At 61.9% G+C, this 57243-nt stretch carries 48 protein-coding genes and 2 pseudogenes (2 of these 50 only partly in view); 32 read left to right on the top strand and 18 right to left on the bottom strand.

Annotated features, from left to right (window positions below; genetic code table 11):
* Positions 1-3047 carry the 3' end of a filamentous haemagglutinin family protein gene (locus E3Z29_RS18590; protein ID WP_134786564.1) on the top strand. It extends 9451 nt beyond the left edge of the window, so 3047 of the gene's 12498 nt are visible here — the last part of the coding sequence; its start codon lies beyond the left edge, outside the window; its stop codon occupies positions 3045-3047.
* A gap of 48 nt (positions 3048-3095) precedes the next feature.
* On the opposite strand, the gene E3Z29_RS18585 is transcribed toward E3Z29_RS18590, so the two are convergent.
* The 3 genes from E3Z29_RS18585 to E3Z29_RS18575 form a co-directional block, all read right to left on the bottom strand.
* Positions 3096-3437 (bottom strand): type II toxin-antitoxin system RelE/ParE family toxin, encoded by a 342-nt coding sequence (locus E3Z29_RS18585; RefSeq protein ID WP_134787595.1) that lies wholly within the window; start codon positions 3435-3437, stop codon positions 3096-3098.
* Positions 3370-3564 carry a stability determinant gene (locus E3Z29_RS18580; RefSeq protein WP_095136765.1) on the bottom strand — a complete coding sequence of 65 codons (195 nt, stop codon included), beginning with the start codon at positions 3562-3564 and terminating at the stop codon, positions 3370-3372. Before E3Z29_RS18580 ends, E3Z29_RS18585 begins: the two co-directional genes overlap by 68 nt.
* Positions 3565-3817: 253 nt before the next feature.
* A complete protein-coding gene (locus tag E3Z29_RS18575) occupies positions 3818-4765 on the bottom strand; it encodes a transporter (protein ID WP_134786563.1) in 948 nt (315 codons plus the stop codon).
* 210 nt (positions 4766-4975) lie between these two features.
* On the opposite strand from E3Z29_RS18575, the gene E3Z29_RS18570 reads away from it, so the two are divergent.
* The 11 genes from E3Z29_RS18570 (at position 4976) to E3Z29_RS18515 (ending at position 15874) form a co-directional block, all read left to right on the top strand.
* Positions 4976-6073 carry an AraC family transcriptional regulator gene (locus E3Z29_RS18570; protein WP_134786562.1) on the top strand — a complete coding sequence of 366 codons (1098 nt, stop codon included), beginning with the start codon at positions 4976-4978 and terminating at the stop codon, positions 6071-6073.
* Positions 6074-6256: 183 nt separating this feature from the next.
* A complete protein-coding gene (locus tag E3Z29_RS18565; RefSeq protein WP_134786561.1) occupies positions 6257-7144 on the top strand; it encodes a Dyp-type peroxidase in 888 nt (295 codons plus the stop codon).
* Positions 7145-7169: 25 nt separating this feature from the next.
* Positions 7170-8138: a Gfo/Idh/MocA family protein gene (locus E3Z29_RS18560; RefSeq protein ID WP_134786560.1), complete on the top strand. Its 969-nt coding sequence runs from the start codon at positions 7170-7172 to the stop codon at positions 8136-8138.
* 223 nt (positions 8139-8361) lie between these two features.
* On the top strand, positions 8362-9108 hold the full coding sequence (locus E3Z29_RS18555; protein ID WP_134786559.1) for a GntR family transcriptional regulator: 747 nt from the start codon (positions 8362-8364) through the stop codon (positions 9106-9108).
* 1 nt (position 9109) lies between these two features.
* Positions 9110-10840 carry a fumarate reductase/succinate dehydrogenase flavoprotein subunit gene (locus E3Z29_RS18550; RefSeq protein ID WP_134786558.1) on the top strand — a complete coding sequence of 577 codons (1731 nt, stop codon included), beginning with the start codon at positions 9110-9112 and terminating at the stop codon, positions 10838-10840.
* 25 nt (positions 10841-10865) lie between these two features.
* Positions 10866-11111 carry a ferredoxin family protein gene (locus E3Z29_RS18545; protein ID WP_003225615.1) on the top strand — a complete coding sequence of 82 codons (246 nt, stop codon included), beginning with the start codon at positions 10866-10868 and terminating at the stop codon, positions 11109-11111.
* Between the two features lie 205 nt (positions 11112-11316).
* On the top strand, positions 11317-12741 hold the full coding sequence (locus E3Z29_RS18535) for an ABC transporter substrate-binding protein (protein WP_177416195.1): 1425 nt from the start codon (positions 11317-11319) through the stop codon (positions 12739-12741).
* Between the two features lie 268 nt (positions 12742-13009).
* Positions 13010-13792, top strand: coding sequence for an ABC transporter permease (locus E3Z29_RS18530; RefSeq protein WP_134786556.1), 783 nt, complete (start codon positions 13010-13012; stop codon positions 13790-13792).
* Positions 13792-14640: an ABC transporter ATP-binding protein gene (locus tag E3Z29_RS18525; protein WP_134786555.1), complete on the top strand. Its 849-nt coding sequence runs from the start codon at positions 13792-13794 to the stop codon at positions 14638-14640. Before E3Z29_RS18530 ends, E3Z29_RS18525 begins: the two co-directional genes overlap by 1 nt.
* Positions 14637-15599, top strand: coding sequence for a HEAT repeat domain-containing protein (locus E3Z29_RS18520; RefSeq protein WP_134786554.1), 963 nt, complete (start codon positions 14637-14639; stop codon positions 15597-15599). Before E3Z29_RS18525 ends, E3Z29_RS18520 begins: the two co-directional genes overlap by 4 nt.
* Positions 15596-15874: a DUF971 domain-containing protein gene (locus E3Z29_RS18515; RefSeq protein ID WP_098964226.1), complete on the top strand. Its 279-nt coding sequence runs from the start codon at positions 15596-15598 to the stop codon at positions 15872-15874. Before E3Z29_RS18520 ends, E3Z29_RS18515 begins: the two co-directional genes overlap by 4 nt.
* A 129-nt stretch (positions 15875-16003) precedes the next feature.
* Here the strand turns inward: E3Z29_RS18515 and E3Z29_RS18510 are convergent, their stop codons facing one another.
* The 3 genes from E3Z29_RS18510 to E3Z29_RS18495 form a co-directional block, all read right to left on the bottom strand.
* Entirely contained in the window at positions 16004-17662 is a 1659-nt protein-coding gene (locus E3Z29_RS18510) for a phosphoethanolamine transferase (RefSeq protein ID WP_134786553.1), read from the bottom strand.
* Between the two features lie 225 nt (positions 17663-17887).
* Positions 17888-18625, bottom strand: coding sequence for a TorF family putative porin (locus E3Z29_RS18500; RefSeq protein WP_134786552.1), 738 nt, complete (start codon positions 18623-18625; stop codon positions 17888-17890).
* Positions 18626-18808: 183 nt separating this feature from the next.
* On the bottom strand, positions 18809-20551 hold the full coding sequence (locus E3Z29_RS18495; protein WP_134786551.1) for an amidohydrolase: 1743 nt from the start codon (positions 20549-20551) through the stop codon (positions 18809-18811).
* 103 nt (positions 20552-20654) lie between these two features.
* On the opposite strand from E3Z29_RS18495, the gene E3Z29_RS18490 reads away from it, so the two are divergent.
* From E3Z29_RS18490 to E3Z29_RS18455, 8 genes and pseudogenes are all read left to right on the top strand, one after another.
* A complete protein-coding gene (locus tag E3Z29_RS18490; RefSeq protein WP_098964222.1) occupies positions 20655-21572 on the top strand; it encodes a LysR family transcriptional regulator in 918 nt (305 codons plus the stop codon).
* Between the two features lie 38 nt (positions 21573-21610).
* Positions 21611-22228 (top strand): transcriptional repressor LexA, encoded by a 618-nt coding sequence (gene lexA, locus E3Z29_RS18485; RefSeq protein ID WP_134786550.1) that lies wholly within the window; start codon positions 21611-21613, stop codon positions 22226-22228.
* The gene (imuA, locus tag E3Z29_RS18480) at positions 22228-22845 is read left to right on the top strand and encodes a translesion DNA synthesis-associated protein ImuA (RefSeq protein ID WP_098964220.1); all 618 of its coding nucleotides are present in this window, start codon (positions 22228-22230) and stop codon (positions 22843-22845) included. The genes lexA and imuA overlap by 1 nt, the downstream gene beginning before the upstream one ends.
* Positions 22846-22852: 7 nt before the next feature.
* Entirely contained in the window at positions 22853-24268 is a 1416-nt protein-coding gene (locus tag E3Z29_RS18475) for a DNA polymerase Y family protein (protein WP_134786549.1), read from the top strand.
* Positions 24265-27344, top strand: a pseudogene (locus tag E3Z29_RS18470) (error-prone DNA polymerase). Before E3Z29_RS18475 ends, E3Z29_RS18470 begins: the two are co-directional and overlap by 4 nt.
* A 271-nt stretch (positions 27345-27615) precedes the next feature.
* Positions 27616-28302 carry a CsgG/HfaB family protein gene (locus E3Z29_RS18465; protein WP_167734216.1) on the top strand — a complete coding sequence of 229 codons (687 nt, stop codon included), beginning with the start codon at positions 27616-27618 and terminating at the stop codon, positions 28300-28302.
* A gap of 28 nt (positions 28303-28330) precedes the next feature.
* Positions 28331-28699 (top strand): DUF4810 domain-containing protein, encoded by a 369-nt coding sequence (locus E3Z29_RS18460; RefSeq protein ID WP_007969675.1) that lies wholly within the window; start codon positions 28331-28333, stop codon positions 28697-28699.
* Positions 28696-29355, top strand: coding sequence for a DUF799 domain-containing protein (locus E3Z29_RS18455; RefSeq protein ID WP_134786548.1), 660 nt, complete (start codon positions 28696-28698; stop codon positions 29353-29355). Before E3Z29_RS18460 ends, E3Z29_RS18455 begins: the two co-directional genes overlap by 4 nt.
* 153 nt (positions 29356-29508) lie before the next feature.
* On the opposite strand, the pseudogene E3Z29_RS29690 reads toward E3Z29_RS18455, so the two are convergent.
* Positions 29509-29583: pseudogene (locus E3Z29_RS29690) on the bottom strand (flavin reductase family protein); the annotation flags it as partial.
* 122 nt (positions 29584-29705) lie between these two features.
* Here E3Z29_RS29690 and E3Z29_RS18445 point away from each other — a divergent pair.
* From E3Z29_RS18445 to E3Z29_RS18435, 3 genes are all read left to right on the top strand, one after another.
* Positions 29706-30395 carry a GntR family transcriptional regulator gene (locus E3Z29_RS18445; RefSeq protein WP_027613675.1) on the top strand — a complete coding sequence of 230 codons (690 nt, stop codon included), beginning with the start codon at positions 29706-29708 and terminating at the stop codon, positions 30393-30395.
* A gap of 133 nt (positions 30396-30528) precedes the next feature.
* Positions 30529-32640 (top strand): PAS domain-containing sensor histidine kinase, encoded by a 2112-nt coding sequence (locus E3Z29_RS18440; RefSeq protein WP_134786547.1) that lies wholly within the window; start codon positions 30529-30531, stop codon positions 32638-32640.
* Between the two features lie 182 nt (positions 32641-32822).
* Positions 32823-35456 carry an excinuclease ABC subunit UvrA gene (locus tag E3Z29_RS18435; protein WP_134786546.1) on the top strand — a complete coding sequence of 878 codons (2634 nt, stop codon included), beginning with the start codon at positions 32823-32825 and terminating at the stop codon, positions 35454-35456.
* Positions 35457-36377: 921 nt separating this feature from the next.
* Here E3Z29_RS18435 and E3Z29_RS18425 read toward each other — a convergent pair.
* The 6 genes from E3Z29_RS18425 to E3Z29_RS18400 are packed head-to-tail and all read right to left on the bottom strand — an operon-like array spanning position 36378 to position 41805.
* A complete protein-coding gene (locus E3Z29_RS18425; RefSeq protein WP_134786544.1) occupies positions 36378-38321 on the bottom strand; it encodes a response regulator in 1944 nt (647 codons plus the stop codon).
* Entirely contained in the window at positions 38311-39186 is an 876-nt protein-coding gene (locus E3Z29_RS18420; protein ID WP_134786543.1) for a sensor histidine kinase KdpD, read from the bottom strand. Before E3Z29_RS18420 ends, E3Z29_RS18425 begins: the two co-directional genes overlap by 11 nt.
* Complete coding sequence (locus E3Z29_RS18415; protein WP_134787594.1) at positions 39179-40189, bottom strand: ATP-binding protein; 1011 nt, start codon at positions 40187-40189, stop codon at positions 39179-39181. The genes E3Z29_RS18420 and E3Z29_RS18415 overlap by 8 nt, the downstream gene beginning before the upstream one ends.
* The gene (locus E3Z29_RS18410; protein WP_003225570.1) at positions 40186-40590 is read right to left on the bottom strand and encodes an anti-sigma regulatory factor; all 405 of its coding nucleotides are present in this window, start codon (positions 40588-40590) and stop codon (positions 40186-40188) included. Before E3Z29_RS18410 ends, E3Z29_RS18415 begins: the two co-directional genes overlap by 4 nt.
* Positions 40587-40949: an STAS domain-containing protein gene (locus E3Z29_RS18405; RefSeq protein ID WP_095136273.1), complete on the bottom strand. Its 363-nt coding sequence runs from the start codon at positions 40947-40949 to the stop codon at positions 40587-40589. Before E3Z29_RS18405 ends, E3Z29_RS18410 begins: the two co-directional genes overlap by 4 nt.
* A 4-nt stretch (positions 40950-40953) precedes the next feature.
* Positions 40954-41805 carry an STAS domain-containing protein gene (locus E3Z29_RS18400; RefSeq protein WP_096796830.1) on the bottom strand — a complete coding sequence of 284 codons (852 nt, stop codon included), beginning with the start codon at positions 41803-41805 and terminating at the stop codon, positions 40954-40956.
* Positions 41806-42055: 250 nt separating this feature from the next.
* Here E3Z29_RS18400 and E3Z29_RS18395 point away from each other — a divergent pair, with 250 nt between their 5' ends.
* Positions 42056-42325, top strand: a complete 270-nt coding sequence (locus E3Z29_RS18395) for a hypothetical protein (protein WP_134786542.1) — start codon at positions 42056-42058, stop codon at positions 42323-42325.
* Positions 42326-42387: 62 nt separating this feature from the next.
* On the opposite strand, the gene E3Z29_RS18390 is transcribed toward E3Z29_RS18395, so the two are convergent.
* Positions 42388-42909: a DUF4142 domain-containing protein gene (locus E3Z29_RS18390; protein ID WP_097087254.1), complete on the bottom strand. Its 522-nt coding sequence runs from the start codon at positions 42907-42909 to the stop codon at positions 42388-42390.
* A gap of 204 nt (positions 42910-43113) precedes the next feature.
* Here E3Z29_RS18390 and E3Z29_RS18385 point away from each other — a divergent pair, with 204 nt between their 5' ends.
* A complete protein-coding gene (locus E3Z29_RS18385) occupies positions 43114-43356 on the top strand; it encodes a DUF465 domain-containing protein (RefSeq protein ID WP_027613686.1) in 243 nt (80 codons plus the stop codon).
* A gap of 108 nt (positions 43357-43464) precedes the next feature.
* Positions 43465-43629 (top strand): hypothetical protein, encoded by a 165-nt coding sequence (locus E3Z29_RS29465; RefSeq protein WP_167734148.1) that lies wholly within the window; start codon positions 43465-43467, stop codon positions 43627-43629.
* Between the two features lie 107 nt (positions 43630-43736).
* Here the strand turns inward: E3Z29_RS29465 and E3Z29_RS18380 are convergent, their stop codons facing one another.
* The 4 genes from E3Z29_RS18380 to E3Z29_RS18365 form a co-directional block, all read right to left on the bottom strand.
* On the bottom strand, positions 43737-44807 hold the full coding sequence (locus tag E3Z29_RS18380) for an SMP-30/gluconolactonase/LRE family protein (protein WP_027613687.1): 1071 nt from the start codon (positions 44805-44807) through the stop codon (positions 43737-43739).
* Complete coding sequence (locus E3Z29_RS18375; RefSeq protein WP_134786541.1) at positions 44804-45949, bottom strand: SRPBCC family protein; 1146 nt, start codon at positions 45947-45949, stop codon at positions 44804-44806. Before E3Z29_RS18375 ends, E3Z29_RS18380 begins: the two co-directional genes overlap by 4 nt.
* Before the next feature lie 112 nt (positions 45950-46061).
* Entirely contained in the window at positions 46062-46925 is an 864-nt protein-coding gene (locus E3Z29_RS18370) for a LysR family transcriptional regulator (protein WP_045122483.1), read from the bottom strand.
* Positions 46926-47950: 1025 nt separating this feature from the next.
* Positions 47951-49669, bottom strand: coding sequence for a hydrogenase maturation protein (locus tag E3Z29_RS18365; protein WP_134786540.1), 1719 nt, complete (start codon positions 49667-49669; stop codon positions 47951-47953).
* Positions 49670-49964: 295 nt separating this feature from the next.
* On the opposite strand from E3Z29_RS18365, the gene E3Z29_RS18360 reads away from it, so the two are divergent.
* From E3Z29_RS18360 to E3Z29_RS18335, 6 genes are all read left to right on the top strand, one after another.
* The gene (locus E3Z29_RS18360; protein WP_134786539.1) at positions 49965-50474 is read left to right on the top strand and encodes a sigma-70 family RNA polymerase sigma factor; all 510 of its coding nucleotides are present in this window, start codon (positions 49965-49967) and stop codon (positions 50472-50474) included.
* Positions 50471-51418, top strand: a complete 948-nt coding sequence (locus tag E3Z29_RS18355) for a FecR domain-containing protein (RefSeq protein WP_134786538.1) — start codon at positions 50471-50473, stop codon at positions 51416-51418. Before E3Z29_RS18360 ends, E3Z29_RS18355 begins: the two co-directional genes overlap by 4 nt.
* 90 nt (positions 51419-51508) lie before the next feature.
* Complete coding sequence (locus E3Z29_RS18350; RefSeq protein ID WP_134786537.1) at positions 51509-54430, top strand: TonB-dependent receptor; 2922 nt, start codon at positions 51509-51511, stop codon at positions 54428-54430.
* A gap of 269 nt (positions 54431-54699) precedes the next feature.
* Positions 54700-55176, top strand: coding sequence for an MbcA/ParS/Xre antitoxin family protein (locus E3Z29_RS18345; RefSeq protein ID WP_027613694.1), 477 nt, complete (start codon positions 54700-54702; stop codon positions 55174-55176).
* Positions 55173-55676 (top strand): RES family NAD+ phosphorylase, encoded by a 504-nt coding sequence (locus E3Z29_RS18340; protein WP_027613695.1) that lies wholly within the window; start codon positions 55173-55175, stop codon positions 55674-55676. Before E3Z29_RS18345 ends, E3Z29_RS18340 begins: the two co-directional genes overlap by 4 nt.
* Before the next feature lie 117 nt (positions 55677-55793).
* Positions 55794-57243, top strand: the 5' portion of a protein-coding gene (locus E3Z29_RS18335) for a TonB-dependent receptor (protein WP_134786536.1). The gene runs 1193 nt beyond the window's last position; 1450 of the gene's 2643 nt are visible here — the first part of the coding sequence; its start codon is at positions 55794-55796; its stop codon lies off the right edge, out of view.

The raw sequence follows: 57243 nt of genomic DNA, 5'->3' as shown, positions 1-57243 counted from the left end.
ACGGCGGCAGCGACAGCCTCTATCAGGCCTGGTATCCGCAGATGGGCGGCAACCTGACAATCAATGCCGGTGGCTCGGTTTCCGGTGATTCGGTCGGGACGAAAGCCCAATCGACAGCGAGCGGGTTCCGCGAGCAGATGGCCAGTGTGGCAGTGGGCAACTGGCTGTGGCGTCAAGGCACGGGAAACCCGGATGTGCCCACGGCCTGGTGGATCAACTTCGGCAGTTATTCCACCCAAATGAACTCAGATCGGGTGATCAACACTGAACCCTACCTGGTGGGTTTCACCGGTTTCGGTACCTTGGGCGGTGGCAATATCAGCCTGCGGGCTGGTGGTGATGCCGGCATGCTCAAACCGCTAGGCGATGCCGTTAACTACCCGCGCGGTCAGGGGCTGATCGTCGCGGTAGGCAGCACCGGTCGAGTCGCCAGCGATGGCAGCGTGCAGATGACCGGTGGTGGTGACATGGACATTCGTATCGGCGGCACGCTCAACCCTTCGCTGCAAGCGCGGGCCGGAGAAACCGGCTTCGGCCAACCGAATCATGATCTGCAGGGCGCGCTGATCAACCTGCGCGGCGCGGCACACATGACGGGTGGAGCACTCGGCGGCATCAACCTGCAGTACGGCGCCGGCGCTGTGTTCAATGATCTTCGGGAAACCCGCGCACTTGATCCGTTTACCTCGACCACCGGTAGTGCTTCCGGAGGCGTGGTGCTGATTCCGGGTGACTCGGGCATGAGCCTGAGCAGCCGCGGTGATCTGGTGTTGGGCGGTGCCGCGGATCCTGGGCGAGTGAGTCTGATGAACGCCAGCCCGATCATGGCGGCCGACGCAAGCGTTGAGCAGGGCGGTATCCTCAGTGGCTTTTCATTGTGGACTGACCACACGGCAATCGATCTGTTCTCGGCTGGCGGGAACCTGACGCCGGGCACACAGATAGCAGAATTCAGTACATCCAACGGCCTGATCACGGGCCGCAATACCTCGCCTACCGACGGCCGATTTGTCTACCCATCGATTCTGCGCGCGGTGGCGGGCCAAGGGTCCGTTTATGCAGGGCCATCCGCGACATTCATTGGCGTAAACAACTACCCGCTGCAAGGTTACTCACTGCTTCTGGCGCCGTCGAAGTCGGGGCAGCTTGAACTGCTGGCAGGTGACTCTATCTACGCCGGTGGCTATGCGATCAACCAGTCGGGGGCCAGCCCGATGGCCGTGGCTACCCCGTTCAACCCGGCATTCAATGCTTACACCAACAGCAACGCCGGAAAACCGCTGCGCACCAACTACAGCGACGATGGCGTGGCGGCAGAGGGCAACGTGCGATATCCGCTGTTTGCCTATGGTCCCAACACCTACTCGGGATCGAACGACGTACAGGGGCCGGCGCGATTCTATGCGCTGACGGGGGACCTGGTGGGCATTCGCAGTGGCGAAACGTTGAGCTTTTCCACTTCCAGACGCACCTGGTACGAAGCGGCGGGGCCTGTGTGGATGATCGCCGGACGCGACATCGTTGCCTCTGGCACTGCCCTGGGGCAGCCTGCGGCCGTGCCGACAGTGGAAATGAGTAGCGGCAAGGAGGACATTTTTTCCACCGGCAACCTGTTCGTCCACAATGACCTGCGAGATGTATCGCGCGTCTCGGCGGGCCGCGACATTCTCTACAGCAGCTTCGATATCGCCGGACCTGGAACGCTGGACATTAATGCCGGGCGCAACATCCTGATGGAAAATCGCGCCAGCATTACCAGCCTCGGCGCGATAGTGGCCGGGGATTCGCGGCCTGGCGCCAGCGTGGTATTGCAGGCGGGCGTGGGCGCGCAGGGGCCGGATTACACAAGGTTCATCGCGCGTTACCTGACCCCGCAGAACCTTGCTGACCCGAATGCCTCTCTCAACGGCCAGCCGGGCAAAGTGGTCAAGACCTACCTCGACGAGTTGCAGAGCTGGCTGACGCTCGGCTACGGCTTCAGCGGCAACGCAGAGCAGGCACAGGCGTTCTATACCGCGCTGCCAAGTGCCGAGCAGGCGATCTTTGCGCGCCAGGTGTACTTCGCCGAACTGCGCGCCGGCGGCCTGGAATACAACGACGCTGACGGTCCGCGCAAAGGCAGTTATGTGCGCGGTCGCAACGCCATTGCCGCACTGTTCCCGAGCACCGATGTGGCGGGCAATCCGCTCCGTTACGACGGCGACATCACGCTCTACGGTGGTGCCGGGGTCAAGACCCTGTTCGGCGGCGATATCCAGATGCTCACGCCGGGCGGCGGTCAGGTGTTCGGCATCGAAGGCGCAGCACCACCGTCCACCGCCGGGATTATCACCCAGGGTTCGGGCAACATTCAGCTCTACTCGCAGGGCAGCATTCTGCTCGGCCAGAGCCGGATCATGACCACCTTCGGCGGCTCGATCCTCGGCTGGTCGGCCGAGGGCGACATTAACGCCGGTCGCGGCTCGAAAACCACCGTGGTCTACACCCCGCCGAAACGGGTTTACGACACTTGGGGCAATGTAACCCTGTCGCCTTCGGTGCCGAGCACCGGTGCGGGTATCGCCACCCTTAACCCGATTGCCGAAGTGGCGCCGGGAGACATCGACCTGATCGCGCCGCTGGGCACCATTGATGCGGGCGAGGCGGGCATTCGCGTCTCGGGCAACGTCAACATCGCCGCGCTGACCGTGGTCAACGCCGCCAACATCGCCGTGCAAGGCAAGACCAGTGGCGTACCGGTGGTGGCTGCGGTGAACACCGGGGCGATCACCTCGGCCAGTTCGGCGGCATCTTCGGCAACCCAGGCCGCTGAGGACGTGGCGCGTCAGCAGCAAGCAGCGGCGCGGCAGAACCAGGCGTCGGTGTTCACCGTGCAGGTGCTGAGCTTCGGCAACGAACAACTGGCGCCGAGCCGTGATGGTGCCAGTCGTGCGCCGGCGCCGGGTTACAACCCGAATAGCCCGGTGCAGGTACTGGGTGCCGGCGCGCTGGATGAACAGGCCAAGCAGCAGTTGACCGAGGAGGAGCGGGGGCAACTGACGCTGTAAAAGACTCTCGTGTAGTACGCTTCGGGCGGCCTTTTGGCCGCCCTTTTTTTATGTTGATGAGGTTCGTGGGTATTGTCGTCGGGTGTGGACTAACGTCAGTATTTTGATGCGCCTGTTCACTCGATAGACCAGCAGATAGTTCGGATTGACCACCATTTCCCGAGTGCCTGGCACTCGACCGGCCCGGTAACCATAGGGGATTGATGAAAGCCTTTGCGTTGCTGCACCAACCTTGTGCTGTAGAGCCACGGAAGCGTTGGAATTGTATTGTTCAACGTAATCGATAATGTCAGCCAGATCGTTCAGAGCTTGAGCGCTCCATTCAAGCAGCAGCGCGGCGCTTCCTGCGCATCTCTTCCAGCATCTGGTCAAGCATTGCCATAGCTTCATCATGGGGAATGCCAGGGCTGGGGTCATCGAGTGCCTCCTGTACCTTGGCACGAAACCAGCGATCGTAGCTCTCTGCCTCTTCTTCGGATTCGAAGTCAGAGTAAAACGGGGAAAGTAATAAGCTCATAGTGATCACCGTGATCAATCTCAGCAGTTTAAGTGGGAATGGCCCATTGTCGTCACTGGCAGACGATGTACCCCATGAGCTCTCGAAGAACCATGGGATGACGAAGCCCAGTATCTGCAAGCGCCCCTTTGGAGTCTGCCGGACGTTTCCCTCCGTTGTCCGGCAATCTCGACCGCCGTTGTAGGCCTATTCCTCCACTCTGTTTTTCAGGTTTCCAGCCTACAAATCCGCGCGCACCTTCCTACAAATGCACTCAGAACGCATACGGAATACTCACCTTCGCCCACAACATTTCCCCCTCCGGCCGGTTCTCCACGTCAAACTCCTTGGCCCAGCGAATCTCCGCGCTGGCGTACTTGAGAAAGGTGAAATGCAGCGCCGGGCCAATCGCGAAGACTTTGCCGCGCACGCCGTCATCCACATCCTGCCCGGCGAATTGCACGGTGTGGCCGTACTGTTTGTCGTCGGTGGTCTGCTTGAGGTAATAGCCGTTAAGGCCGAGCATCACATCGTCGGTGATCTTGTAGCTGGCGGAGTAATCGAAGTGGAAGATCTGCCCGGACTTGTAGTCGGTGTCCTTGTTCTTCTCGTTGAAGCTGTAAGTGGTCTTCATCGACACTTCGGTCTTGTCGGTCGGCAGCCAGGTGAAGGAGAACAGCGGCTTGTAGGTGTAGAAATTGTTGCTGGTGTTGGCCAGCCGATCGACGCTGTATTCGCCGGTGGGCACCGTGATCTCCACGGCAGCACCCAGGGTCAGGTTCTTGCCCATGTCCCACAGGATGATCGGCGCGATGGTGGTGTCGCCCATGCCTTCGCGGGTATCGCTGAGACCGAATACCGAGACTTCCTGCTTGAGCCAGGGCTGGGCGATGTAGCCGGCCAGGCGTCCGCCGAACACGCGCACCGGGCTCAGGTAATCAATACGCGGGATCACCGCCGTGGATTCGATTTCGACATTCGGCACCTTGCCGCCCAACGAGCTGATGTTGAGCTTGGTCGACTTGTAATGGTTGTAGTAGAGGTTGAACGCGACCATGTTCTGCGGAAGGCTGTCGACTTCCAGCGGCAGCATGAAAAATCCGTCGGTGCCGGGGCCGATGTTGTCGACGCCGGCTTCGGTGGCCAGGGCCGGCAGGCACGCGGTGCATCCGAGCAAAGTCAGTGCCAGACGCAAGGGGAAAGTGGCGCGGTTCGGGCTCATGGCTGTCCTCATTATTATTGTGGTGGGACGTAGCGCCGGTACGCAGAACGTCCGGCACCATAGAAATAAGCGCTTGGCGCCCGACGGGGCAGGGTATTGGCGGACAGTTAGGGGGACTTCTGCGGACAGTCGGCCAACCCTGTGCTAACTTCCTTCGACATAACCGGTTACAAAAATAACAATCAAGCGTGATCCGGAATGTCAGCCCCCATGAACGTAAAAGTCCAAGACCCCACTTTTGAATTGGCGCTGGTTTCGCCGTTTCTCCTGCAAACCCTCGCTGAAGTCGTGCACAACAAAGGCATCGACCCCGAAAGCCTGTGTCGTGGCCTGGGTTTCACCCTCGAAGATCTGCAGGATCCGGCGCAGCGGATTTCCTACCGCCAGGCCGTGGCGATGATTCAACGGGCGCTCAAAGTGCTGCCCAATCAGGGCCTGGGGCTGTGGGTCGGCGCGCAGAATGTGTTGGGTACGCTGGGGCTGCTCGGGCATGTGCTGTCGCTGTGCAAGACCTTGCGCGATGCCTTTGCCCTCGGCATTCGCCATCAGCACACCTCCGGCGGAATCGTGGTGTCCAGCGTCGACATGGTCGGTGATCGGGTGCACCTCGACGCCGAGTGCCGCTTGCCGTTTGCCGACGTGCAGGTGTTCGCCGTTGAAGAGTTTTTCGCCAGCCTGCTGGTATATGGCCGGGCCTTGGCCGGAGTTGATTTCAAGCCGATCGCCGTGGAGTTCGTGCATGCCGCGCCGGATTACTTGAGCGAATATCACCGCCTGCTCGGACCGGACGTACGCTTCGGCTGTCTGCACAATCGCATGCTGATCGATGCCCGGTGGCTGGACGTCAACCTGCCCAATCACCATTCGCTGGCGCTGCGTCAGGCGGTTGCGTTGCTGGAGCTGGAAGCGGCGCAGGTGCATCAGAAACTCGATCTGATTCAAGCAGTGGAGCGGGCGATTGCCCGGGACCTGAGCCGGGGCAGCCATATCGAAAAAATCGCCGGCGACCTGAACATGAGCGGTCGCACCTTGCGCCGCCGTTTGACCGAGCATGCGCTGACCTTTGAAGCGCTGCTGGAACAGGTACGTCAGGCGCGGACCATGAGTCTGCTGGCCAATCCGGACATGCCCATCGAGCGGATTACCGAAGAAGTCGGCTACAGCGACGTGCGCAGTTTTCGCCGGGCGTTCAAGCGCTGGACCGGGATGAGCCCGAGTGCGTGGCGGCATGACACGAACCCTCACCCCAGCCCTCTCCCGGAGGGAGAGGGGGCCGACCGAGGTGTGTCGCGTCATACATCGACCTGAAAGATTTTTGTCGATTATGGATTCGGTACATCATTTTCAAGTCGGCATATCTCTACAGCTTCCCCCGTTCAGTTCCCTCTCCCTCTGGGAGAGGGTTAGGGTGAGGGGTTTTTAGCATTCTCCAAACCCACACAAACCCTCCGGCCACAGGTAAACTCCCGCGCACTTTCCCAAGGAGTTCACATGAGTTACTACCAGCCGGGCATTCTCGCCACCCCTGTTCCTGCGCAAGCACGTCACCTGTTTTTTGCCCTTGCGTCGGTTGAAGCACTGCCGCAGGCGATCGACAACCTGATGAATCTGGTGGACGGCAAGTCGGCTGTGATCGGTTTCGGTGAATCCCTGACCAAAGCCCTGAACGTGCAAATCGACGGTCTGCGCAGCTTTCCGGCCATGAGCGGCGTCGGCGTGGAAAACCCGTCGACCCAGCACGCACTGTGGGTCTGGCTGCACGGGGTCGACCGTGGCGAGCTGCTCAATCGCAGCCACGCTTTCGAAGCTGCGCTGGCCCCGGCGCTGCGCCTGGTAGACATGCAGGAAGCCTTCCGCCACAAGGACGGCCATGACCTGACGGGCTACGAAGACGGCACCGAAAACCCGCACGATGACGCCGCGATTGCCGCCGCGTTGCTGGGCGAGGGCGCTGATGGTCTGGTCGGAGGCAGCTTCGCCGCGATCCAGCAGTGGCAGCACGACCTCAAGGGTTTCCATAAGCTGTCCGCCGAAGACAAGGACAACATCATGGGCCGTCGCCTCAGCGACAACGAAGAGATCGATGACGCGCCAGTCTCCGCCCACGTCAAACGCACCGCCCAGGAAAGCTTCGCCCCCGAAGCGTTCGTCGTGCGCCGTTCGATGCCATGGATCGACGGTGATCGCGCCGGCCTGATGTTCCTCGCCTTCGGTTTTTCGCTGGACGCCTTCGAGGCCCAACTGCGGCGTATGAGCGGTCTGGAAGACGGCATCACTGACGGTCTGTATCGCATCAGCCGGCCGATCACCGGCGGCTACTACTGGTGCCCGCCCATCAAGGACGGCCACCTCGATCTGCGCGCGTTGCGCATCGGCTGAGTGTTTCAAACACAGGGAGTTGACCATGGACGTGGTGCGTTGGGGCATGATCGGTTGCGGCAGCGTCACTGAACGCAAGAGCGGGCCGGCCTTCTACAAGGCGCCCGGCTCGGCGCTGGTGGCGGTGATGGGCCGACGCCTTGAAGCGGTGAACGATTACGCCGCGCGCCACGGCATCGCCCGGGTCTACACCGATGTCGATGCGCTGATCAACGACCCCGAGGTGGACGCGGTGTACATCGCCACGCCCCCCGACAGCCACTACGCCTACAGCCTGAAAGTCGCCGCCGCCGGCAAGCACTGCTGTGTCGAGAAACCGATGGCGCTCAACGCCGGACAAAGCCGCGAAATGCAGCAGGCGTTTGCCGACGCCGGTCTGCACTTGTTCGTGTCGTACTACCGCCGTTCGTTGCCGCGCTTTGCCCAGGTTCGGCAATGGCTGGCGCAGGGCCGCATCGGCGAGGTGCGGCACCTGAGCTGGACGCTGACCAAAGCCCCCTCGGCGGCGGATCTGGACGGCAGCGCCAACTGGCGAACCGACCCGAGCGTGGCCGGTGGCGGCTACTTTGCCGACCTGGCCAGCCATGGTTTCGACCTGTTCCAGTACCTGCTCGGCGATATCGTCGAGGTCGCTGGCTTTACTGCGCGCCAGGCCGGGTTATATGCGGCGGAAGATGCGGTCAGCGCCAGTTGGCGGTTCGCCTCCGGAGCGCTGGGCATGGGTTGCTGGAGCTTTGTGGCGGATCGGCGCGAGGATCGGGTGCAGATTATCGGCAGTCAGGGCCGGATCGCGTTCTCCGTATTTGACGAGCATCCGGTGCAGCTGTTCGCCGATGAGCAGATCAGCCTGGAAATCCCCCATCACGAGCACATTCAGTGGCATCACGTGCTGGGCATGAATGCGCATATTCGTGGTGGTTCGCAGCATCCGGCCGTCGCCGAACAAGCCCTCAAAACCGATTGGGTGATGGACCAGATCCTCAAACGGCACTGATCCTCCAGACCACAACACCATTTCCTTGTGGGAGGGGGCTTGCTCCCGAAGAGGCCGGCATTGCTGGTATTTCCATCGCCTGACACACCGCCTTCGGGAGCAAGCCCCCTCCCACAAGGGTCTGTGTGTTGTCGTGTCTAAGGTTATGCCCAAACAATATTTCTCAAGCTTGTCATAACGTCTCTAAGATCACGTCATAACTCGTTATAACAAGTGATCCCTGATGACCGATAATGTCCTGTCCCTCAGTAGCGTCCCGCTGCACACCCAGCTGCGCGATGTCCTGCGCGCACGCATTCTTGATGGCGAATACCCGCAAGACAGCCAGATGCCGTCCGAAAGTGAGCTCGGCACGCTGTTCAAAGTCAGCCGCATCACCGTGCGCCAGGCGCTGGGTGATCTGCAGAAAGAAGGGCTGATCTTCAAGATCCACGGCAAGGGCACCTTCGTCGCCAAGCCGAAAACCTTTCAGAACGTCAGCAGCCTGCAAGGCCTCGCCGAGTCCATGACCGGGCGCGGCTACGAGGTGATCAACCGCCTGCGCAGTTTCAAATTCATCCCCGCCGACAAACGTGTCGCCGAGCGCTTGCAGGTGGCCGAAGGCGAGACCGTGGCGCAGATCAAACGCGTACGCCTGATCAACCGCGACCCGATCTCGCTGGAAATCACCTACCTGCCCAAAGCCGTCGGCGAACGGCTGGAGAAGGCCGATCTGGTGACTCGCGACATCTTCCTGATTCTGGAAAACGACTGCGGCATCGCCCTCGGCCACGCCGATCTGGCGATCGACGCGGTGCTGGCCGACAGCGATTTGACCCAGGCGCTGAACGTCGAGGCCGGCTCGCCGATCATGCGCATCGAACGTCTGACCCACGACGCCAACGGCCAGCCGCTGGACTTCGAACACCTTTACTACCGTGGCGATGCGTTCCAGTACCGCCTGCGGATCGACCGGCAAAAAGGGGCGTGACATGACCCGCAAGACCTTGGAACAGGAATACGACATCGTCGTGATCGGCGGCGGCACTGCCGGCCCGATGGCGGCGATCAAGGCCAAAGAGAAGAACCGCGACTTGCGCGTATTGTTGGTCGACAAGGCCAACGTCAAACGCAGCGGCGCGATCAGCATGGGTATGGACGGCCTGAACAACGCGATCATCCCCGGGCACTCGACGCCGGAGCAGTACACCAAGGAAATCACCATCGCCAACGACGGCATCGTCAATCAGGCGGCGGTGTACGCCTATGCCACTCATAGCTTCGAGACCATCGAGCAACTGGATCGCTGGGGCGTGAAGTTCGAGAAGGACGAGACCGGCGATTACGCGGTGAAAAAAGTCCACCACATGGGCGCCTACGTGCTGCCGATGCCGGAAGGGCACGACATCAAGAAAGTCCTTTACCGGCAGTTGAAACGCGCGCGGGTGAGCATCACCAACCGGCTGGTCTGCACCCGTTTGCTCACCGACGAGGAGGGCGCGGTCAACGGGGTGATGGGCTTCGATTGCCGCAGCGCTGACTTCCATGTGATCAAGGCCAAAGCGGTGATCCTCGCGTGCGGCGCGGCCGGTCGCCTCGGTCTGCCGTCCTCGGGTTACCTGATGGGCACCTATGAAAATCCGACCAACGCCGGCGACGGCTACGCCATGGCCTATCACGCCGGGGCCGAGCTGGCCAACCTCGAATGCTTCCAGATCAACCCGTTGATCAAGGACTACAACGGCCCGGCCTGCGCCTATGTGACCGGCCCGCTCGGCGGCTACACCGCCAACAACAAGGGCGAACGCTTCATCGAGTGCGACTACTGGAGCGGGCAGATGATGTGGGAGTTCCACCAGGAACTGGAAAGCGGCAATGGCCCGGTGTTTCTCAAACTCGATCACCTGGCCGAGGAAACCATCCAGAACATCGAAGAGATCTTGCACAGTAACGAGCGCCCGAGTCGTGGTCAGTTCCACGCCAATCGCGGCACCGATTACCGCACGCAGATGGTCGAGATGCACATCTCGGAGATCGGTTTTTGCAGCGGCCATTCGGCGTCCGGGGTGTGGGTCAACGAGCGGGCCGAGACCTCGGTGAAAGGCTTGTACTCGGCGGGTGACATGGCTGCGGTGCCGCACAACTACATGCTCGGTGCGTTCACCTACGGCTGGTTCGCCGGGCACAACGCGGCGGATTTTGTCGCCGGGCGCGAGTTCTCGACGCTGGATGCCGCGCAGATCGAGAAAGAACAAGCGCGGGTCTACGCGCCGCTGGATCGCGAACAGGGTCTGCCGCCGGCACAGGTCGAGTACAAGCTGCGGCGCTTCGTCAACGACTACCTGCAACCGCCGAAAGTGACCAAAAAAATGCAGATCGGCTTGCAGCGTTTCAGCGACATCGAACGCGACCTCGATCAGATGAAGGCCAACAACGCCCACGAACTGATGCGCGCGATGGAAACCAGCGTGATCCGCGATTGCGCGGAAATGGCTGCGCGCGCCTCGCTGTTCCGCGCCGAGAGCCGCTGGGGCCTGTACCACTACCGCGTCGATCACCCGCAGCGCAACGACAGCGAGTGGTTCTGCCATTGCCATCTGAAGAAGGGTGAAGACGGCCGCATGACCAGTTTCAAGAAACCCGTCGAGCCGTACATCATCCCGCTCGATGCCGAAGAAATGCAGGCTTACGACCGCTTGCGGGTGGGCGCGTTCGCCGCTTGATGCATCACCAGAGAGAGTCCGAACCATGGCCTATCAAGCCCAGGAAATCTTCTTCCGCTCCAACGCCCCGGTCACCGTGGACGAGGACAAATGCATCGCCGAAAAGGGCTGCACCGTGTGCGTCGATGTCTGCCCGATGGACCTGCTGGCGATCAACCCGGCCACACAGAAGGCCTACATGGCGTTCGATGAATGCTGGTACTGCATGCCGTGTGAGAAGGATTGTCCGACTGGCGCCGTCAAAGTCGACATCCCTTATCTCCTGCGCTGAACCCTTTCCCCTGTAGGAGTGAGCCTGCTCGCGATAGCGGTGTGTCAGACAACACATCGACATCCAATACACCGCTATCGCGAGCAGGCTCACTCCTACAGAGATCTACGACACCCTAAAGCTACCCGGAAACCCCGGACGCTAATTTACAGACCCCCTCGTTTCCCACCGCGCCCTGATCGCGGCGGAGACGAACATCCAATAAATGATTCGAGGGGAAACACTCATGTTGCGTGCAGCAATCGCCGGTCTGGTACTGGCTTCATTCACCCTGTCGGCCTCGGCCGAAACCATCCGCATCGCCATCGGCACCCAGGACACCACCATCAATTGCGCCGCCGGCGGCCTGTTGATTCGTGAACTCGGCCTGCTCGACAAATACCTGCCGCACGACGGCGCCTACAAAGACGCGAAATACGACGTGCAGTGGAAGAATTTCACCAGCGGTGCGCCGCTGACCAACGAGATGGTCGCCGGCAAACTCGACTTCGGCGCCATGGCCGATTTCCCCGGCGCGTTCAACGGGGTGGCGTTCGAAACCGCCGGCAAGCACAGCCTGTTCATCAGTGTGTTGTCGGGCAGCATCAAGGGCAGCGGCAACGGCATCGTGGTGCCGAGCGCGTCCGGGGTGCAGGCGCTGAGCGAACTCAAGGGCAAAACCATCTCGGTGCCATTCGCTTCGACCGCCCACGGCATGTTGCTGCGCGCGGTGGCGGAGCAGGGTTGGGACCCACTCAAAGACGTCAACATCATCGCTCAGCCACCGGAAGTCGCAGGCTCTGCATTGCAGGCCGGCAAGATCGACGCTCACGCCGATTTCGTGCCGTTCGCCGAACTGTTCCCCAGCCGTGGTTTCGCCCGCAAGATTTACGACGGCGCCCAGGCCAACGCGCCGACTTTCCACGGTGCACTGGTGGATCAGGCCTACGCGAAACAGTACCCGGAAATCGTCGTCGCCTACCTGCGGGCGAGCATCGAGGCCAATCAGTTGCTGGCTGCTGAGCCTGAGAAGTACAGCGAGCTGATCGCCAAAGTCACCGGCGTCGATGCCGAGGTCAACTACCTGTTCCACGGCCCGCTTGGCGTGCAGACCCGTGACCTGAGCTGGAAGCCGGAATACCGTCAGGCGGTGGGCACGGCGATCGACACCCTGAAGCTGCTGAAGAAGGCCGATCGCGGCCTCGACCTCAACACCTTCGTCGACGATCAGTACATCCGCACCGCCTTCAAGGCTTCGAATCTGGACTACACCGCGCAACTCGCCAACTACGCGCAAACGCCGTTGAAAGCGCTGGATGCAGCGACCGGCAAAGCCATCACCGACTTCAGCCACGTCGCCGAAATCTGGGTGCGCGGTGAAGACAAGGTGCGCCAGTACGCCTCCGCCGAATCGGCCTTCACCGCGTTGGCCGCTCTGAAACACGACGGCAAAAACATCCGCGCGGTGTATGCCCAGGCCAGTGACAGCGGGATCAAATTGCTCGCCGATCAGGCGTGGTTCGCCAGCGATGCCAAGGGCCGCTTGAGCGCGTTTCTGCTCAAGGGCCAGGCCCAGCAATATGCGGCGGCGCAGGGTGGCAAGGTCTTCGACTTTACCGACGCCACGACCCAGGCCGTGGCTGCCCGCTAATTGAAGATCAAAAACTCACCCTCACCCTAGCCGTCTCCCGGAGGGAGAGGGGACTGAACGAGGTGTTTGCGGGAGCTAAGCCGACCTGAAATATCGAGCCGAACTCAGTTTTTGAAAATCATGAATATCTGCTCGCTATCGAGCCGAACCGAGATTTTGAAAGGCTTGAAGATCTGCTCCCTTTCCCCCTCGCCCCCCTGGGGGAGAGGGCTGGGGTGAGGGGGGCGATCTCAACCATCACACCGCTCCAAACATGGAAACCCGATTCATGAAAATCCCAAAACCCCGCTGGATCACCAGAGCAACCTCCATAGCGCTCTGCCTGCTGTTCTGGCAACTCGCCGCCAGCCACCACTGGAACCTCGGCCTGGTCACCTTCGCCAACGTGCCAACCCCGTTGGCGGTGATCGAAGCGGCGTTGGGTCTGGGCGATTCCGGCAAGCTGCTGCAGCACCTGAGCGCGAGCCTCGGCCGCGTGTTCGCTGGCTATCTCGCGGCATTGATCATCGGCATTGCCCTGGGCCTGGCCATCGGCCGCTCGAAATGGGCCGAAGACCTGCTGCTGCCACCGCTGGAAGTACTGCGGCCGATTCCGGCGGTGGCGTGGATTCCGTTGGCGATCCTGATGTTCCCGTCGTCGGAGCTGTCGATGGTGTTCATCACCTTCACCGGTGCGCTCTTCCCGATCCTGCTCAACACAGTGCACGGGGTGGAGGGTGTCGACCCACGGCTGATCGCTTCGGCAAAAAGCCTTGGGGCAGGGCGCCGGGCGATTTTGCTTGAAGTGATTCTGCCGGGTGCTGCGCCGAGCATCATCACCGGCCTCGCCATCGGCATGGGCACCTCGTGGTTCTGTCTGGTAACCGCCGAGATGATCTCCGGACAGTTCGGCATCGGCTACTACACCTGGGAGTCCTACACCATTCAGAACTACGCCGACATTGTCGTTGGCATGCTGCTGATCGGTGTGCTGGGCATGGGCAGCAGTCTGCTGATCAAGCGCCTGGGCGGGCTGTTCACGCCCTGGCATCGACCACGAGGAAAAGCCTGATGAGCGCAATGCAAACCCCGGAAGGGCGAATCGATATTCGCCAGTTGTCGATCGTTCTCGGTGAGGGGCAGCAAGCCTTCGAAGCCGTGCAGGGGCTGGATTGCCAGATCGAACCGGGCCAGTTCGTGTGCATTCTCGGCCCGTCCGGTTGCGGCAAATCGACCTTGCTCGGCGCACTCGCCGGACACTTGAACGCCCATACCGGCAGCCTCAAAGTCGATGGCGGCGAGGTGTTCGGGCCGTCGCCGCAACGCGGCATGGTGTTCCAGCATCACACGCTGTTTCCGTGGCGCACGGTGCGCGACAACGTCGCTTTCGGCCTGAAGATGCGCGGCATCGGCAAAACCGAGCGCCAGCGTGAGGCCGACGAAATGCTCAAACTGGTCGGCCTCGACGGCTTCGCCGAGCGCTGGCCCGATCAGCTCTCCGGCGGCATGCAGCAACGGGTGGAAATCGCCCGGGTGCTGGTCAACCGTCCACGGCTGCTGCTGATGGACGAGCCGTTCGGCGCGCTGGATGCCTTGACTCGCTTGAACATGCAAGAACTGCTGCTGGACATCTGGACACGGATTCGCACCACCGTGGTGTTCGTCACCCACGACATCGACGAGGCGCTGTTCCTCGCTGATCGCTTGCTGGTGATGAGCGCGCGTCCGGGGCGAATCATCGAAGACCTGCGCCTGGATTTCCCACGCCCGCGCACTTCTGAACTGGTCACCAGCACCGAATTCTCCCGCCTCAAGCGCCATTGTCTCGACCTGCTGCGCCACGACAACTCCCGCCCGCTGCCGCGCCTCAACCCGCTCGGCCTGCCTCCCGAAAACCCCTTGCCGCGATTTGCCCTATGACCTCATTTTTTGCTGTGACCGATAACGACGACATCCTCGCCCTGCAACCGCGTCTGACCGCTGACGATGCCGGTGTGCGACGCATTGCCCTGATTGATTTGGCGGATCTGGAAGAACCGGACGGCCTGCTGTGGCTGGTCGAAAGACTGAGCGAAGATCCGGCCGAAGAAGTCCGCGCCGAAGCTGCGCGGCTGCTGGAAGCGTGGGAAGACGAACCGGTAGTGGCTGCGCTGTGCCAGGCACTGACCGATCCATCTGCGGCAGTGCAGGCAGCCGCCGCGCAAAGTCTGAGCCTGCTCAAAACTGAAGCGGCCGGCCGGGTGATTCTGCCGTGGACCGATCATGCTGAAGTCAGCGTGCGAATCGCCGCGTTCCGTGCCTTGCGCGAATTGCGTTTCGCCGAGGCCGCACCGGCTGCTATCACTGCGTTGAGCGATGCCGACGCCAACGTGCGCCGCGAAGCCGTCGGTGTGCTCGGCTGGCTCAAGCAGCTCGACGCACTGCCGGCTCTGGCGCGCCTGGCCAGCGCCGACCCGGACACCGAAGTGCGCCGCGCCGCCACCGGCGCCCTCGGTCTGGCGTCCGGCGCCGACGTGCTGCCAGCCTTGCGTAAAGCGCTGCAGGACGCTGCCTGGCAAGTGCGCGAAGAAGCGGCCACGACGCTGGGCAAGGTCGGCCACAGCGACGCTGGTCCGGCGTTGATCGCAGCCCTCGGCGATGACTACTGGCAAGTGCGCCTGCGTGCTACCCGCAGCCTCGGTCGCTTGCGTTTTGTACCGGCGCTGGACGCTCTGATCGAGACCCTCGGCCATCGCATCAGCAACCTGCGCAAGGAAGCCGCGCTGGCCCTCGGTGAGTTGCATGATCGCGGCGCGGTGGCGGCGTTGCAGGCGGCGCAGGATGACGGCGACCCGGAAGTGCGCAAAGCGGTGCGGATTGCCTTGAGTCAGTTGCAATGAACCCGCTGTCAGTCGGCAATTCGCAGAGCCAGCGGACGCTGCGCCTGAGCTGGCCGGACGGCCGCGAATCGCTGTTCAATCACGCCGAACTGCGCCGCCAGTGCCCGTGCTCGCAGTGCCGCGCGTTTCGCCTGAAAGGTGTGACTCCGCTGGTGGATGAGCGTGTTCGCCTGATCGAAATCAACCCGCAGGGCTACGGCGTGCAACTGGTGTTCAGCGACGGCCATCAACGCGGGATCTACCCGTGGGACTATTTGGCCCAGCTGAGTGCTTGATATGCCGCAGCCTCCTTGTAGGAGTGAGCCTGCTCGCGATAACGGTGTATCAGCCGACATCATTGTTGAATGACACACCGCTATCGCGAGCAGGCTCACTCCTACAAGGGAATTTGCGCGATATGCGAGCTATTGCGCAGCCGTCATGGCTGGCCGGCACCCGCGAAACACATCCAGCCCCGGCTGATACAGCGCGGTCTTCACCTCGAACAAGCCCAGCACCGAATGAAACAGGTTGTCATGGCTCAGGTCCGGCTGCCCGGTCTTGCTTTGCAGGCAATCGCGATCAATCCCCAGTTGCGCCAGCGTGTTGTTGCCAAACCACATCACCATCGGCACATGGGTCTGCGCTTCTGGCGCCAACGCATAGGGCGCGGCGTGCAGGTACAGGCCGTTTTCACCCAGCGATTCGCCGTGGTCGGAGACGTACAGCATCGAGGTGTCCAGCGTGTCCTGATTACGCTTGAGCAACTCGATGACCTTGGCGAGGAAGTGGTCGGTGTAGAGGATCGTGTTGTCGTACACGTTCACCAGTTCATCGCGGCTGCAACTGCCCAACTGGTTGGTGTGGCAGATCGGCTTGAAGCGTTCCAAAGCTTGCGGATAACGCTCGTAGTATTCCGGGCCATGGCTGCCGTCGGCGTGCAACACGATGATCGCGTGGCCCTTGAGGCTGTCGATGTAGCTTTGCAGGTCGGCCAGCAGCGCTTCGTCGAGGCAGTTGTTGCCGTCGCAGAACGGCCCCGGCTGGTTCTTCGCGATGTCGCGGTGCGGCACGCGCAGGCAGGTGCCCTTGCAGTCGCTGTTGTTGTCCAGCCACAGCACCTGCACGCCGGCGCGTTGCAGGATATCCAGCAGGCCTTCGTAGGTTTTGCCTTTCTTGTCGCTGTAGTCCTCACGCGGGAACATCGAGAACATGCACGGCACCGACACCGCCGTGGACGTGCCGCAGGAGTGCACCTGGGTGAAGTTGAGGATGTCCAGTTTGCTCAGCTCGGGATTGGTCTCGCGCGCATAGCCGTTGAGCGAGAAATGATCGGCGCGGGCGGTTTCGCCGACCACAAACACCATCAGCGACTTCTTCTCGCGGCTGGTCGCTTTGGCGCTCATCACCGCGTCTTCACCGATAGCCTGCACCACAAAGTGCTTTTTGATGCCCAGGCGCTGCTTGGTGTATTTGCTGATGGCGTAGATGTAGTTGGTCGGGTTGATGAAATGGGTGAGCTTGTCTTCTTCACGGAAGATCGGCGCGTAGGTCGAATAGAACGCGCCCACCGAGGCACCGATCACCAGCACGCAAGCGGCAATCACCAGCAGCTTGTTGAGCAGGCCGCGAAAGAACGGCCGATAACGCACCGGCCAGCGCCAGATCAACGCCGCCGGCAGCACGCCGAGCAGCAACACGTAAGCCAGCAGCTTGCCGTTGAACAGCGCAGCGGCTTCGCCCGGGTTGGTTTCGAAGACGTTCTGGATCATCACCGTGTCGATGGTGATCCCGTATTCGTTCATGAAATACGCAGCGCAGGCCGAGAGCAGGGCCACCACAGTCAGCGCCGGTTTCAGCGTCCAGCAAAACGAAACGAGGGTCAGCAGCAGGGTGATCGCCGCCCACAGGAACAGCCCGAACGAAGCGAAAAACGCCAGTTTGTGTGCACCTTGCAGAGTGATCAGCGTACCCAGCGCCTTCCAGGTCGCCAGGTTGTACAGCGCCACCAGTGCCAGGGAAAACAACAACACCAGGCGGGTGGAAGTGATGGACGGTAAACGCAGTCCTTTGCCCAAAGCCATTACAGACATTCCTCTAGCAGAATAGAAAACACGCGCGGTAACGCGCGTAACTGTAGAAGAACATTGGTAAAAAATTTGTAAACATCTCGTAACAAACAATCAGGTCAACGCAAAACCCTGTAGGAGTGAGCCTGCTCGCGATAGCGGTGGGTCGGCCGACATCGTTGTTGAATGCCACACCGCCATCGCGAGCAGGCTCACTCCTACAATGGGTACTTTGGTGGGTCAGAAGGATTTGCTCAGGCTCGCCACCACCGTTGCGGTGCACACATCCTTGAATCCCCAGTTGCTCAGGCACTGGCTCTGCGACAGATCGGTATCGATATAGCTCAGGCCCAACACCACCCCGGCCAGGTTGTGCGTCAGCTTGACCTCCCATTCACGGTAACTGTCCTCGCCATGCCCGGACGTCGAGTACAGGTGCGGGTCCTTGAAATCCATGTTGCCGTAACGCAGCTTCAGCCCGGAATCGAACGGCAGCCCGGTTTCATAACCGACATAGGTGTAGAGCGAGCTCTGCTTGCTGTCGATTCCCGGCGCATCGCTGGAGTAATACGCCGCCAGCTTCACCCCGTAGACACCGAGAATCCCGTAGACCTCGCTCTGGTTGAACTGGCTTTCCTTGGGATAGGCGTACTTGAGGTAACCCAGATCGAGGCTGACATCCTCGGTGGCCTGCCACAGCCAGCCGGCGTAGTAATCGACTTCCTGCCGGGCTTTCAGGCCACCGCCGAAATCGACGTTGGAGCTCCAGGCACCCGCGTACAAACCGCTGCTGTGGGCCAGGGTCAGACCGGCTTGCAAGGCAGGGTCATTTTGGGTTTGCGAGATGCCGCGGGTGCGGTAGTCGCTGGCCAGGGTCAGGTCGACCAGCAAGGCGAAATCGTCGTTCAGGGGGATCGCGTGGCTGCTCAAGGGCAGCAAACTGGAAAAACCGAGGGCGAACAGGGGCAAGGCTTTCATGTGAAGTCCCGGTGTTGTGATTGTTATGGGGGCTGGAAAAAGCAGTGGAAATGCTTGGGTAGGGTGAAAGTCCCTGTGGGAGCGGGCTTGCTCGCGAAGACGGTGGGTCAGGTATCGAAATGTTTGCTGACCGGACGCCTTCGGGAGCAAGCCCCCTCCCACAAAAGCGAGGGGGGCCTGTTGTTATGGGGTGGCGGTGTAGACCTGGCGGCCAGCGAACCAGGTTTGCAGCACCTGGGTGTCATGCAGCGCCTTGTTGTCGACGCTGAACACGTCGCGATCGACCACGATGAAGTCCGCCTGCTTGCCCGGCGTCAGCGAGCCAATCTGCTTCTCCAGGCCAATCGTGCGCGCCGCGTTGAGGGTGTAGGCGTAGAACATGCTTTCGCGATCCAGACGCTCGTCGGCATTCAGCACGCCCAGCGGGCCGACGCGGGTGATGGCCTGGGCCATGGCGTTGAACGGGTTGGGCGACGACACCGGCCAGTCGCTGGCACCGGCAATCGTCGCGCCCTGTTTCAGCAGCGAGTGCGCCGGGTATTGATAGCGAAAGGCGAGGGCGCTGACGTAGGGCTTGATCATGTCGGTGGTGTAGTCATCGGCACTGGCCCACAGCAATTGCATCGAGGCGATCACGTTCAGCGGCTTGAAGCGGGCGAACTCTTTCGGGTTGACCATCTGCAGGTGCGTGATCGAGTGAGTGATGCCGCTCTGCCGATCCTTGCGCGCGCGCTCGATACCGTTCAGCGATTCACGCACCGCGCGGTCGCCGATGGCATGGATGTGCACCAGCCAGCCGCGCTGGTCGATGGCGCTGACCAGTTCACCGAAATGCTCTGGATCGATCAGCAGCTCGCCCTGTTTGTGCGAATTGCTGTATGGGTCGATCATCGCCGCGCTCTGCGCCGGGTACTCGATCACGCCGTCGGCGAAGATCTTGACCCCGGGCAGGGTCAGGTTGGGGATGCCCTGAAACTGCTGGCGCACCTTATCCAGCGTGTCGAGGTCGGCGGGCAGGCTTTTCGGGTTGGCCACCAGCAGCGCGGCGACGTGCACGCTCATGCCGCCGCTTTCCGACAGCGCTTTGTAGGCCGGCAGCACGCCGACGGTTTTCTCAGTGGGTTTGAGGGCGAAGACCGGTTCGCCCGGTGCGGCGTTGGCGGCGGGGTCCATCCACGCGGTGATGCCGAGGCTGTTGTTGAAACGCACCGCGGATTTGGCCGCGGTGAGCATATCGGCCGGGCTCGGCACCGGCATTTTCGCGGCCACCCGGTCCCAACCGGCATCGACCAGAAAACCGTTGGGCTCGCCGCTGGCCAGTGCGCCGATCGTGTCTTGTTCCGCAGCGGGCAGGGTCTTGAGCAACGCCGCGTCGATGCCGGCGCGCTTGAGCATCACGTTGTTGGCCCACGCGGTGTGGTGATCGCTGCCGGTGAACACCACCGGCACGTCAGCCCATTCGCCGTGGTTGAAGGTCTTGCCCAGCGCTTCGGCCTGCGCCCAGTACGCTGAGCTCATGCCGGCAATGCTCAGCACATCGCCATGCCTGGCCTTGCCGTCGTCACGCCAGGCGCGCAGGCGTTTTTCCAGTTCGGCGAGGGCGACGACTTCGTCTTCCATGTTGGCCGAGACCATTTCCAGACCGCCGAAAATCGCGTGGGAATGGCTGTCGATCAAGCCTGGCATCAGCGTCTTGCCGCCGAGGTCGATCACCTGCGTGCCGGGTTCGATCAGCGCCTTGATCTGCGCATCGCTGCCGACTTTCAGCACCTTGCCGTTTTCCACGGCCAGCGCCTGCACCTTCGGTTGTGAACGGTCGGCGGTGAAAATCTTGCCGTTGACCAGCACCAGATCGGTGGCGGCCATGGCTTCCATCGAGGCAAAACTTATCGCGCTCACCAGCAGACTCGGGATGAATCTTTTCATTGAAGATTTCCTTGTTATTGCGTCTGATGGCCAGATTAGTGGCTGACACTGGCCGACAGAACGCCTCCCTCACGAAAAACGTTTTTGCCTGAATGGAAAAAGCATGGACAAGCTGGGTGCACTGAAAATGTTCGTGGTCACCGCGCAACTCGGCAGTTTCAGCCGCGCGGCGGAGCAGTTGGGCAAGACCCCATCGGCCCTGACTAAAGCGGTCAATCATCTGGAGTCGGAACTTGGCGCGCGGCTGTTCGAACGCAGCACGCGGCGGATTCTGCTCACCGAAATCGGCCGGGTTTATCTGGAAACCGCGCGGCTGGTGTTGCAACGGCTGGAGGAGGCCAGCGAGGAAATCGAGCAGTTGCAGCACGGTCTGCGTGGCAGCCTGAAAATCACCGCACCGCTGGCGTACGGGCGGGCGTTTCTCGATCAGGTGTGTGACGGCTTTTTGCAGCAATACCCGCAGATCAGCCTGCAAGTGGATCTGTGCGACGCGTTCGTCAATCTGCTGGAAAGCGGCTATGACCTGGCCTTGCGCGAGGGCCATGACGACTTGCCGGGGCTGATCGCCCGGGTGGTCGGCAGCAATCGCCTGGCGTTGTGCGGCAGCCCGGACTATTTGGCGCGCAAGGGTTTGCCGGTGAATCCGCAAACCCTTGAGCAGCATGAATGGCTGCTGTATCAGCACCCGTTGCTCAGTCGCGAGTTCTGGTGGGCCGAGCGCGATGGCCAGCGGCTGAGCCTGCCACAGCCGACGGCGCCGCGCTTGCGCAGCGACAATTACGACCTGTTGCTGGCCAGTGCTTTGGCCGGACGCGGCTTGCTGCACACACCGCTGTGGAGCGCCGCACCGTACATTGCCGACGGGCGTCTGGTGCGGGTCATGGCTGACTATGAAATCGACCCGGACAGCTTCGGCCCGCACATTCTCGCGGTGTACCCGAGCCATCGACGGGCCACGGCTAAAGTGGTGGCGTTCATCGATTACATCTCGGCATTTCTGGCCGAGCGCGGATTGAACTGACTGGCGGTCATTGCCAGCAAAAAGGCGAAAGAGTACAAATGTACTCCATGACCAATCTCACTCCCCGCCGTACCGCCATCCTGACCTTTATCCGCGAACGCATCGCCGAACACGGTCAGCCCCCAAGCCTCGCTGAAATCAGCGAGGCTTTTGGTTTTGCCTCGCGCAGCGTGGCGCGCAAGCACGTGCTGGCGCTCACCGAAGCCGGGTTTATCGAGGTCAACCCGCATCAGGCCCGGGGCATTCGCCTGCTCGGGCAACCCGCGCGGCCGGAGCTGCTGGACATTCCGGTGCTCGGCCGGGTGGCTGCCGGTGCACCGATCGGCGCCGATGCCGACATCCATAACCGCTTGATGCTTGATCCCGCGCTGTTCTCCCGTGCGCCCGACTACATGTTGCGGGTGCAGGGCGACTCGATGATCGAGGACGGCATTCTCGACGGTGATCTGGTGGGAGTGAAGCGTAATCCCGAGGCGCTCAACGGCCAGATCGTGGTGGCGCGACTCGATGGTGAGGTGACGATCAAACGCTTCGAGCGTGTCGGCGCTACGGTGCGCCTGCTGCCGCGCAACCCGGCGTACCAGCCGATTGTCGTGCGCGATGATCAGGACCTGGCCATCGAAGGGGTGTTCTGCGGTCTGGTGAGGCAAGGCTGATGGGCGCCGTCGTTGCACTCGATACGCTGTTCAATGGCGGCCAGGTCTGGAAGGGCCGGCCTGCGCCACCGGCGGCCAGCCCGCAACCCACCGGGCATGCCGCGCTGGATGCAGCACTGCCCAGCGGTGGCTGGCCGGAAGCGGCGCTGAGCGAAATCCTCCTGGCCGGCCCCGGGGTTGGCGAGTTGCAACTGGTGTGGCCGACGCTGGCGCGGATGTCGGCGGCGGGCGAGCGCATCGTGCTGGTGGCGCCACCGTTCGTGCCGTACCCGCAGGCGTGGGCGAACGCCGGGGTCGATCTGCGCCAGTTGTCGGTGATTCAGGCCAGCGAACGCGATGCCTTGTGGGCGGCGGAACAATGCCTGCGTTCCGGCAGTTGCGGCGCGGTGCTGTGCTGGCCGTACAAGGCCGATGACCGTGCGTTGCGGCGTTTGCAGGTAGCGGCAGAAACCGGCCAGACCCTGGCGTTTGCCTGGCGCCCGCTGAGCGAGGCGATCAACCCGTCGCCGGCCGCGTTGCGTATTGCCATCGACGCAAGACCGGCCCAGTTGCGCGTGCTCAAGTGCCGTGGCGGACTGGCGCGCACGGCGCCGATTGCGTTTGCCGTGGGGCACTGAGGTCGTCATGCGCTGGGTGTGTATTCTGTTCCCGCAATTGGCCCTCGACGCCGTGCTGCGTCAGCGTGCCGATCCTGCTGAGCCGTTGGTGCTGCTCAGTGGCCCGGCCCAGCGCCGGGTGCTGCAAGCGGTGAATGCAGCGGCGCGCCAGCTCGGCTTGCGCGCCGGCCAGTCGATGACCGCCGCGCAGGCCCTAAGCAAAGGCTTTGCCACCGCCGATTACGACCTCGCCGAGGTCGAGCACTGGCAGCAGTTTCTCGCCGCGTGGGCCTATCGTTTCAGCGCGCAGGTCAGCGTGCATTATCCGCGTACCGTGGTGTTCGAGATCGAGTCGAGCCTGGGCCTGTTCGGCTCCTGGGCGCAGTTCGAAGCGCGGCTGCGCAAGGAACTGACTGAGCTGGGTTTCCGCCATCGCATCGTCGCCGCACCGAATCCGGTGGCGGCGCGGGTGCTGGCCAACGCCTACGACGGTCTGGTGGTACCTGACGGTGAGGCCCTGCAGCATCACCTCGGAAAGTTGCCCGTCGACCGTGTCGGGCTGGAGCCGCAGGTCGCCACCGCGCTGACGCGCATGGGTCTGCGCAATCTGAACCAGTTGCAGAGCCTGCCGCGTCAGGCCCTGGCCCGGCGCTTCGAAGCGTCGATGCTCAAGCATCTCGACACGTTGTTCGGCGCACGGCCGCTGGCCTTGGCGTTCTATCTGCCGCCGGATCGTTTCGATGTGCGCATCGAACTCAATTTCGACGTGCAATCCCATCAGGCGCTGCTGTTTCCGTTACGCCGCTTGACCGCTGACCTGTCGGCGTTCCTCTGCGGACGTGACAGCGGCGTGCAGCGTTTCGACCTGCATCTGGAGCACGCCGGGCTGCCGGACACGCTGATCAAGGTCGGCCTGCTCAGCGCCGAGCGCGATCCGGCGATGCTCTTTGAACTGGCCCGTGGGCGACTGGAACAAGTCCAGGTCGAGGCCCCGGTGCGCGGCTTTCGCCTGCGCGCCGAAGACCTGCCGAGTTTCGTGCCGCAGTTTCAGGAACTGTTCGATGATCGTCCGCAACAGACCTTGCCCTGGGAGCAATTGCGCGAACGTCTGCGTGCACGGCTCGGCGATGACGCGGTGCAGGGCCTGCGCTTTCAGGCCGACCACCGCCCCGAATGTGCCTGGCAGCACGGCGTCGACAAGCAGCGTTGCAGCGGTTTGCCGAGCGTGCAGCGCCCGGGCTGGTTGCTCGGCGAACCGCAGAGTGTGCCGGAAGGTTCGGCGCGGATTCTCATGGGCCCGGAGCGCATCGAGTCCGGCTGGTGGGACGGTGATGATGTGCGCCGCGATTACTACCTGATCCAGAACCGCGCCGGTCAGCAGGGCTGGGCCTATCGAGCCGTGGGCGAGGGCGGGCCGTTGTGGCTGCAAGGCTGGTTTGCATGAACCACGGTTATGCCGAACTGCATTGCCTGTCGAATTTCAGTTTCCAGCGCGGTGCCTCCAGTGCCCTTGAGCTGTTTCAGCGGGCGAAAAAACATGGTTATCAGGCGCTGGCGATCACCGACGAGTGCACCCTGGCCGGGATCGTCCGCGCCTGGCAAGCGGCGAAATCAGTGGAGCTGCCGCTGATCATCGGCAGCGAAATCCGCATCGATAACGGTCCGAAACTGCTGCTGTGTTGGTGGAGAACCTGGCGGGCTATCAGGCCTTGTGCGGTTTGATCACTCAGGCCCGGCGGCGTACGCAGAAGGGCCAGTACCAGGTGCTGCGCGAGGATTTCAGCCAGCCGTTGCCGGGATTGTTCACCGTGTGGGTGCCGGACAGCGTTAATGATGTCGAGGAGGGCCGCTGGCTGAAGCAGACTTTCGGCGAGCGCCTGTATCTGGCGGTGCAGTTGCATCGCGGGCAAGACGATCAGCGGCGTCTGGCGGCACTGCTGAGTCTGGCCGAGCAACTGCAGATCGCCGCCGTGGCCAGCGGCGACGTGCACATGCACGCCCGTGGGCGGCGCGCCCTGCAGGACACCATGACCGCGATCCGCCATCACGTCCCGGTGGCCGAGGCCGGGTTGCGCCTGCACCCCAACGGCGAGCGCCATCTGCGCAGCCTCGACGTGTTGCGCGAGCTTTATCCGCCGGCGTTGCTCGACGCCTCGGTGCAACTGGCGCGGCGCTGCACTTTCGAGCTGAGCGAGTTGCGCTATCAGTATCCGAAAGAGCTGGTGCCAGAGGGGCACACCGGCAGTTCCTGGTTGCGGCACTTGACCGAAAAAGGGATTGCCTGGCGCTGGCCAAAAGGGCCGCAGGCCAAAGTGCTCAAGCAAATCGACGATGAGCTGAAACTGATCGCCGAGCTCGGCTACGAAAGCTACTTCCTCACCGTGCACGACGTGGTGCGTTTTGCCCGCGATCAGCAGATCCTCTGTCAAGGCCGCGGTTCGGCGGCTAACTCGGCGGTGTGTTTTGCCTTGGGTATCACCGAGATCGACCCGGACCGCACCACGCTGCTGTTCGAGCGTTTCATGTCGAAAGAGCGCAACGAGCCGCCGGACATCGACGTCGATTTCGAGCACGAACGTCGCGAAGAAGTCCTGCAATACGTGTTTCGCCGTTATGGCCGGCGGCGTGCGGCGTTGACGGCGGTGGTCAGCACTTACCACGCTGCCGGTGCGGTGCGCGACGTAGCCAAGGCCCTTGGGCTGCCGCCGGATCAGATCAATGCACTGGCCGATTGCTGCGGCCACTGGAGCGATGAAACACCGCCGCTGGCGCGCTTGCTCGAAGGCGGTTTCGACCCCGACAGCCCGGTGCTGCGTCGGGTGCTGAGCCTGACCGGGCAACTGATCGGCTTCCCCCGGCACTTGTCGCAGCATCCTGGCGGCTTCGTGATTTCCGAGCAGCCGCTGGATACGCTGGTGCCGGTGGAAAATGCTGCCATGGCCGAGCGCACGATCATTCAATGGGACAAGGACGACCTCGATGCGGTCGGGCTGCTCAAGGTCGACATCCTCGCCCTCGGCATGCTCAGTGCCATCCGCCGTTGCTTCGATCTGCTGCGTCGTCATCGCCATCTCGATCTGAGCCTGGCGACGATTCCTGCTGAAGACAAACCGACCTACGAGATGATCAGCCGCGCCGACACCATCGGTGTATTTCAGATCGAATCGCGGGCGCAGATGTCGATGTTGCCGCGCCTGAAACCGGCGAAGTTCTACGATCTGGTGATCGAAGTGGCGATCGTCCGCCCGGGGCCGATTCAGGGCGGGATGGTTCATCCGTACCTGCGCCGACGCAACAAGGAAGAGCCGACAACCTATCCCTCGCCGGAACTGGAAGTGGTGCTCAAACGCACCCTCGGCGTGCCGCTGTTTCAGGAACAGGTGATGCAGATCGCCATCGTCGCCGCCGACTACAGCCCCGGCGAGGCCGATCAGTTGCGTCGCTCGATGGCCGCGTGGAAACGCCATGGCGGCCTGGAGCCGCACAAGGAACGCCTCGCCGCCGGCATGAAGAAAAACGGCTACACCGAGGAATTCGCCGCGCAGATCTTCGAGCAGATCAAGGGTTTCGGCAGCTATGGTTTTCCCGAGTCCCACGCCGCCAGTTTTGCCTTGCTGACTTACGCCAGTTGCTGGCTCAAGTGTCACGAACCGGCGGCGTTCGCCTGCGCGTTGATCAACAGTTGGCCGATGGGCTTCTACAGCCCGGATCAGATCCTTCAGGACGCCCGTCGGCATCAGTTGCAGATCCGTCCGGTGGACGTGCGCGCCAGCGACTGGGATTGCAGCCTGGAACCGATCAGCGGCGCGCAGCCGGCGATCCGCATGGGCCTGCGGATGATCAAGGGTTTTCGCGAGGACGACGCCCGGCGCATCGAAGCGGCGCGGGCGCGGGGGGCGTTTGCCGATGTCGCCGATCTGGGCGAACGGGCCGCGCTCGACAGTCGCGCCCAAGCGTTGCTCGCCGATTCGGGGGCGTTGCGCGGGATGGCCGGGCATCGGCACCGCGCGCGCTGGGAAGTGGCCGGGGTGCAGAAACAGCTGGGCCTGTTTGCCGGCTTGCCGAGCCAGGAAGAAGCCGATGTGCTGCTGCCCAAACCGAGTGTCGGTGAGGACCTGCAGGCCGATTACGCGACTATCGGCACCACGCTGGGGCCGCATCCGCTGGCGCTGCTGCGTGGTGAACTGAAGGCGCGGCGTTGTCGCAGCTCTCAGGAGTTGCTGGACGTCGAGCACGGGCGGCCGGTGAGCATCGCCGGGCTGGTCACCGGGCGGCAGCGACCGAGCACTGCCAGCGGCGTGACTTTCGTCACCCTCGAAGACGAGTTCGGCAACGTCAACGTGGTGGTCTGGCGCGATCTGGCTGAGCGTCAGCGTCAGGTGCTGGTCGGTTCGCAATTGCTCAAGGTCGATGGCCGCTGGGAGCGGGAGGGCGAAGTTCGACACCTGATCGCCGGGCGGCTGAGCGACCTGAGTCCGCTGCTCGACGGCATCCGCGTGCAGAGCCGCGACTTCCACTAAACCCCAGAACACCACAAATCCCCCCTGTGGGAGCGGGCTTGCTCGCGAAGACGGTGTGTCAGTTGGCAAATAAGTGGCTGACACACCGTCTTCGCGAGCAAGCCCGCTCCCACAGGGGGATTTGTGTGTGTCCAAACAAGCCAATTGATTGGCGTCAAAAATCTCTGTCACCAATGGTGGCACTTTGTCATAATGCCGCCCCTTTTCCGCTCCCCACCGCGTAGCCGTGCCGGGACACACCGTTTTTTTTCAGAAGGAATGCACAGTGAGAATGATCTCCCGGATGTTGGTCTCAGGCGTTGCGATTGCCGTGCTCGGCACTATCGCCGGCTCCCTTGCCGGCTGCGCCACCGAAAGCTCCCGCGCACTGCCGGTGGCCAAGGTCGAGAGCGCCACGCAAGTCTGGACCGGTGCTCGCGTGCCGATGGCGGTGGGCAAGTTCGATAACCGCTCCAGCTACATGCGCGGGATCTTCTCCGACGGCGTCGACCGTCTCGGCGGCCAGGCCAAGACCATCCTGATCACTCACTTGCAGCAGACCAACCGCTTCTCGGTACTGGATCGCGACAACATGGGCGAGATCCAGCAGGAAGCGGCGATCAAGGGCCAGGCCCAGCGCCTCAAGGGTGCCGATTACGTGGTCACCGGTGACGTCACCGAGTTCGGCCGCAAGGAAACCGGCGACCACCAGCTGTTCGGTATTCTCGGCCGTGGCAAGACCCAGGTCGCCTACGCCAAGGTCAACCTGAACATCGTCAACATCAGCACCTCCGAAGTGGTGTATTCGACTCAGGGCGCTGGTGAATACGCCTTGTCCAACCGCGAAATCATCGGCTTCGGCGGCACCGCTGCGTACGACTCCACCCTCAACGGCAAAGTCCTCGATCTGGCCATGCGCGAGGCGATCAATCGTCTGGTTGATGGCATGAACGCCGGCGCCTGGAAACCGGGTAACTGATCGACACCCATTGCAAGGAGCAACACCCATGAATCTGACTTTGTCGCGGTCGCTGCTGGCCCTGACGCTGGCCGCCAGCGCCTTGCTGGCCGGTTGCAGCAGCCCGAAAACCCTGTACCAGTGGGAAGACTACCAACCGCAGGTCTATGAATACTTCAAAGGCGAAGAGCCGAAAGAAGCCCAGGCCGAAGTGCTGGAGCGCGACCTGCAGAAGATCCGCTCCACCGGCAAGGCGGTGCCGCCGGGCTACCACGCGCACCTGGGCCTGCTGTACCTGAGCATGGGCAAGGACGATCAGATGGTGCAGCAGTTCCGCACCGAGAAAGCGCTGTTCCCCGAGTCCGGCCCATACATGGATTTTCTGCTTAAAAACGCCAAGACCGGAGACGCCCAATGATCTCGCGCACCCTGAAACTGCTGGCCGCCGGTTTGGCCCTGACCGTGCTCGGTGGCTGCGTCGCGCCGAAAACCGTGGATTACTCGGCGTACAAACAGGCACGGCCGAAGACCATTCTGGTGCTGCCGCCGCTGAACACCTCGCCGGACGTCAAGGCTTCCTACAGCTTGCTGTCGCAGGTGACGTTCCCATTGGCCGAAGCCGGTTACTACGTGCTGCCGATCACCCTGGTGGACGAAACCTTCCGCCAGAACGGCCTGACCACCCCGGATGACATTCATCAGGCGCCGGCCAACAAGCTCAAGGAAATCTTCGGCGCCGACGCTGCGCTGTACATCACCGTGACCGAGTACGGTACGCGCTACATGGTGATCAGCAGCGAAACCGCGGTAACCGCCACCGCCAAGCTGGTCGATCTGAAATCCGGCACCACGCTGTGGACCGGTTCGGCACGGGCGTCGAGCGAAGAGGGCGGCAACAACAGTGGTGGCGGCCTGGTCGGCATGCTGATCACTGCCGCGGTGAAGCAGGTGATCAACAGTTCGACCGACGCCGGATACCCGATTGCCGGGGTGGCGAGCAATCGCCTGTTGTCGGCCGGTCAGCGCGCAGGCCTGTTGTACGGCCCGCGTTCGCCGAAATACGGTACGGACTAAAAATTACCGGCACGCCTGAAATCCTCTGTGGGAGCGGGCTTGCTCGCGAAGACGGTGTGTCAGTTGGCAAATAAGTGGCTGACACACCGCTTTCGCGAGCAAGCCCGCTCCCACAAGGGAAAGGCGTTTCGCAGCCGATTTATTTGGCGTCCGCCAAAACCGCTCGCCACCGCCCGCTGCTTCCGTCCACGTTTGCAATGAGCGGGTCGGCAAATCGAAGTCATCCCGCCCTAATCGTATCCAGACCCTGCATCAGGAGGCCGAAGGCGATATCCTGCGCCACACTTATCTGCGCAAACGGCGAATAACGCTGCAACACCGTGTTTGCCCGAGGCTAAAGGAGTGTTCGAATGACCGAGAAGAAACTGGAAACCACGGTCGACCGCGTCTACCAAGGGGTTTACCAGGCGATCAGCAAGCGTTCGCTGCGTCCGGGGATGAAGCTGGGCGAAGCGTCCCTGGCTGAACTGTTCAATGTCAGCCGCACGTCGGTACGCGCCGCGCTCAAGCAACTGGAAGCCGAGGGGCTGGTCACCACCGAGCCGAATAAAGGTGCATCGGTGTCGCTGCCGAGCAACGAAGAGATCCGCTCGCTGTTCGAAACCCGGCGGCTGATCGAAATCGGCATGGTCACCGAACTCTGTCGGCGCAAGGACACCGCCGCCATGCAGGTCTTGCGCGAGCACCTGCTACTGGAGGACGCAGCCCACGCGGCAGGCGATCACGAGCAACTGATTTACCTGCTCGGCGAGTTCCACCTCAAACTGGCGCGCAGCCTCAACAACCCGGTGCTGCTCGACTGGTTCCAGAAGCTGATTTCCCGCGCCTCGCTGTATGTCGCTGCACTGGATGACGACAGCCATGAAGCCTGCCGTGACAACGAACATCTGCGCCTGATCGAATACATCGAGGCGGGCGATCAGAGCGCCGCCATCGAACTGACCTGCACGCATTTGAACGGCATCGAGAAGGCGATTCTCGACGTCGCGGCGAAGATGAAAACTGGCTACCATCCGCTCAAGCACCTGATCGGGGTCTGATCCGGGCCTGGTCTGAAATCGGCTATACCTCTAATGAAACCATTACGGCCGATGAGGCTCGAAACAGACGGGCGTCGCGGCGTTCTGCCGTCGCGATGTATCGGGCAAACACCACAGGACACCGAGTCAATCGATGCAGTTTTTATCCGATAGCCACGGTTGTGACGGCTGGAAAGGCGAGATGGCCGAACGCATTTGCGCGTTCGACTGGCGCCTCACCGAACTCGGCCCGCTCGACACCTGGCCTGCCAGCTTGTGCAGCACCGTGCAATTGATGCTGGCCTCGCCCTTGCCGATGGTCATGCTCTGGGGCCACGCCGGCTACATGATCTACAACGACGCTTACTCGCAGTTTGCCGGTGGCCGCCACCCCTATCTGTTGGGGGTGCCGGTGGAGCTGGGCTGGCCGGAAGTCGCCGAGTTCAACCGGCATGTGGTCGACACCTGTCTGGCGGGCGGCACCTTGTCCTACCGCAACAAGGAGCTGGTGCTGTTGCGCGATGGCGTGCCCGAAGATGTCTGGATGGATCTGTATTACAGCCCGGTGGCCAACGATGACGGCGTGCCTTCAGGAGTGATGGCGATGGTGGTCGAGACCACCGAGTTGGTGCGCTCCGAGCGCCTGCGTCAGGCGGCAGAAGACGCTTATCGGGCCGACAACGAACGGGTGCGTCTGGCGCTGAATGCCGGCGCCTTGCTCGGCTCGTTCGTCTGGGACGTGAAGAACAATGTGCTGTCGGCCGACGAGCGTTTCGCCCGGACCTTTTGCTATCCGCCGGATCAGGACTTGAGCAACCTGCCGCAATCCGTCAATGAGTCGCGGATCCACCCGGACGACCTGGCGTGGGTGCATGATCGGGTCAGTCATTCGCTGCAGACCGGTGAGCCGTACAACGCTGAATACCGCGTGCGGCGCGCGGACGGCAGCTACCTGTGGGTGCTCGCCAGTGGCGCCTGCGAGTTCGACGAACACGGTGCGCCGTTTCGTTTTCCCGGGGTGTTGATCGACATCCATGAACGCAAGATTGCCGAAGAATCCCTGCTCAAATTCACGCGCAACCTGGAGCAGCGGGTGGCTAACGAAGTGGATGCCCGGCTGGCGGCGGAAGAGCAATTGCGCCAGTCGCAGAAGCTTGAAGCCATCGGCGGACTGACCGGCGGCGTGGCCCACGACTTCAACAACCTGCTGCAGGTAATTGCCGGCAACCTGCATTTGCTGGCGCGGCATGAGCCGGACAATGCCAACGTGCAACGCCGGGTCAGCGCCTCGCTGGCAGCGGTCGAGCGCGGCGCCAAGCTGTCGTCGCAACTGCTCGCTTTTGCCCGGCGCCAGCCGTTGTCACCGGCGGTGTGCGATCCGCGGCAGATCTTCGACGGCGTCGGAGAATTGCTGCAGCGTGCGTTGGGCGAAACCATTCAGATCGACGTGCAATTGCCGCAGGACCCGTGGCATATCAACGTCGACCGCAATCAACTGGAAAACGCCATTCTCAATCTGGCGATCAACGCCCGGGACGCGATGAAAGGCGAGGGCACGATTGGTCTCAGTGCCATTAATACTCGGCTGGACAGCACTTTTTGCGCGGGCAAAGGCATCGTTGCCGGCGATTTCGTGCGGGTGATGGTCAGCGATACCGGCGTCGGCATTGCACCGCAAATGCTCGAGCAGGTGTTCGAGCCATTCTTCACCACCAAGGCCGATGGTCAGGGCACCGGGCTCGGTTTGAGCATGGTGTTCGGCTTCGTCAAACAGAGTGGCGGCCACGTCGAGATCGAAAGCACCGTGGGCGAAGGCACGCGGGTGCAACTGTACTTTCCGCGCAGCCTGCGTCCGGTCCTCGATGAGACGCCGAGCGTCGACCTGCAACAGGGCGGAGGCCACGAAACCATTCTGGTGGTTGAAGACAACGACGCGGTGCGCGCCTCGGCAGTGGAGTTGCTGCGCGAGGAAGGCTACCGCGTACTGACTGCGAGCAATGGCGACGTGGCAATGCAGTTGCTGCTGGACGGCGCGCAAGTGGATCTGATTTTCACCGACGTGGTGATGCCGGGGCTGATCAAAAGCTCTGATCTGGCGGCGTGGGCCAAGGTGCAGACACCACCGGTGGCGGTGCTGTTCACCTCCGGCCACACCCGCGACATCATTTCACGCAACCACCAGTTGAGCCCGGACACGCACTTGCTCGGCAAACCGTATGGCCCGGAGGCGTTGTTGCAGATGATTCGCTCGGTGCTGAGTGCCTAACTGGCGAATTCCCGATTCCCTGTGGCGAGGGGATTCATCCCCGATGGAGTGCGCAGCACTCCCCAGCATTTTTCCAGCTATATGGAATTTGCAGTGACTGCGCCGGCTGCGCCGCCGATCGGGGATAAATCCCCTCACCACAGGGTTCAGCTTCGCCCCTAAATTTTCTGCAGGGACAGCCCATGACTTCCAAACGCACCTCCAAAGCACCCGCCGGCATGGTTCGGGTGCGTGGCGCCCGCGAACACAATCTGAAGAATGTCGACGTCGATATCCCTCGCGACGCGCTGGTGGTGTTCACCGGGGTTTCGGGTTCGGGTAAGTCGTCGCTGGCGTTTTCAACGTTGTACGCCGAAGCCCAGCGGCGTTATTTCGAATCTGTGGCGCCGTATGCGCGGCGACTGATCGATCAGGTCGGGGTGCCGGATGTCGACTCCATCGAAGGCCTGCCGCCCGCCGTGGCCCTGCAACAGCAGCGCGGTACGCCGAGCACGCGGTCGTCGGTCGGCAGCGTGACCACCTTGTCGAGCCTGATCCGCATGCTCTATTCCCGCGCCGGCAGTTACCCGCCGGGGCAACCGATGCTCTACGCCGAGGATTTCTCGCCGAACACCCCGCAAGGCGCGTGCCCGGAGTGCCACGGTCTGGGCCGGGTCTACGAGGTGACCGAGGCGCTGATGGTGCCCGATCCGAACCTGACCATCCGCCAACGCGCCGTGGCGTCCTGGCCGCTGGCGTGGCAGGGGCAGAACCTGCGCGACATCCTCGTGACCATGGGCATCGACGTCGACATCCCCTGGAAGAAACTGCCGAAAAAGCAGCGTGACTGGATTCTGTTCACCGAAGAAACCCCAACCGTGCCGGTGTACGCCGGGCTGACCCCGGAGGAAACCCGGGTCGCCCTCAAGCGCAAGATGGAACCGAGTTATCAGGGCACCTTCACCGGTGCCCGCCGCTACATCCTGCACACCTTCACTCATTCGCAAAGTGCGCTGATGAAGAAGCGCGTTTCGCAATTCATGCTCGGCAGCCCGTGCCCGTTGTGCGACGGCAAACGCCTGAAGCGTGAAGCGTTGTCGGTGACCTTTGCCGGTTACGACATCGGTGAACTGTCGCAGATGCCGTTGCTGCAAGTGGCCGAAGTATTGAAACCCGTGGCTGCGGCGACCTATCTGCAGCAGGCCGAAGAAAGCGGCGAAACCCTCAGCCATGCGCAAACCCGCGAGGCGCGCCAGCAGCGCGTGGCCCACGGTGCCAGCGGCCACGCCAGTGCGCCGGACGTGCGCCACACGCCGAACCTGTCGCTGGAAAAACGCCTGGCAGCGCAGCGGATCGCTGAGGACTTGCTGGAGCGGGTCAGCACCCTGACCGATCTGGGCCTCGGTTATCTGGCGCTGGAGCGCAGCACGCCGACGTTGTCGTCCGGCGAGCTGCAACGCCTGCGCCTGGCGACGCAATTGGGCTCGCAACTGTTCGGCGTGATCTACGTGCTCGACGAGCCGTCCGCCGGTCTGCATCCGGCCGATGGCGAGGCGCTGTTCGAAGCCTTGCAGCGCTTGAAGGCCGACGGCAATACGCTGTTTGTGGTCGAGCACGATCTGGAAACCATGCGCCGCGCCGACTGGCTGATCGACGTCGGTCCGGCGGCGGGCGAGAAGGGTGGGCAGGTGTTGTACAGCGGCCCTCCGGCCGGGCTGGCCGAGATCGACGAATCGCAGACCCGCGCCTATCTGTTTGCCGAGAGCCAGCGGCAGACCCGCACCGCGCGCAAGCCGAGCGGTTGGCTGAAACTCGATGGCATCAGCCGCAATAACCTGCACAACCTCAGCGCTGAATTTCCCTTGGGCTGCTTCACCTCGGTCACCGGGGTTTCCGGTTCGGGCAAGTCGAGTCTGGTCAGTCAGGCGTTGCTCGAACTGGTCGGCGCGCAACTCGGGCGGCCGCTGGTTGAGGACGAGCCGGAAGAGCTCAGCCTCGAAGACGATGCGCCGCAGGCCAGCAGCGGTCAGGTGACGGCGGGGCTGGAGTCGATCAAACGCCTGGTGCAGGTCGATCAAAAGCCCATCGGCCGCACGCCACGTTCGAATCTGGCGACCTACACCGGGCTGTTCGACAACGTGCGCAAACTGTTCGCCGCCACGCCCGAGGCACGGGCGGCGGGGTATGACGCCGGGCAGTTTTCCTTCAACGTCGCCAAGGGCCGCTGCCCGACCTGCGAGGGTGAAGGTTTTGTCAGCGTCGAGTTGCTGTTCATGCCGAGCGTGTATGCGCCGTGCCCGACCTGTCATGGCGCGCGCTACAACCCGCAGACCCTGGCGATTCAGTGGCAAGGCTTGAGCATTGCGCAGGTGCTGCAACTGACCGTGGAAGAGGCGGTAGAAGTGTTCAGCGAGCAGCCGGGGATTCGTCGTTCACTGGAGGTGCTGCGTGACATCGGCCTCGGTTATCTGCGGCTCGGCCAACCTGCCACCGAGTTGTCGGGCGGTGAGGCGCAACGGATCAAACTTGCCACTGAGCTGCAGCGCAATCAGCGCGGCGCGACCCTGTATGTGCTGGATGAACCGACCACCGGACTGCATCCGCGGGACGTCGATCGGTTGTTGGAGCAACTGGATACGCTGGTCACGGCAGGACACACGGTGATCGTGGTCGAGCATGAAATGCGCGTAGTCGCACAGAGTGACTGGGTGATCGACATTGGCCCGGGGGCTGGTGATCAGGGCGGCAAAATCGTCGCCGCCGGCACGCCGCAGAAAGTTGCCGCGAGCAAGAAGAGCCGAACCGCACCGTTTCTGGCTAGGGCCTTGAACCAATAACCGCGGCGATCCCACTGGCCCCATCGCCAGCAAGCTAACTCCCACAGGTTTTGCGGTGTGCACAAGGCTAGTGATCAACACAGCTCCAGTGTGGGAGCGAGCTTGCTCGCGAAAGCGGTGTGTCAGGCAACGAGATGCTGGTTATACCGACGCTTTCGCGAGCAAGCCCGGCTCCCACAGGTTTTGCGGTGTGCACAAGGCTGGTGATCAACACAGCTCCAGTGTGGGAGCGAGCTTGCTCGCGAAAGCGGTGTGTCAGGCAACGAGATGCTGGCTATACCGACGCCTTCGCGGGCAAGCCCGGCTCCCACAGGTTTTGCGGTGTGCACAAGGCTGGTGATCACCACAGCTCCAGTGTGGGAGCGAGCTTGCTCGCGAAAGCGGTGTGTCAGGCAATAGAGATGCTGGCTATACCGACGCCTTCGCGGGCAAGCCCGGCTCCCACAGGTTTTGCGGTGTGCACAAGGCTGGCGATCAACACAGCTCCAGTGTGGGAGCGAGCTTGCTCGCGAAAGCGGTGTGTCAGGCAATAGAGATGCTGGCTATACCGACGCCTTCGCGGGCAAGCCCGGCTCCCACAGGTTTTGCGGTGTGCACAAGGCTAGTGATCAACACGCCCCAAAGTGGGAGCGGGCTTGCTCGCGAAAGCGGTGTGTCAGGCAACGAGATGCTGGCTATACCGACGCTTTCGCGGGCAAGCCCGGCTCCCACAGGTTTTGCGGTGTGCACAAGGCTGGTGATCAACACAGCTCCAGTGTGGGAGCGAGCTTGCTCGCGAAAGCGGTGTGTCAGGCAACGAGATGCTGGCTATACCGACGCCTTCGCGGGCAAGCCCGGCTCCCACAGGTTTTGCGGTGTGCACAAGGCTGGTGATCAACACAGCTCCAGTGTGGGAGCGGGCTTGCTCGCGAAAGCGACGGGTCAGGCGCCATCAAGCGTGCGGCGGACCTTGTCCAGCAGTTCGCTGATCTGGAACGGCTTGATCAGCATTTCCATGCCACTGCCCAGGAACACCTGGCGATTGATCGCGGTCTCGGCATAACCGGTCATGAACAGAATCGGCAGGCTTTCACGCCAGCCCCGCGCCACGTCCGCCAGTTCCCGGCCGCTCATGCGCGGCAGGCCGACGTCGCTCAGCAGCAGGTCGATCGTCGGGTCATTCTGCAAGCGCTCCAGCGCGGTTTCGATATCCGCCGCCTGCGTGCAGCGGTAACCCGCGTCTTCCAGCACTTCGGTGACGAACATACGCACTGCCGGCATGTCTTCGACAATCAGGACATGCTCGCCGGCACCCTGCGGATCCACCTTCGGCGCCGGGATGTCGGCGCCGGTCGGGTCGTTCGTCGCCGGCAGCATGATGGTCACTTCGGTGCCACGCCGTGCCACGCTGCGGATGTGCGCATCGCCACCGGACTGGCGGGCGAAACCGTAGATGGTCGACAACCCCAGACCAGTACCCTGGCCCAGCGGTTTGGTGGTGAAGAACGGATCGAACACCTTGTCGATCACACTGTGCTCGATACCGGTGCCGTCATCGCGCACCGACAGCGCGACATACGCACCATCGGCCAAGTTCGGGTCGCCGTGGGAGTACGCCGCATAGGTGTTGACCCAGATATTGCCGCCTCGGGGCAGCGCATCCCGGGCGTTGATGACCAGATTCAGCACCGCGCTTTCCAGTTGCACGGGATCGACCAGGGCAATCGCCGGTTTGTTGGTCAGTTCAAGCTTGAGGGTGATGCGTTCGCCGATGGTGCGCATCAGCAATTCTTCCAGCGAGCGCACCTGCTCATTGATGTCCACCGGCCGGGTATCCAGCGGCTGTTGGCGGGCGAAGGCCAGCAGACGATGCGTGAGCGAAGCCGCACTCATCGCCGAATTCAGCGCTGCTTCAGCATAGAGCTGCACTTTGTCGGGCCTGGCATCGGCGATGCGTTTCTGGATCAGTTCGAGGCTGGTGATGATCCCGGTCAGCAGATTGTTGAAGTCGTGGGCGATGCCCCCGGTGAGCTTGCCCAGTGCGTCCATTTTCTGCACTTGCAGCAACTGCGATTCGGCGCGCACACGCTCGGCGACTTCCTTGGCCAGTTGTGTGTTGGTGTCGTCCAGCTGTGCCAGGTGCGAGCGTTCACGGTGGCGATGCTCGGTGACGTCTTCGACGAATACCAGGCTCAGTTGCGGTGTGCGATATGGCGAAATCTGCCACTCGGTTTCGCGGACCTCGCCCTGTACGCGCATGTTCAACGTGCCTTTCCAGCGCTCGCCATCGACCAGCCGCAGGCGCAACTCGTTGAGGATCGCGCCCTGGTCTTGGTCAAAGCACTCGCTGAGAGTTTCCGGGTTGCGGTTGTCTTGAATCATCTGCGTGAAGGCGTGGTTGCATTCATGCACTTTCAGGTTGGCATCGAGCACGGCAATCGGCGCCGAGACGTTGACGAAAATCTCGCGAAACCGGGCCTCGCTCTCACGCAGCGCGTTTTCGGTATCACGTACCCGCAGCAGAGTGCGCAGGGTCGCCAATAGCACGTCCGGGTCTACCGGGTGAATCAGGTAAGCATCCGCCCCGGCGTTCAGGCCGGTGATGATGTCGCCGGTCTGGATCGACGCCGCAGACACGTGGATCACCGGCAGCAGCGCGGTGCGAGCATCAGCACGCAAGATGCGCACGATGTCGAAGCCGCTCATGTCCGGCAGGTTGACGTCGAGGATCAGCGCATCGAGTGGCTCGCTCGCGATCAGCGCCAGGCCTTCGCTGCCGGTGCCGGCCTCCAGCACCTCGTAGTCATGGCGCTCCAGGCGCCGGCGCAAGGCGTAGCGGGTGGCGGCGTTGTCGTCGACGATCAATAGACGGATGTCACGTTTCATCGACGTTCTCCAAGGCGAGCGCCAGCGGAATGATCACGAAAAAGGTCGAGCCGACCCCCGGTGTGCTGTCCATCCCGACCTCGCCGCCGAGCAGGGCAGCGAAGCGCTTGCACAGGGACAAGCCGAGGCCGGTGCCGCGCAGACGTTTCTGCAGCGGCGAGTCGACCTGGGAGAAGTCCTCGAACAATGCACCGTGCAGCTCCGGCGCGATACCGATCCCGGTGTCGCTGACGGCAAAACGTACTTTGTCCGAGCCTTCCAGGCGCGCCGAAACCCGCACTTCACCGCGGGTGGTGAATTTCAGCGAGTTGGAAATGAAGTTGCGCAGAATCTGCCCGAGTTTTTTGTCGTCGGTGTACAGGCGTGGCAGGCCGACCGGCTCTTCGAAAATAAGGTCCACCGCCGACGCATCGACGATCGGCCGGAACATCCCGCGCAGGGCGGAGAACAGGTCGAACATGTCGAACCATGCCGGGGAAATAGTGATCCGCCCGGCTTCGATCTTCGCCAGATCGAGCAAGTCATCGACCATGTCACTGAGTTCACGCGCGGCGCTGCTGACGAACGCCACCTGCTTGTGCTGCTCGGGGCTGAGCGGGCCGTCGAGTTCGTCGGCGAGCAGGCTGTTGATGCTGAGGATCGAGCCGAGCGGGGTGCGGAACTCATGGCTCATGTACGACAGAAAGCGGCTTTTCAGGTCCGAGGCCTGCCTCAGTTCTTCCGCCTGGGTGTCGAGTTCGGCGTAGAGCGCCAGCACGCCCTGGTTGGTCTCGTCGAGTTCCTCGCGCAGGGCCGCGGTCTCGCTCTGCAATCGGGCGATCAGCGCAGCCTGTTCGGCGGCATTCAGGCTTGGCGACTCAGCCATGGGCGGCCTCCAGGGCAACGACCAGTACCGTGACGTCGTCGCGCCCGCGACAGAAGTCACGGTGCAGGACGCTGGCTATCACCGCCGGATGGCGGTGCACCAGGCCGGGGTAGTCTTGAAGATTCCAACGGGACTGCAAGCCGTCGCTGTACATGATCAATAGATGTCCGGTCACGTGAGCATAGTCAAAGGGCTGGGCTTTTCGGTATTGACCGCCGACGATGCCCGGGTGCGAGGCCAGGCCCCGCGACTTGTCGGCGGTGATCAGGCTGGCGCCGATGTTGCCCACGCCAGTAAAGGTCAGGCCGTCGCGGGCGGCATTGAACTGGGCGAACGCTGCGGCGCCGCCACGGCTGCCGATCATGTCGCGGTGCATATCCTCCATCAGCAGCACCGGACTGGCGAACGGAGTCTCGGCGAACACCCGCTCGCCGGCCTTGGCCGCGCGTTCGGCATCCTCACCGTGGCCGAGGCCGTCGATGATCAGCGCACTGACATTCGCGCCGTTGTACGCCAGGTGCCAGGTGTCGCCACACGCCGGATCGTTGTGCAGCGAATGCTGGCTGACGCCGTAGCGCAAGTCCGGTTGGCGGTCGTTGCGCGGATATAGACGCGCCAGCAGCACCGCGCCACGGGCATCGGCGTGCACGTCGAAGACCTCGGTCTGCCGCGCCACGGCGCCCAGTCCGATGCCTTGGGTGCCGCCGGTGGAAAAACCGTCGGTCAGGCACGCGTCGAGGTCAAAGCCCTGGGCGCGATCGACCGCGAGCATCTCGATGCCGAATCCGCCGGGGCGCGGCAACAGCCGCAGATGAAGTTCGCCACGGCTGGCATGTTTGAGCACGTTACTCGCCAGTTCGGTGGCGACCAGCGCCACCCGCCCGGCATCGGTTGCATCAAAACCGTGTTGCTCGGCGAGCCGTTGCGCGGTGCGCCGGGCATGGCCGATCTGGCTGCTGTCTTCGATCAGCAGCACCTGGGTCAGCGACCCTGCGATATTCATGTCCATCGGGTGATCGTTATTCGCGTGCCCTTGCCCGGCTCGGTGTCCAGTTCGAACTCCTCGACCAGGCGTTTTGCCCCGGTCAGGCCCAGGCCCATGCCGCTGCCGGACGTCCAGCCGTCGGTCATCGCCAGTTTGATATCGGCAATACCGGGGCCTTCGTCGCGGAACGTCAAGCGCAGACCGACCTTGTGATCTTCATCGAGAATCTGCCAGTCCATGTCGCCGCCGCCGCCGTACACCATGGTGTTGCGGGCCAGTTCGCTGACCGCCGTGACCATTTTGGTCAGATCGATCAGGCGCATCCCGCATTCGGTGGCGAGTTTGCGGGCGGTCTGGCGTGCGAGCACGACATCCTGCTCGATATGGATGGGTTGAGTACCGCTGCTGCGTACGGTCATTGCCGGTCTACTCGTTCCTGCAGCAGTTTCATCCCGCGCTCGACGTTCAGTGCGGTGCTGACGCCGGGCAGGGTCAGGCCGAGTTCGACCAGGGTGATCGCCACGGCGGGTTGCATGCCGACCAGCATGGTTTCGGCGTCCATGATTTTCGACAGCCCGGAGATGGTGCTGATCATCCGGCCAATGAACGAGTCGACCATGTCCAGCGCCGAGATATCGATCAGCACACCGCGAGCCGAAGTGTTGCTGATGCGCTCGGACAAGTCGTCCTGCAACGTGAGGGCGAGTTGGTCATGCATGTCGACCTGAATGGTCACCAGCAGGAACTTGCCCATTTGGAGAATCGGGATACGTTCCATCGGCTCAGACCGCTTTGCCGAGGCTGATGCCCAGGCGGGAGAGGGCGAGCTTCAGTGCGTCGGCCAGATTGGCCTTGGTCACCACGCCTTGCAGGTCGAGGCCCAGATGGACGATGGTCTGGGCGATCTGCGGACGCACGCCGCTGATGATGCAGTCGGCACCCATCAGACGAATCGCGGTCACGGTTTTCAGCAGGTGCTGCGCAACCAGAGTGTCGACGGTCGGTACGCCGGTAATGTCGATGATGGCGATTTCCGAACCGGTGTCGACGATGCGTTGTAGCAAGGACTCCATCACCACTTGGGTGCGTTGCGAATCGAGGGTGCCGATCATCGGCAGCGCCAGGACGCCGTCCCACAGTTTGACCACCGGCGTGGAGAGCTCCAGCAGTTCTTCCTGTTGGCGCTTGATCACTGCTTCGCGGGACTTCTGGAAGGTGCGGATGGTGTGCATGCCGAAGGCGTCGAACAGTTCGGAGATTTCCCAGAGTTGTTCGGCGAGCAGCGCTGGCTGTTCTTTATAGTGCGCTTGCAGCAGGGCAAACAGCGGGCCCTTCAGGGCGAAGATGAAACTGGCAGTCTGCTGCGAATCCTGACCGAGCTGGGCACGGCTGTGGGAGAGCTTTTCGAGGAACTGGCGGGTGGCTTCCCAACCCGGCGCATTGATGTTGGTGCCGTTGTCATCCTGCAAGCCATTGATCACCAGTTGCAGGAATTCGCTGGTCTGCTGTTGCAGGTCATGGTCTTTGAGGTTGCGGGTGGCGCCGCTGGCTTCCAGGCCGTTGATCCATTCGCTCAGCAGTTGTGGTTGTTTGTTTTTCATCGCATCGAATGTGCTGTTCTGCAGTGCTGCCATGTGCCTGTTGCTCCGTAGCGTATTGGGGCCGGTTCTGTAAAAAGTGACCGGTGCGAAGTCAGTGACCTTTGCCGTTCGAAATAGTTGTTCGGTTGCTCAGGGATATTTTTGATCCGGCGCAAGAAATGCCCCGGTAACTGTAGTCGGCGCCCCTGAAACCAGCGATGTTTTGAACGTTGGCACTGTAGCGGCTTCGAACATACAAGGCCGGCGGGTTTGAGTCGCGCCAGCATTGAAAAACGAGGTGGCTATGAACGAGCAATCGCAACAGCAGCAGAAACCGGACGCCGAACCGATCAATCGCAACGACCCGGCCATCGATCCGCAAGTGCCGGGGCAGAACCCGCCAACGCAACCCTCGGGTGGCACCGAGCAGGCGCAGAGCGCCGATCCGGTGGTGGATCAAAAGAACAAACACACCGACAATGACAACGAGTTCAGCCCCGGTTTCGAGCCTGAGCCCGATCGTCCGAAGCCCGGTGAAGAAACCGATGCCGACATCGATACTGACGGCGGCTGATCGCGCTGAAACAAAAAAAGGCCGCATTAATCAATGCGGCCTTTTGCTGTACAGCGCCCGGGTTACTTGCTCGGGTGCTTGGCTTGCAGCTCTTTGGCCGCGGTCAGGTGTTTTTCCAGCGCCGGCAGCATTTTCTGCGCAAAGGCCTTCAGTTCGGGGGCGCCTTTGACTTTGTCGTCGGTCACGGTGTTGGCTTCTTTCTTGAACAATTCGATGGTTTCTTCGTGGGCCTTGACCTGGTTGTTGGCGTAGGCCGCGTCGAAGGATTCATCGCGCATGTCGAGGATCTTTTCCTTGGCCTGCTTGACCAGAGTCGTGGTGTCCGGGACTTCGATGTCATTGGCCTTGGCAATGCTGGCCAGTTCGTCGTTAGCCTTGCTGTGGTCGGTGATCATCATGTTGGCGAACGCCTTGATGTCGGCCGACTGACTTTTTTCCAGGGCGAGGCGACTGGTCTCGATCTCCGCGATGCCACCGGCAGCGGCGTTGTCGACGAAGTCGTTCGAAGTGGCGGCGAAGGCACTGCCCATGCCGCTGCTCAGAGCGACAGCCAGAACGAGATGACGCAGGTTGAATCCGTCCATTGATGTATCTCCACACAGGTTTTTGTTGACGTTATGCAATGGAGGGAGCACAGCGGAAAAAGGTTTGATCGCGTTTCCGACAGGGCGACGAACGGCAACCGCTGGTCTGACAGGTGGTCGACAGAACGGCCCGACCAAGGCCATTCTGATAACTGCCAGCGCAATCGGTCGCGTTGGTTGCCGATCAACTGACGGAGGTGTTCCATGCCGGTGACTCATGACCTGTATCAGGACTTGAAGCTAACGAAGGAAGAGGTCCAGCAAAAACGCACCGAGGATCCATTTCTGGATGCACTGATCAACAAGTATTCCCAGGCGGACGCCGAAGTAGTCAAGGCCGAGACGGCGACCTCGGATGCACCCAGCGATGACACCCTGAAGAAACTCAAAGAGAAACGCTTGCAGGTCAAAGACAAGATCGTCGCGCAGTTGCAGGCTCGATCCTGACCGTCAGTCGCTTCACCGCTTCAAAATGGTGAAATGACTGAACGCAGCCCCTGACCGGCACCTCGAATGTACAGAGTTTTCACTCAGCGACTCTTTGCGAGGTGCCCCATGAACAAACCCAGATTCCCCAGTGAAGAGCAGGGCGGTTTCGACCCGGTTCCCACTCACCCTGAGCCCAACAGCCCGGCACACACCACCACTTTTCCCGAAGAGCCGGACGAAGATCTTCCTGAAGATGAAGATCCGGACAAGTTCGACAGATCGGGCAATTGAAAGACCGCTATCGCGAGCAGGCTCACTCCTACAGTTGGAATGCTATCAACTGTAGGAGTGAGCCTGCTCGCGATGACGTCAGTTGATCTAACATAAAACCAGCAGGCTCACTTCAACGCATCCGCCAACGGCAACCGCGCCATGTGCGTAGCCTTCAGCGACCCCAAATACAACCAGTCCCCATACTCGCGCGCTGTGGTGATCGGCGAGTAATTGCCGCTGCTGGCGTCCTGCAGATTGGCGATCACCTTGCCCTCAAGATCCAGCCCCAGGACGAACCCGCGTTTCTCCACCGGTTTTGGCAGCACCGTCAGCGCGCGCACGATCATCTTGCGCACCCGCGGATGCCCGGCGGTGCCGTCGAGCAAGGCACTGCGCGGCGCATAGAGGGCGACCCAGAAGCGGTTGCTGCCATTGAACGCGAGGTTGTCCGGCAGGCCGGGCAGGTTGTCGATGAACAGGTCATGGGTACCGGCCTTGGGTCCCGTCAGCCAGTAACGGCTGATGCGGTAGGCGCCGGTTTCATTGACCAGCACATAAGCGTCATCCGGGCCAAGGGTCACGCCGTTGGCAAACTGCAGTTTGTCCAGCAGCACGCTGGTCTTGCCGGTCTGAAAGTCATAGCGCAGCAGGCGCCCGTCACCGCCATGTTCAATGATCGCCTCACCGTCATGGCCGTAACCCCAACGGCTGCTGGCATCGCTGAAATAGGCGTAGTGCCCGGACTTGTCGATCGCCACGTCGTCGGTAAAACCGAAAGGCAGGCCATTGGCCTCGGTGGTCAGAGGAATCAACTGACCCTGGGCGTCGAGCGAGAGCAGACCCTTGACCCCGTCGGCAATCACCAGCAAACCGTTGGGATGCCGCGCCAGGCCCAGCGGCCGGCCGCCAGTGTCGCTCAGCACCTTGCGCTCCTTGCCATCGAGGCTGGTGCGGATCAGTCGCCCGTCATGCAGGCCAGTGATCAGGTAATCGCCCTCCAGCAGCAGTGCTTCGGGGCCGTCGATGTCGCTCGGGCCAACCTGTTCGACGGCCTTGAGCCGCTGGTTTTCCGCGTAGACCCCTTCGTTCAGTGACGGCGCCGCTGGCGGCTTCCACGCCACCGGCTGCACCTTGGTCGGCATCAGCAGCAGAAACGCGATGACGAGGATCACCAGCAATAACAGCAGGCGCTTCATGAAAGGTGCCCCGTCAGCGTCAGGTGCCTGAGCGCCATGTCGCGCAGGGCCTGCATCGAGGTCGCCGATTCACGTTCGATGCGGCGCTTGAGCAACAGCAGATTGGCCAGGCGCATGCCCAGGCCATCGAACCGGTAATCCAGAGTGCGCACGAACCGCGTGCCGTCGCCTTGCGCCGCGCACTCGTAGGTCAGCAACAGCGACAAGCCATGATCGCCCCGCGCCTGAGCGCACCAACGGCGACCGGGCAGGTATTCGGTGACCTCCCAGCGCAAGTGGCCGGCGCGCCCGCCGGCATGAATGTCTTCTTCGAAACGCGCGCCGGCATGCAGCGGGCCTTGCGGGCCGTCGATTTTCAGCGACGACGGGTGCCACTCGGGCCAGTGGTCGACGCTGGCGGCGTAGCGGAGCACGGCGATCGGTTCGCCGGCGATATCGATCTGGTGCTGCATGCGGGTCATGGGCGATCTCGAATAGCGCAACGGGGCGGGTGGCGGCTCCCAGTACAGGGTGCCGAACAGGTAGTCCATCAGCGGGAAAACGATATTGAAATTACGCTCCTGCATGCATTCGCGACGATGGTGCAGTTCGTGCAGATGACGCATCTGGCGGATCCATGGCAGGCGGGTCAGCGGATTATTCGGCGGTAGATGCTCGCAGGCGTGAAACACCTCGTAAGCCAGATAACCCAGGACCATGCAGCCGCCGAACAGCCCGGCGACATTGGCGTTGAACTGCGCGAGCAGCCACCACAGCGGCAGGGTGAAAACCAGCGTATGCACGACGATCAGCCAGGCTGGAAACAGAATCACCCGCCAGTCGCGGGCGCCGTCATAAGTCATGTGGCCGGGGGTGAAAAAGCTGTGATGGTCGCCCGCATGCCGGGCATAGAACAGCTTGGCGAAAGTCTTTTTGTGATGGCCGAGATGGCGATGAACCATGTACACGCCAAAGTTGAACAGCAGCAGGGTCAGCGGCACGCTCAGCCATTCCAGCGGCTGCACCTGATGCGCGCTGCTCCAGAAGGCGCCGATCGCGAGTACGCCGAACAGCAGCACGAAGGCGCCGTGCAGCCACGGGTTGTACAACGGATGAATGGCCGCGCGATAGCGGCTGCGGAATGCCTCGGTGGTCTGCCTCACTGCGTTCACCTGTGGGTATTGTTGTTATACCCGGCAGATTAGCCGATCCGGCCGTTTGTGCAGGCCGGACCTTGAGGTCAGTTGCGCCATGCTCCGGTGTAAAGCGGCCGACTCAGCTCAGCGGGTTCCAGCGTTGCGACCAGTCGTCATCGGTGGCGATTACCTGGCGCAGCAGATCGAACGCCTGTTGCAGCGTCGCCGAGTCGCGCTCGCGGGCATACACCAGATAGGTCGGGTAACCGAATTCCGGGGCTTTGGTCACCGCTTCCAGTGCGCCGGTTTCCAGATAGCTGCGCACCACGCGGGTACGGAAGTAGCCGCTGCCGCCATGTTCGAGGATGTATTGCAGGGCCAACGGGCCGAGGTTGAAACTCAGCGCGGCTTTGGCCTTGTCCGGCAGGGCGGCGTCGTGCTGGCGACGAAAATCCGGCCCCCAGTCGATGTAGACGTAGGGATCCGGGCGGTTCGGCGCACGCACCAGAATCAGTTTTTCTTCCAGCACCTGCTCGACTTGCAGCCCCGGCCAGTATTCCGGCTGATAGACCAGCGCGGCATCGAGCACGCCGAGTTCGAGTTGGCGCAGCAGGTTTTCGCCGTCGCGGATTTCCATGCGCAGGGCGTGGCCGGGGATCTTCTCGCGCAGTTCGGCGGCCCAACTGAGCATCAACGGGTTGCACAGGCTGACTTCGCCGCCGATGTGCAGCACGTTGTGATAGCCGTCCAGCAGCGGCAGGTCGCGCCGCGCGGCTTCCCAGGTCTGCACCAGTTGATTGGCGTAGACCACGAACGCTTCGCCATTGGCGGTCAGTTTTGCCCCGGCGCGGTTGCGCACGAACAGCGTACTGCCCAGCTGACTTTCGAGTTTCTGCACCCGGGCGGTGATCGCTGTCTGCGTGACGAACAACTTCTGAGCCGCCGCCGCGAGGCTGCCGTGACGGACGATTTCCAGAAAGGTGCGGGCGAGGTCGATGTCCATGGGCGGGCCGGTGTCTGAGGTGCGGGCATTGTAAAGGCAAAAGCCCCTCACCCTAACCCTCTCCCTGAGGGAGAGGGAACTGATTGGGGGATATTGAAGAAATACACCGACTTGAACGATCAGCGTTGAATCCATAATCGACCGAGATATTTCAGGTCGATGCGGGGCGCCAGACACTTTGGTCAGTTCCCTCTCCCTTGGGAGAGGGGGCTGATTGGGGGATATTGAAGAAATACACCGACTTGAACGATCAGCGTTGAATCCATAATCGACCGAGATATTTCAGGTCGATGCGGGGCGCCAGACACTTTGGTCAGTTCCCTCTCCCTTGGGAGAGGGGGCTGATTGGGGGATATTGAAGAAATACACCGACTTGAGCGATCAGCGTTGAATCCATAATCGACCGAGATATTCCAGGTCGATGCGGGGCGCCAGACACTTTGGTCAGTTTCCTCTCCCTTGGGAGAGGGGGCTGATTGGGGAATATTGAAGAAATACACCGACTTGAACGATCAGCGTTGAATCCATAATCGGCCGAGATATTTCAGGTCGATGCGGGGCGCCAGACACTCTGGTCAGTTCCCTCTCCCTTGGGAGAGGGGGCTGATTGGGGGATATCGAAGAAGTACACCGACTTGAGCGATCAGCGTTGAATCCATAATCGGCCGAGATATTCCAGGTCGATGCGGGGCGCCAGACACTTTGGTCAGTTTCCTCTCCCTTGGGAGAGGGGGCTGATTGGGGGATATTGAAGAAATACACCGACTTGAACGATCAGCGTTGAATCCATAATCGACCGAGATATTTCAGGTCGATGCGGGGCGCCAGACACTTTGGTCAGTTTCCTCTCCCTTGGGAGAGGGGGCTGATTGGGGGATATTGAAGAAATACACCGACTTGAGCGATCAGCGTTGAATCCATAATCGACCGAGATATTTCAGGTCGATGCGGGGCGCCAGACACTTTGGTCAGTTCCCTCTCCCTTGGGAGAGGGCCAGGGTGAGGGGAAGGCAGTCACCGCAAAATCAACTGGCCAACTCGGTCGAACGCACCCGCGCCCAGTCTTCCACCAATCGCGCCGGCGTGCCGCAGGCCTTGCGCTTGTAGACGAAGTGGCTGCACTTCTCGGCAAACTGGTTGCGGTTGTAGAGCATGTCTTCCTGCATCTCTTGCAGTTCGCTTTCCCGACATTGCTGGATCAGCACCTGATCCACGCGCAACTTGCGCTCGCGCACGGCAGCGTAGGTCGGGTCGATCAGCGCCGCGTTGGCCCGTTGCAGCAACCACAAGGAAAACTCATCCGGGCAGCGCGGGCCGATTTCCTGGACCATGCCCAGTTGCAGCGCCTGCGTGGCACTGACCGGCAGGCAGGCCTGGGTCAGTTGCTCGGCCATCGCCGGGCCGACGGCGCGCGGCAGGCTGTAGGTCCAGTATTCCGAGCCATACAGGCCCATGCTCTTGTAATGCGGATTGAGCACGATGTCCGCGCGGGCAAACACGATGTCAGCAGCCAGTGCGAGCATCACGCCGCCAGCCCCGGCATTGCCGGTCACGCCGCTGACCACCAGTTGCCGCGCGCTGAGCAGCTCGGCGCAAACATCGTCGATCGCCTGAATATTCGCCCACGCTTCGGCGCCCGGATCCTGCGCCGCTTGGATCACGTTCAGGTGCACGCCGTTGGAGAAGCTGCCGCGCCCGCCCTTGATCAACAGCACGCGGGTGTCACGGGACTTGGCCCAGCGCAGCGCTTCAACCATGCGCTGGCACTGTTCGGTGCTCATCGCACCGTTGTAGAACTCGAACGTCAGCTCCCCGACATGCCCGGATTCGCGGTAGCGGATCGGCTGATACGCCTCGTCGTTGAACGGCTCGCTGGCGATCGACCAGTCGAGGGTCGGCACGCCGTCCAGTTGCCCGGCCAGCACATGCCGCGCCGGTTGCTTGAAGGTCTCTTCGCCGGGCAGTGGTTTGCGCCGCAGCGAGCCGATCCACAGGCTGTGATCGCCGGTCGCCACCAGCACCGCGTCGTCATGCACCGCGAGGATTTTGCCGGGAATCCCGGTGCGCTGATCGAGGTGCGCGTCGTACACGTAATACTGCCCGCCCGCCAGGCTTGCCAAGACCCCGGGCTGGCCGTCAGCGGCGTCGATGCAGCGTTTGATGAACCGCGAGCAGTCGTGCCAGCTGAAGGTGCGGTCGTCCTGCTTCATGTTTGGCTGCAAGCGACCCCGGACTTTTGGGTCGGTGTAATCCAGTGCGACCGGAACGAAGCCGTCGATGAACTTCTCGACCACTTCGCGAATGCAGCGAATCGCCGCATCGCTGACCCGCCCGTTGTACAGCTCGGACTTGCGCAAGCCCGACGGCAGATTGAATTCGCAGGTGGCCCAGACCGGGCCGGCGTCCATTTCTTCCACCGCTTGCAGCGCGGTCACGCCCCAGCGTGTGAGTTCGTTGGTGATCGCCCAGTCCAGCGCGCTGGCGCCACGATCGCCGACGATGCCCGGGTGGATGATCACCACCGGGCGCCGCGCATTGCTCCACAGCGCCTGCGGTACGCGGTCCTTGAGGAACGGGCAGATCACCAGATCGGCGCCGCTGTGTTCGATCTGTTCGCACACCGACGCCTCGTCGGTGAACACCACGACGCTGGGCGAGTGCCCGGCCTGACGCAGTTCCAGCCAGGCGCGTTGAGTCAGGCCGTTGAAGGCCGATGACAGCAGAATAATCTTCAGTGATCGCATGGTTTTCTTCCTTGAAGGGATAGCCGCGGGCTCCCGGTGAGCCGTCCTTGGCGTTCGATGAAGCGCGCAGATTAGAGAGTGGCTGCGCGCGGGCAACTGATCAGGGTCAACGTTGTGTCAGTCAATATTTCTGCGGCGACGGAGCGCCTTATTCTCAAAGGTTTGCTTATCCTGATTTTTAATTACTTCAAATGTCCGCAACGCTATTGCACAGTCGCGCCTGATCAAGAGCCGGACGATTCCGGCAGAACGATGGTTTTTCGCAGCGGGTGGGACCCGTTTCAGGGAGCAAGGCATGGGGGATGTTCAAAACCCGCATTACCGGATGATTGGGCAAATGTTCCAAAAGGACTATCGCTGGCTGTGCGCTGCCGTTGTCCGCACGCTGGGTTGCCCGCACAGCGCACAGGACATCGCCTCGGAAACTTTTTTACGGGTGCTGGCTTTGCCGGATCCGAGCGCCATTCGTGAACCCCGGGCGTTGCTGACCACCATCGCCCGGCGGCTGGTCTATGAAGGCTGGCGCCGCCAGGACCTGGAACGCGCCTATCTGGAAAGCCTGGCGCTGGCGCCGGAGCCGGTGCATCCATCGCCGGAAGAACGCGCGCTGGTGATCGAAGCGCTGCTGGCAGTCGATCGCTTGCTCAATGGCTTGTCGGCCAAGGCCAAAGCCGCGTTTCTCTACCATCAGCTCGACGGTTTGACCTACAGCGAAATCGGCGAACGGCTCGGGGTTTCCACCAGTCGGGTGCAGCAATACATGGTCGAAGCCTTCAAACGCTGCTATCAGGCGATGCAGGCATGAGGCCGGACGAAGCGGTGATCGACGAGGCGGCGCAGTGGATGGCGTTGTTGCAGTCCGGCGAGGCCAGCGCTGGCGAGCGTGCGGCGTTCGAAGCGTGGCGCGCGGCTGATCCGCGCCATCAGCGGATCATCGAACAAATGGGCGGTGGCCTGAACCTGCTGCGCAACCCGACCTTGCGCGGGCTGCCACGCAACAGTCTGCTGCACAGCCTGAATGCGCCGTCGAGCCGGCGGCGCTTTGTCAGTGGCAGCTTGAGCGTGCTCGGCATCGCGGTGCTGGCCGGTCTGCTCGGGCGCCGCTATGGCTGGCTGCCGGAAGTGGGGGAGTTGGCGACCGGCACCGGCGAGCGGCGCGATTTCACCCTGGAGGATGGCAGTGCGCTGAGCCTGAATGCGCGGACGCGGGTGGTGGCGCGATTCGATGCGACTCAACGCTTGCTGGCGTTGCGCTCGGGTGAGTTGCTGGTGGACGTCGCCAAGGATCCCGCGCGGCCGTTCGTGGTCGAGACCGAACATGGGCGGATGCGGGCGCTAGGGACGAAATTTCTGGTGCAACAGGGCGACGATTCTACGCGGCTGGTGATGCTGCATTCGCAGGTCGAAGTGGTCACCGCCGGTGGTGCGCGGCAAGTGGTGGAGGCGGGGGAGAGCCTGCTGTTCAACGCTCAGGACATTCTCGCACTGGAGCGCAGCACCGGCCAGGAAAGTGCCTGGGTGCAAGGTCGCCTGGAAGTGCGCGACCGGCCGCTGAGCGAAGTGATCGAAAGCCTGCGCCGCTATCGCCGGGGCATTCTGCACCTGAGTCCCGAGGTGGCCGATCTGCGCCTGAGCGGCCTCTATCCGCTCGATGACAGCGACCGCACCCTGCAACTGCTGGAGCGCTCGCTGCCGATCCGCGTCACCTGGCACAACCCCTATTGGGTCAGCATCGGCGCGCGGTTATAGCGTCATAACTTCTTGGCCTAATCGCCGCCCTATAAAAAGCGCCGGCCCGCTGCTCATTCCCTGCAGACGCCTTCAACAGGGAAGCCCTTGATGATTTCATTCAAACAACAATTACCGCGCCTGACCCTCGCCGCCGCACTGGCGATGGGGCTAGGGCCGATCGCGGTGTATGCGCAGGATTCTGCGGCCCAGGTCTACACCTTCGACATCGCCAGCGGCCCGCTGGATGAGGTCTTGCTGGATATCTCACGCCAGACCGGCGTGCCGATTTCCTTCAGTCAGAATCTGGTGCAAGGCAAGCGCAGCAGTGCGGTACGCGGTGCGTTGGGCGGGCGTCAGGCCGTCGAGAAGGCCTTGCTCGGCAGCGGCCTGCAAGTCGAGCAAAGTGCCCAGGGCCTGAGCGTGCGCGAAGGCGAGGCGAGTACGCCGGTGGCGGCCAAAATCAGCGCTGTGGCCCCAGCGACCAGCGCTGATTACCGTATGGAAAAAGTCACCGTCACCGGATCGCGAATCGCCCGTGCACAGAGCGATGGCGCGACCCCGGTCAACGTCATCACCCATGAAGAAATGGAAGCGCGCGGCTACAAGAACGTCTACGACGCCTTGGCAACGCAGACGCAAAACACCGGCATGACCCAGGGCGAGGACTACGGCAACACCTGGCAGCCAGCAGCCAGCGCAATCAACCTGCGTGGCCTCGGCCCCAATCACACGCTGGTGCTGATCAACGGCCGGCGCGTCGCCGATTACCCGACGCCATACGATGGCAAGGTCAACTTCACCAACCTGGCGAACATTCCCTCGGCAGTCATCGACCGTATCGAAATTCTCAGCAGCGGCGCCTCGGCGATCTACGGTTCGGACGCGATTGCCGGGGTGGTCAACATCATCCTCAAGAAGCAGATCAATGGCATCGACGTCAATCTCAAGGGCGGCACCAGCGAGCGCGGCGGTGGCGACAATCAGCGCCTGCAAATCAGCGGCGGCGGCAGCTGGGGCGACTTCGACGGCTTGTTCGGCCTGGAGCTGACCAACCGCGATCCGATCTGGGCCGACGATCGCGGCTTCATGCAGAGCGGCCCGCTGGCGGATGTCGGTTACCGTCGCGACCTGAGCAACAACCGCTACCTCGGCCCCGGTTGCGGCGCCTATCAAGGCACCTTCGACAACAAGCTGTTGAACAACGCTGGCCGTTGCCGCACCGATCAGATGTACAACGATTACTGGACCATTCAGACGCAAAAGGAAAACTACGACGGCTACACCCGTGGCACCTGGCATTTCAGCGACAGCGGTCAGGTGTTTGCCGACTTGATGTATGGCCTTGATCACATCCAGAACAACACCCGTGGCCCGACCTTCACTTCACCGGATTTCATCAACCAGAACAGCGGCAATCTCGAGCGCTGGTATCGGCGTTACGGTGAAGAGGAAATTGGTGGCCGTACCAGCAACAACAGCAAGTGGACCGACACTTCGTGGACCGGCACCCTCGGCCTCTCGGACAAGATCGCCGACACCGGCTGGAGCTATGATCTGGCGGCCAACCGATCGGAGTACCGCAGCGTCAGAACCACGCGCTACACGCCGCTTTCATCGATTCAGGATTTCTACCTCGGCCCGCAATTGGGCGTGAGTGGCGGTTATCCGGTGTTCGCCCCGGACGCCTCGCGCCTCGATCGCCCGCTGACGCCACAAGAGTGGGAGCAGTTTCGCAGCAACCTGACCCAGCGCAGCAAGTCGGTTTCCACCAGCTACAACGCCTCGATCAATGGCGACTTGTTTGACCTGCCGGCCGGCCCGGTCGGATTCGCCGGCGTGCTGGAAGCCGGCAAGCAGGAATATCGCGTCGACCCGGATGACGCTCTGAATAACGGCACCTTTTATGGCGTGAGCCCGGCGCAAAGCTCCGGCGGTTCGCGCAAGCGCTACGCGGCGGGCGGCGAGTTCAGTATTCCGGTCACCGACACCGTGCTGGCCACCGCCGCCGGGCGTTGGGACCAATACAAATTCAGCGGCCGCAGCGAGCAGCAGAAAACCTATAACCTCGGCCTCGAATGGCGCCCGATCACCAGTCTTTTGCTGCGCGGCAGTTACGGCACCAGTTTCCGCGCGCCGGACCTGAACTACATCTACCAGTCCGACAGCAACGGTTACTACCCGGCACAGATCGACTACTACGGTTGCAGCCAGGGCGTGCAGGGCGCGTGTGATCGTGGGCGGGTCGACTACACCCAGAGCGGCACCCCGGATCTTGAGTCCGAGCGCGGCAAATCCTGGACCTATGGGTTTGTCTGGTCGCCGTCGCGCAATTTCGATTTCTCCACCGATTTCTGGCGAGTCGAGATCGACGACCTGCTGACCACCGTCGACGAAAATCGCCTGTTGCAGCAAGAGAACGAATGCCGCAACGGCACCCAGGACATCAACTCGGCCAACTGCCAGTCGACCCTGGCGCGCATCGACCGCAATCCGGGGAATGCCGCCATCGATCCGAATCAGTTGCAACGAGTGCGGGTCAATGCGATCAACGCCGCCAGCGAGCGGGTCAGTGGGCTGGACTTCAAGAGCAACATCCGCTGGGGCGCCGGCCAGTACGGCGCGTTCAGTTCGGCGCTGGGCTATACCCTGGTGCTTTCGCATTTCTACAAGGAGTCCGACGAGGCGCCGACCCAGGACTGGCGCACATCGCGGACCAATTACGACTGGCGCAGCAAGGTCAACGCCAGCCTGACCTGGGATTACCAGAAGGCCACGGCGACGCTGATGGGCATTCGCTATGGGTCGGTGACCAACGGCGCGGGTGACGGGCGCCTGTCGCCGTGGACGGTGTTCAACGCCAGTGCGCGATACAAACTCAATGACCGCGCCAGCGTCGGGCTGACCGTGAACAACGTGCTCAACCAGATCAAACACGATGACTCGGCTGGCTGGCCGTATTACCCGACCGGTAACTATGACCCGTACGGGCGGCAGTGGTGGCTGGATGTGAGTTATCACTTCGGCAGTTGAGCGCGCGGTATTCGTGGGTAATGTCCTACGGAAACAGGTCTGGATTTCGCAGAAACGGGGATATTTCCGACGACATTCTCAGGTTGGTCGTCGGAAGCGCGATCTATAGCATCGGACATGACATTGAAGTCGTAAACGGCTTGGACGCTCAGGCCTCTGATAACGGATGGATTATGCGAACTCCCCACCTCGAATACGAAACGCCTGCTTATTCCCATCGCCTTCACTGGCGCACCGATCGTGCCAGATGCCCCATGGAGGAGGTCACGATGCCCAGCGTCAAGGTACCCCGGCTGACGGGGGTGAAGAGGGCCGAGGGCAGACCTGTCGACTTGCTCGTGAATGGTCGGAACATAGGTGACGATGCCTTTCTGATCGTTGACCTGACCGACGAAGGTTTTGAGCTGAACGATGTCGTCAACATGCTTTCAACCTCTGAGCTTTATCTGCAAGGCGACATGGTCAAACGCATCACCGGCAAGTCGGTCAGCACCGTACGCCGATTACTGAAGGAAGGTAAAACGGTACGGCTTGACCCGCAGCAGAGCGTCGTCGCCTACCAATATGCCTTGGTGCTGGAAAAGGCCACTCGCGCCTTCGGGAGGCAGTCACGGGCCGAGGAGTGGCTGCGCAAGCCCAGCACCTACCTGAACGGTCGCGTACCGGTGGAGTTTATCCGGCATTCACTGGGGTTTCAGATGGTGGAGCAGTATCTGGGGCAACTGATATACGGGGTTTACACATGAATCCCTTGCCCTGGGACGAGCACTGGTATGCCTGGCGGCTGGACCCCGAGGTTTATGGCGGGACGTGGGACAGCGGGATGGGTTCGAATCTCAATGGTGGCCGATGGAACATACCCGGGCGGCGAGTCGTTTATGCATCAGTCGATCCGTCGTCGGCCATTCTGGAGGTGGCAGCGAATCACAGCTTTGATGCGCTGGACAGTGAACCTTATGTGCTCACGTGTTTTGAGGTCGTCAGCGAAGCAAAAGTGAAAATCGTCCAGCCGGAGGATGTGCCGAATCCTTATTGGTTGAGCCCCGCCAAGCCTTCCCCCAATCAACAACTGTTCGCCGATGCGTTGTTGGCAGAGCATCCGTTTGTACTGATCCCCTCGGCGGCAACCCGGCACTCGTGGAATCTGCTGGTGAGCTGCGAATTGGCTGAAGGGCAGTTCAGGATGGTTTCCCAGGAGCGGTTTGGGCTGGATACCCGGTTGCTGAGGGAGATGGAACTGGCTTGATCCACACCTGCCATTTTTTTGCATAACCTCATCACCCAACGGTCTAAATCGAGCTCTATAAAACCCTGCTGTCCATTGCACATCCCTGCATAAACCAAAACGCAGGGATGGCTGTTCATGATCCATTTTTCACCCGTTAGATCCCGTTTGAGCCTGGCCTTGCTGCTGGCGATCAATACCTTGCCGGCAGTCGCTAGCGACGAACCCACGACCCAGTTGCAACGGGTGGAAGTCACCGGCACGGCGATTCGCCGGGTCGATGCGGAAACCGCGGTGCCGGTCACCATTCTGCGAGTTGAAGAATTGCGCGAGCAGGGGGTGAGCACCACCGAAGAGCTGGTCAGCCGGATTTCCGCCAACCAGTCCTCGGTCGGCTCCGGTCGTTCGGTGGGTTCGAGCAGCGGCGGGGCGTCGTATGCCGATTTGCGCGGCATCGGCCCGAACAAGACGCTGGTGCTGCTCAATGGCCGGCGGCTGAGTAACAACGCGACCAATGCGATCAACGGTTCCGGGGTTGACCTGAACACCATTCCGTTCGCCGCCATTGATCGCGTCGAAGTCCTGCGTGATGGTGCTTCGGCGTTATACGGCACCGATGCGATCGGCGGGGTGATCAACTTCATCACCAAGACCAGTCTCACCGAAGGCCAACTGAGCACCAACTACGACACGCCGACCCATGCCGGCGGTGGTGAAAGTCGTAACTTCAGCGGTAGCTGGGGCTTCGGCGATTTGCAGGATGATCGTTTCAACGTGTTCGGCGTGGTCAGTCATGACAAGCAGCAACGACTGGCTGCCGAAGACCGTGGTTACACCTACAACTATCAGCCGGGACGCGGCCTCGATTACACCTCGGGTACCGCATCACCGGCCAACTGGAGTCAGGGCAGCAACGCCACCAATCCACTGGCCAGTTCCGGTTGCAATGCACCGGGGTTGCTGGCGCGCAATGGCATCTGCCGCCAGAGCCTGTGGAACTACCTCGATCTGGTGCCGGAAACCGAGAAGACCTCGGCTTTCGCCAAAGCCACCGGCAAGCTTGCCGACGATCACAATGTCAGCCTCGAATATTTCTGGGCGCGCAACGAGAACCGTACGCAGATCGGCCCCGGCACCTTGATGGGCAATCAGGTCAATCCCGGCACGACGTTCTATCCCGGTAACGGCATTACTCCCGGCCCCAACGGTTTCGCCCTCGACCCGACGCAACCGGTGGATGTGAACTGGCGCGAAACCGCCGTTGGCGCGCGCCAGCACGAAGACGACAACACCGGCCAGCGTTTGCTGTTGAGTTTCGACGGCAGCGTGGTGGGGTGGGACTACAACGTCGGCGCGTCGTACAACCAGAACAAAGTGGTCAATGCCATCGAGGCCGGCTATGTCAACGACCGCGCCGTCAGCGCCGGTATTGCCAACGGCATCATCAATCCGTTTGGCGCGCAGACCGCTGCCGGGCAGGCGCTGCTGGCGGCCAATGCGGTGGACGGCGATTACTCGACGGCAGTGGGGCGGGTGAAGGCGATTGATGGACGTGTCAGTCGCGAGATCGGTGACTGGTTCGGCGCCG

It is taken from the genome of Pseudomonas sp. S150 (assembly GCF_004526365.1).
GTDB lineage: Bacteria > Pseudomonadota > Gammaproteobacteria > Pseudomonadales > Pseudomonadaceae > Aquipseudomonas > Aquipseudomonas putida_A.
Note: the sequence above shows the minus strand (reverse complement) of the source record. Positions and strands in the feature narration are given on the sequence as shown.

Coding starts and splice junctions, on each gene's coding strand:
- E3Z29_RS18395 (WP_134786542.1), top strand. CDS start 42,056: ATGAACGAGCAATCGCAACAGCAGCAGAAACCGGACGCCGAACCGATC.
- E3Z29_RS18550 (WP_134786558.1), top strand. CDS start 9,110: ATGACCCGCAAGACCTTGGAACAGGAATACGACATCGTCGTGATCGGC.
- E3Z29_RS18435 (WP_134786546.1), top strand. CDS start 32,823: ATGACTTCCAAACGCACCTCCAAAGCACCCGCCGGCATGGTTCGGGTG.
- E3Z29_RS18530 (WP_134786556.1), top strand. CDS start 13,010: ATGAAAATCCCAAAACCCCGCTGGATCACCAGAGCAACCTCCATAGCG.
- E3Z29_RS18560 (WP_134786560.1), top strand. CDS start 7,170: ATGGACGTGGTGCGTTGGGGCATGATCGGTTGCGGCAGCGTCACTGAA.
- E3Z29_RS18360 (WP_134786539.1), top strand. CDS start 49,965: ATGGGGGATGTTCAAAACCCGCATTACCGGATGATTGGGCAAATGTTC.
- E3Z29_RS18440 (WP_134786547.1), top strand. CDS start 30,529: ATGCAGTTTTTATCCGATAGCCACGGTTGTGACGGCTGGAAAGGCGAG.
- E3Z29_RS18410 (WP_003225570.1), bottom strand. CDS start 40,590: ATGACCGTACGCAGCAGCGGTACTCAACCCATCCATATCGAGCAGGAT.
- E3Z29_RS18545 (WP_003225615.1), top strand. CDS start 10,866: ATGGCCTATCAAGCCCAGGAAATCTTCTTCCGCTCCAACGCCCCGGTC.
- E3Z29_RS18585 (WP_134787595.1), bottom strand. CDS start 3,437: ATGAAGCTATGGCAATGCTTGACCAGATGCTGGAAGAGATGCGCAGGA.
- E3Z29_RS18445 (WP_027613675.1), top strand. CDS start 29,706: ATGACCGAGAAGAAACTGGAAACCACGGTCGACCGCGTCTACCAAGGG.
- E3Z29_RS18500 (WP_134786552.1), bottom strand. CDS start 18,625: ATGAAAGCCTTGCCCCTGTTCGCCCTCGGTTTTTCCAGTTTGCTGCCC.
- E3Z29_RS18460 (WP_007969675.1), top strand. CDS start 28,331: ATGAATCTGACTTTGTCGCGGTCGCTGCTGGCCCTGACGCTGGCCGCC.
- E3Z29_RS18520 (WP_134786554.1), top strand. CDS start 14,637: ATGACCTCATTTTTTGCTGTGACCGATAACGACGACATCCTCGCCCTG.
- E3Z29_RS18490 (WP_098964222.1), top strand. CDS start 20,655: ATGGACAAGCTGGGTGCACTGAAAATGTTCGTGGTCACCGCGCAACTC.
- E3Z29_RS18495 (WP_134786551.1), bottom strand. CDS start 20,551: ATGAAAAGATTCATCCCGAGTCTGCTGGTGAGCGCGATAAGTTTTGCC.
- E3Z29_RS18475 (WP_134786549.1), top strand. CDS start 22,853: ATGCGCTGGGTGTGTATTCTGTTCCCGCAATTGGCCCTCGACGCCGTG.
- E3Z29_RS18555 (WP_134786559.1), top strand. CDS start 8,362: ATGACCGATAATGTCCTGTCCCTCAGTAGCGTCCCGCTGCACACCCAG.
- E3Z29_RS18390 (WP_097087254.1), bottom strand. CDS start 42,909: ATGGACGGATTCAACCTGCGTCATCTCGTTCTGGCTGTCGCTCTGAGC.
- E3Z29_RS18385 (WP_027613686.1), top strand. CDS start 43,114: ATGCCGGTGACTCATGACCTGTATCAGGACTTGAAGCTAACGAAGGAA.
- E3Z29_RS18380 (WP_027613687.1), bottom strand. CDS start 44,807: ATGAAGCGCCTGCTGTTATTGCTGGTGATCCTCGTCATCGCGTTTCTG.
- E3Z29_RS18580 (WP_095136765.1), bottom strand. CDS start 3,564: ATGAGCTTATTACTTTCCCCGTTTTACTCTGACTTCGAATCCGAAGAA.
- E3Z29_RS18340 (WP_027613695.1), top strand. CDS start 55,173: ATGAATCCCTTGCCCTGGGACGAGCACTGGTATGCCTGGCGGCTGGAC.
- E3Z29_RS18400 (WP_096796830.1), bottom strand. CDS start 41,805: ATGGCAGCACTGCAGAACAGCACATTCGATGCGATGAAAAACAAACAA.
- E3Z29_RS18565 (WP_134786561.1), top strand. CDS start 6,257: ATGAGTTACTACCAGCCGGGCATTCTCGCCACCCCTGTTCCTGCGCAA.
- E3Z29_RS18355 (WP_134786538.1), top strand. CDS start 50,471: ATGAGGCCGGACGAAGCGGTGATCGACGAGGCGGCGCAGTGGATGGCG.
- E3Z29_RS18575 (WP_134786563.1), bottom strand. CDS start 4,765: ATGAGCCCGAACCGCGCCACTTTCCCCTTGCGTCTGGCACTGACTTTG.
- E3Z29_RS18345 (WP_027613694.1), top strand. CDS start 54,700: ATGCCCAGCGTCAAGGTACCCCGGCTGACGGGGGTGAAGAGGGCCGAG.
- lexA (WP_134786550.1), top strand. CDS start 21,611: ATGTACTCCATGACCAATCTCACTCCCCGCCGTACCGCCATCCTGACC.
- E3Z29_RS18405 (WP_095136273.1), bottom strand. CDS start 40,949: ATGGAACGTATCCCGATTCTCCAAATGGGCAAGTTCCTGCTGGTGACC.
- E3Z29_RS18465 (WP_167734216.1), top strand. CDS start 27,616: ATGATCTCCCGGATGTTGGTCTCAGGCGTTGCGATTGCCGTGCTCGGC.
- E3Z29_RS18420 (WP_134786543.1), bottom strand. CDS start 39,186: ATGGCTGAGTCGCCAAGCCTGAATGCCGCCGAACAGGCTGCGCTGATC.
- E3Z29_RS18425 (WP_134786544.1), bottom strand. CDS start 38,321: ATGAAACGTGACATCCGTCTATTGATCGTCGACGACAACGCCGCCACC.
- E3Z29_RS18365 (WP_134786540.1), bottom strand. CDS start 49,669: ATGCGATCACTGAAGATTATTCTGCTGTCATCGGCCTTCAACGGCCTG.
- E3Z29_RS18370 (WP_045122483.1), bottom strand. CDS start 46,925: ATGGACATCGACCTCGCCCGCACCTTTCTGGAAATCGTCCGTCACGGC.
- E3Z29_RS18525 (WP_134786555.1), top strand. CDS start 13,792: ATGAGCGCAATGCAAACCCCGGAAGGGCGAATCGATATTCGCCAGTTG.
- E3Z29_RS18415 (WP_134787594.1), bottom strand. CDS start 40,189: ATGAATATCGCAGGGTCGCTGACCCAGGTGCTGCTGATCGAAGACAGC.
- E3Z29_RS18510 (WP_134786553.1), bottom strand. CDS start 17,662: ATGGCTTTGGGCAAAGGACTGCGTTTACCGTCCATCACTTCCACCCGC.
- E3Z29_RS18535 (WP_177416195.1), top strand. CDS start 11,317: ATGATTCGAGGGGAAACACTCATGTTGCGTGCAGCAATCGCCGGTCTG.
- E3Z29_RS18350 (WP_134786537.1), top strand. CDS start 51,509: ATGATTTCATTCAAACAACAATTACCGCGCCTGACCCTCGCCGCCGCA.
- E3Z29_RS18515 (WP_098964226.1), top strand. CDS start 15,596: ATGAACCCGCTGTCAGTCGGCAATTCGCAGAGCCAGCGGACGCTGCGC.
- imuA (WP_098964220.1), top strand. CDS start 22,228: ATGGGCGCCGTCGTTGCACTCGATACGCTGTTCAATGGCGGCCAGGTC.
- E3Z29_RS18455 (WP_134786548.1), top strand. CDS start 28,696: ATGATCTCGCGCACCCTGAAACTGCTGGCCGCCGGTTTGGCCCTGACC.
- E3Z29_RS29465 (WP_167734148.1), top strand. CDS start 43,465: ATGAACAAACCCAGATTCCCCAGTGAAGAGCAGGGCGGTTTCGACCCG.
- E3Z29_RS18570 (WP_134786562.1), top strand. CDS start 4,976: ATGAACGTAAAAGTCCAAGACCCCACTTTTGAATTGGCGCTGGTTTCG.